The organism is Pontibacter sp. H249, assembly GCF_037892465.1.
Lineage (GTDB): Bacteria > Bacteroidota > Bacteroidia > Cytophagales > Hymenobacteraceae > Pontibacter.
The window spans coordinates 230,687-288,357 of record NZ_JBBKTR010000001.1; the positions used below are offsets into that span (position 1 = coordinate 230,687).

General features: G+C 43.9%; 41 protein-coding genes (2 of these 41 running past the window's edge). 17 read left to right on the forward strand and 24 right to left on the reverse strand.

From position 1 onward, the window contains the following. The 4 genes from WG943_RS00945 to WG943_RS00960 form a co-directional block, all read right to left on the reverse strand. A protein-coding gene (locus WG943_RS00945; protein WP_340406212.1) for a PQQ-dependent sugar dehydrogenase crosses the window boundary here: on the reverse strand, window positions 1-3,109 show its 5' portion. The gene continues 431 nt to the left of window position 1, outside the view; 3,109 of the gene's 3,540 nt are visible here — the first part of the coding sequence; it begins with the start codon at window positions 3,107-3,109; its stop codon lies beyond the left edge, outside the window. A gap of 217 nt (window positions 3,110-3,326) precedes the next feature. Then, window positions 3,327-5,660 (reverse strand): LamG-like jellyroll fold domain-containing protein, encoded by a 2,334-nt coding sequence (locus tag WG943_RS00950; protein WP_340406214.1) that lies wholly within the window; start codon window positions 5,658-5,660, stop codon window positions 3,327-3,329. Between the two features lie 310 nt (window positions 5,661-5,970). Then, window positions 5,971-6,963: a PorP/SprF family type IX secretion system membrane protein gene (locus WG943_RS00955; protein WP_340406216.1), complete on the reverse strand. Its 993-nt coding sequence runs from the start codon at window positions 6,961-6,963 to the stop codon at window positions 5,971-5,973. 6 nt (window positions 6,964-6,969) lie between these two features. After that, the gene (locus WG943_RS00960) at window positions 6,970-11,484 is read right to left on the reverse strand and encodes an Ig-like domain-containing protein (RefSeq protein ID WP_340406218.1); all 4,515 of its coding nucleotides are present in this window, start codon (window positions 11,482-11,484) and stop codon (window positions 6,970-6,972) included. A gap of 344 nt (window positions 11,485-11,828) precedes the next feature. On the opposite strand from WG943_RS00960, the gene WG943_RS00965 reads away from it, so the two are divergent. From WG943_RS00965 to WG943_RS00975, 3 genes are read left to right on the forward strand one after another with little or no spacing between them, the layout of a single operon-like run. Then, window positions 11,829-13,301, forward strand: coding sequence for an MBOAT family O-acyltransferase (locus WG943_RS00965; RefSeq protein WP_340406220.1), 1,473 nt, complete (start codon window positions 11,829-11,831; stop codon window positions 13,299-13,301). 12 nt (window positions 13,302-13,313) lie between these two features. Further along, on the forward strand, window positions 13,314-14,441 hold the full coding sequence (locus WG943_RS00970; RefSeq protein ID WP_340406221.1) for an alginate O-acetyltransferase AlgX-related protein: 1,128 nt from the start codon (window positions 13,314-13,316) through the stop codon (window positions 14,439-14,441). 55 nt (window positions 14,442-14,496) lie between these two features. Continuing rightward, entirely contained in the window at window positions 14,497-15,741 is a 1,245-nt protein-coding gene (locus WG943_RS00975) for a glycosyltransferase family 61 protein (protein ID WP_340406222.1), read from the forward strand. Between the two features lie 22 nt (window positions 15,742-15,763). Here the strand turns inward: WG943_RS00975 and WG943_RS00980 are convergent, their stop codons facing one another. The 8 genes from WG943_RS00980 to WG943_RS01015 all read right to left on the reverse strand — a co-directional run bounded on the left by WG943_RS00980 (window position 15,764) and on the right by WG943_RS01015 (window position 24,231). Beyond that, the gene (locus WG943_RS00980; protein WP_340406223.1) at window positions 15,764-16,975 is read right to left on the reverse strand and encodes a glycosyltransferase family 4 protein; all 1,212 of its coding nucleotides are present in this window, start codon (window positions 16,973-16,975) and stop codon (window positions 15,764-15,766) included. A gap of 8 nt (window positions 16,976-16,983) precedes the next feature. Then, a complete protein-coding gene (locus tag WG943_RS00985) occupies window positions 16,984-17,760 on the reverse strand; it encodes a sugar phosphate nucleotidyltransferase (RefSeq protein WP_340406225.1) in 777 nt (258 codons plus the stop codon). A 69-nt stretch (window positions 17,761-17,829) separates the two neighbouring features. Then, entirely contained in the window at window positions 17,830-19,179 is a 1,350-nt protein-coding gene (locus WG943_RS00990; protein WP_340406227.1) for an NAD(P)H-dependent oxidoreductase, read from the reverse strand. A gap of 72 nt (window positions 19,180-19,251) precedes the next feature. Beyond that, entirely contained in the window at window positions 19,252-19,797 is a 546-nt protein-coding gene (gene rfbC, locus WG943_RS00995) for a dTDP-4-dehydrorhamnose 3,5-epimerase (RefSeq protein WP_340406228.1), read from the reverse strand. Between the two features lie 9 nt (window positions 19,798-19,806). Continuing rightward, complete coding sequence (locus WG943_RS01000; RefSeq protein WP_340406229.1) at window positions 19,807-20,898, reverse strand: NAD-dependent epimerase/dehydratase family protein; 1,092 nt, start codon at window positions 20,896-20,898, stop codon at window positions 19,807-19,809. A gap of 45 nt (window positions 20,899-20,943) precedes the next feature. Then, window positions 20,944-21,747, reverse strand: a complete 804-nt coding sequence (gene rfbF / locus WG943_RS01005; protein ID WP_340406231.1) for a glucose-1-phosphate cytidylyltransferase — start codon at window positions 21,745-21,747, stop codon at window positions 20,944-20,946. Between the two features lie 290 nt (window positions 21,748-22,037). Beyond that, entirely contained in the window at window positions 22,038-22,847 is an 810-nt protein-coding gene (locus tag WG943_RS01010) for a WecB/TagA/CpsF family glycosyltransferase (RefSeq protein ID WP_340406232.1), read from the reverse strand. Further along, window positions 22,837-24,231, reverse strand: coding sequence for an undecaprenyl-phosphate glucose phosphotransferase (locus WG943_RS01015; RefSeq protein ID WP_340406233.1), 1,395 nt, complete (start codon window positions 24,229-24,231; stop codon window positions 22,837-22,839). Before WG943_RS01015 ends, WG943_RS01010 begins: the two co-directional genes overlap by 11 nt. Before the next feature lie 1,044 nt (window positions 24,232-25,275). Between WG943_RS01015 and WG943_RS01020 the strand changes: the two genes are divergently transcribed. The 3 genes from WG943_RS01020 (at window position 25,276) to WG943_RS01030 (ending at window position 33,968) form a co-directional block, all read left to right on the forward strand. Then, window positions 25,276-32,439, forward strand: coding sequence for an Ig-like domain-containing protein (locus WG943_RS01020; protein WP_340406234.1), 7,164 nt, complete (start codon window positions 25,276-25,278; stop codon window positions 32,437-32,439). 6 nt (window positions 32,440-32,445) lie between these two features. Continuing rightward, window positions 32,446-33,456: a PorP/SprF family type IX secretion system membrane protein gene (locus WG943_RS01025; RefSeq protein ID WP_340406236.1), complete on the forward strand. Its 1,011-nt coding sequence runs from the start codon at window positions 32,446-32,448 to the stop codon at window positions 33,454-33,456. A 122-nt stretch (window positions 33,457-33,578) separates the two neighbouring features. Beyond that, entirely contained in the window at window positions 33,579-33,968 is a 390-nt protein-coding gene (locus tag WG943_RS01030; protein WP_340406238.1) for a transmembrane 220 family protein, read from the forward strand. A gap of 44 nt (window positions 33,969-34,012) precedes the next feature. Here the strand turns inward: WG943_RS01030 and WG943_RS01035 are convergent, their stop codons facing one another. Both WG943_RS01035 and WG943_RS01040 read right to left on the reverse strand, forming a co-directional pair. Further along, entirely contained in the window at window positions 34,013-34,225 is a 213-nt protein-coding gene (locus WG943_RS01035) for a heavy-metal-associated domain-containing protein (protein ID WP_340406239.1), read from the reverse strand. A 55-nt stretch (window positions 34,226-34,280) separates the two neighbouring features. Further along, window positions 34,281-36,518 carry a heavy metal translocating P-type ATPase gene (locus WG943_RS01040; protein WP_340406240.1) on the reverse strand — a complete coding sequence of 746 codons (2,238 nt, stop codon included), beginning with the start codon at window positions 36,516-36,518 and terminating at the stop codon, window positions 34,281-34,283. A 271-nt stretch (window positions 36,519-36,789) separates the two neighbouring features. On the opposite strand from WG943_RS01040, the gene WG943_RS01045 reads away from it, so the two are divergent. The 3 genes from WG943_RS01045 to WG943_RS01055 all read left to right on the forward strand — a co-directional run bounded on the left by WG943_RS01045 (window position 36,790) and on the right by WG943_RS01055 (window position 41,304). Continuing rightward, on the forward strand, window positions 36,790-40,137 hold the full coding sequence (locus tag WG943_RS01045) for a PAS domain S-box protein (protein WP_340406241.1): 3,348 nt from the start codon (window positions 36,790-36,792) through the stop codon (window positions 40,135-40,137). A gap of 3 nt (window positions 40,138-40,140) precedes the next feature. Further along, window positions 40,141-40,551 (forward strand): response regulator, encoded by a 411-nt coding sequence (locus WG943_RS01050; RefSeq protein WP_340406242.1) that lies wholly within the window; start codon window positions 40,141-40,143, stop codon window positions 40,549-40,551. A 372-nt stretch (window positions 40,552-40,923) separates the two neighbouring features. Beyond that, the gene (locus WG943_RS01055; RefSeq protein ID WP_340406243.1) at window positions 40,924-41,304 is read left to right on the forward strand and encodes a hypothetical protein; all 381 of its coding nucleotides are present in this window, start codon (window positions 40,924-40,926) and stop codon (window positions 41,302-41,304) included. A gap of 91 nt (window positions 41,305-41,395) precedes the next feature. On the opposite strand, the gene WG943_RS01060 is transcribed toward WG943_RS01055, so the two are convergent. Both WG943_RS01060 and WG943_RS01065 read right to left on the reverse strand, forming a co-directional pair. Beyond that, a complete protein-coding gene (locus WG943_RS01060; protein ID WP_340406245.1) occupies window positions 41,396-41,761 on the reverse strand; it encodes a hypothetical protein in 366 nt (121 codons plus the stop codon). A gap of 94 nt (window positions 41,762-41,855) precedes the next feature. Next, the gene (locus WG943_RS01065; protein ID WP_340406247.1) at window positions 41,856-42,608 is read right to left on the reverse strand and encodes a DUF547 domain-containing protein; all 753 of its coding nucleotides are present in this window, start codon (window positions 42,606-42,608) and stop codon (window positions 41,856-41,858) included. A gap of 131 nt (window positions 42,609-42,739) precedes the next feature. Here WG943_RS01065 and WG943_RS01070 point away from each other — a divergent pair, with 131 nt between their 5' ends. Beyond that, window positions 42,740-42,964: a hypothetical protein gene (locus WG943_RS01070; protein ID WP_340406248.1), complete on the forward strand. Its 225-nt coding sequence runs from the start codon at window positions 42,740-42,742 to the stop codon at window positions 42,962-42,964. A gap of 10 nt (window positions 42,965-42,974) precedes the next feature. Here WG943_RS01070 and WG943_RS01075 read toward each other — a convergent pair whose 3' ends face one another. Then, the gene (locus tag WG943_RS01075; RefSeq protein WP_340406249.1) at window positions 42,975-43,970 is read right to left on the reverse strand and encodes an alpha/beta fold hydrolase; all 996 of its coding nucleotides are present in this window, start codon (window positions 43,968-43,970) and stop codon (window positions 42,975-42,977) included. Window positions 43,971-44,078: 108 nt separating this feature from the next. Next, window positions 44,079-45,233 carry a T9SS type A sorting domain-containing protein gene (locus WG943_RS01080; protein WP_340406250.1) on the reverse strand — a complete coding sequence of 385 codons (1,155 nt, stop codon included), beginning with the start codon at window positions 45,231-45,233 and terminating at the stop codon, window positions 44,079-44,081. Between the two features lie 252 nt (window positions 45,234-45,485). On the opposite strand from WG943_RS01080, the gene WG943_RS01085 reads away from it, so the two are divergent. From WG943_RS01085 to WG943_RS01095, 3 genes are all read left to right on the forward strand, one after another. Beyond that, window positions 45,486-47,684 (forward strand): sensor histidine kinase, encoded by a 2,199-nt coding sequence (locus WG943_RS01085; protein ID WP_340406251.1) that lies wholly within the window; start codon window positions 45,486-45,488, stop codon window positions 47,682-47,684. A gap of 160 nt (window positions 47,685-47,844) precedes the next feature. Next, window positions 47,845-48,543, forward strand: a complete 699-nt coding sequence (locus WG943_RS01090; protein ID WP_340406253.1) for a response regulator transcription factor — start codon at window positions 47,845-47,847, stop codon at window positions 48,541-48,543. A gap of 294 nt (window positions 48,544-48,837) precedes the next feature. Further along, window positions 48,838-49,473, forward strand: coding sequence for a hypothetical protein (locus WG943_RS01095; RefSeq protein WP_340406255.1), 636 nt, complete (start codon window positions 48,838-48,840; stop codon window positions 49,471-49,473). A 150-nt stretch (window positions 49,474-49,623) separates the two neighbouring features. Here the strand turns inward: WG943_RS01095 and WG943_RS01100 are convergent, their stop codons facing one another. Next, window positions 49,624-50,304, reverse strand: a complete 681-nt coding sequence (locus WG943_RS01100) for a porin family protein (protein WP_340406256.1) — start codon at window positions 50,302-50,304, stop codon at window positions 49,624-49,626. A 242-nt stretch (window positions 50,305-50,546) separates the two neighbouring features. Here WG943_RS01100 and WG943_RS01105 point away from each other — a divergent pair, with 242 nt between their 5' ends. After that, window positions 50,547-51,596: a nucleoid-associated protein gene (locus WG943_RS01105; RefSeq protein ID WP_340406257.1), complete on the forward strand. Its 1,050-nt coding sequence runs from the start codon at window positions 50,547-50,549 to the stop codon at window positions 51,594-51,596. Window positions 51,597-51,708: 112 nt separating this feature from the next. Then, on the forward strand, window positions 51,709-52,152 hold the full coding sequence (locus WG943_RS01110; protein ID WP_340406259.1) for a hypothetical protein: 444 nt from the start codon (window positions 51,709-51,711) through the stop codon (window positions 52,150-52,152). A 60-nt stretch (window positions 52,153-52,212) separates the two neighbouring features. Here the strand turns inward: WG943_RS01110 and WG943_RS01115 are convergent, their stop codons facing one another. Continuing rightward, on the reverse strand, window positions 52,213-53,169 hold the full coding sequence (locus WG943_RS01115) for a sterol desaturase family protein (protein ID WP_340406260.1): 957 nt from the start codon (window positions 53,167-53,169) through the stop codon (window positions 52,213-52,215). A 211-nt stretch (window positions 53,170-53,380) separates the two neighbouring features. Here WG943_RS01115 and WG943_RS01120 point away from each other — a divergent pair, with 211 nt between their 5' ends. Together WG943_RS01120 and WG943_RS01125 are read left to right on the forward strand one after the other, a co-directional pair. Continuing rightward, window positions 53,381-53,572, forward strand: coding sequence for a hypothetical protein (locus WG943_RS01120; RefSeq protein WP_340406262.1), 192 nt, complete (start codon window positions 53,381-53,383; stop codon window positions 53,570-53,572). 95 nt (window positions 53,573-53,667) lie between these two features. After that, the gene (locus tag WG943_RS01125) at window positions 53,668-54,342 is read left to right on the forward strand and encodes a carboxypeptidase-like regulatory domain-containing protein (protein WP_340406264.1); all 675 of its coding nucleotides are present in this window, start codon (window positions 53,668-53,670) and stop codon (window positions 54,340-54,342) included. A gap of 44 nt (window positions 54,343-54,386) precedes the next feature. On the opposite strand, the gene WG943_RS01130 is transcribed toward WG943_RS01125, so the two are convergent. The 4 genes from WG943_RS01130 to WG943_RS01145 form a co-directional block, all read right to left on the reverse strand. Next, entirely contained in the window at window positions 54,387-54,947 is a 561-nt protein-coding gene (locus WG943_RS01130; RefSeq protein ID WP_340406265.1) for an HD domain-containing protein, read from the reverse strand. A 58-nt stretch (window positions 54,948-55,005) separates the two neighbouring features. Then, window positions 55,006-55,848, reverse strand: a complete 843-nt coding sequence (locus WG943_RS01135) for a potassium channel family protein (protein ID WP_340406267.1) — start codon at window positions 55,846-55,848, stop codon at window positions 55,006-55,008. Window positions 55,849-55,948: 100 nt separating this feature from the next. After that, window positions 55,949-56,455, reverse strand: coding sequence for a hypothetical protein (locus WG943_RS01140; protein WP_340406269.1), 507 nt, complete (start codon window positions 56,453-56,455; stop codon window positions 55,949-55,951). A gap of 381 nt (window positions 56,456-56,836) precedes the next feature. Next, window positions 56,837-57,671: the end of a S41 family peptidase gene (locus WG943_RS01145; protein ID WP_340406270.1), read on the reverse strand. Its footprint extends 2,351 nt past the window's final position; the window shows 835 of its 3,186 coding nt (coding positions 2,352-3,186); its start codon lies off the right edge, out of view; its stop codon occupies window positions 56,837-56,839.

Here is a 57,671-nt window from a genome sequence, read left to right on the forward strand (position 1 = left end):
TATTTACAGGTGCCTGGCCTTCAAAGCCTTTGGTGTAGAAGTATTCTGCTTCTTCCAGTAGTACACCATCTACATACAGCCTGCTCTTCTTGTTGCTGCCATCTCTTACAGCCGTAACTTGGTGCCATTTACCATCCGTCAGGCTTGGGCCTCTGTTACCTAAAAATATACCCACATGGTCTACATCCTTCAGCATAAACATGGCCTGTCCCTCCGTGTTAAGGCCAACCCACCAGTGCATTCTACTGTTAATGGCGTTTCGGCCAATAATTACTGAGTTTGTACTGCTCTTGGTGCTGCTCTTCATCCAGAAACTGATTGTAAAATCCACATCCTTGTTCCAGTTGAAGTTAGCAACATTCGCTATATCTAAGCCTGTATCTGTATTTCTGAACCTTTGCGCCTCGTTAAACAGGCCCGGTACAGATTCAGTACAATTTTCGCAGTTTGCTGTTGCAGTTGATGCGAAGTCTTTATGCTGATCTGCTGCTTCAGTATCCAAGCCAAAATAATGTATTAAACCTGGTAAACAATCTCCCAGAACAATTTGGCTTGAGCTACCCACCATGATACTTATAGGGTCAGAAACAACTTCATGTCCATCAACATCAACCGCTTTTGCAGTGATACTATAACTACCAGCATGTGCGCCTGTCCAGTTGTAATCGTAAGGAGCTGAATTAGAAGTTCCGATCAGGCTGCTGCCCTGGTAATATTCTACTCTGTTCCATACCCTGCTTGCATCCATAAACTTAACTTTAAGCGGAATCTGCGCTCCTAAAGCGTAGGTGCTATTATTTTCCGGGGACACAACCGTTACAGACTTTAACACCATTCCATTACAATCCGGGTACAGGTCCACGTAATCTGTAGCTGATAATCCACCGGCATCAGTAACTTTCAGGTTGATCCTATAAAAGTATATTTCGCTATCGCAGCCAATTGGGGTTATTGTAGCAGATGTCTCTTTATTATTATCGATTGGCTCTGGGTGCACGTGCGTGTTGTGATGCAGTACGGTTTGCCACTCATAAGTTAATTGGTCAGCGTTGTGTTCGGTATCTGTTACATGGGCACGCAGTTGGTAAACTGTTTTATCTGATAGCGGATACTTTGTTCCCTCTGCAGGACTAGTAATATTTACAACTGGTGGCGTGTTATTTACCGATACCGTGATTCTGGCAGTAGAGCTAAGCCCTTCTGAGTCGGTAACTTTTAACGTAACAGTAAACTGCTGGCCAATTTGTGTAGAAGTATAAGTATGTGTAGGATTTGCTGCTGTTGATTTCGCAGATCCGTCTCCAAAGTCCCACTCATATGTAAGTGCCTGCCCTTCTGCATCCGTAGACTTAGCACTGCTAAACCTGATGGTTAACGGACTGCCTCCAAACAATTTATCAGCCTCGGCCACAGCTTTGGGCGGTGTATTACCATCAAAGTATGATACTTTTTTAATTTGAGTGGCATAATTGATATAATATAAGCCACCTGTTACCGGGTTAGTAGCAAGTGCTACCACGTTGGCATCTGAACTGATAAAGTTTCTGACTTCTGTTGGCTTATTTGTGCCATCAAAAGATGCGTTTCGGATCCATCCAGCACCATAATCTCCAAAGAAATATGTGTTTTGAAACTCTGCCGGGAAATCATTCCCAGTATACCAGACGCCACCCGTAGATGAGCTACCATAGAACTGCGGACCTGTAACCGGAGAACCAGGTGCGCCGATCTTCGCAACTGTAGGGTTTTCTCCATCAAAAGTACCTACACGTGCATTCGCAGCAGGTTCTACTCCGTTCTTTACAATATCATTTACCCAGTCTATGGCAGGGCGGGCATGTACGAATTTATGATGACTGTCTGGTATGGGCGTATCATACTTACAGGGGTTGCCAAAGTATGGCGCCTCAGTTCTCTTCGGCTGCACTAACAAGTTGTGGAATAAGAAGTACTCCTGCGTACAGTTACCCTGACCGAATAATGGATTGCGCTCAAAAGGATTAGCTACACCGGTATTCGCGTAATAAACCTGAGCCTCAAGACCTTCGTAGATAGGCCAGCCAAAATTCATACCTTTCTCGGTTACAACATTCACCTCTTCCCATCCTTGCCAGCCAGAGTCGCCTACGTAAATTGCACCGGGGTTATCTGGTCCGCCACTGCCAGGGCGAATGGTAAATCGGAAAGGGTTACGTAACCCCAGTGCCCATACTTTTGATTCGTGTGCATCCGGGTTGGAAGAATTATAAAATGGATTAGAAGGGACTCCTCGGCCTGTAGAAGGGTTGATGCGCAAAATTTTACCACTCAGCGACTGTATCTGCTGTGACCTGAAAGCACCTACATCTTCGTTTTTTGTTAAAATTCCATCCTGCAGCGCCTGTGGCACATATGTATCGTTAGGTTGTTTAGGATCATAACCTTTGTCGAGCCAGCCAGCTGTGGCGGCATCGCCGGTAGATATGATAAGATTGCCGTCCTCACCAAAAAGTATAGTGCCCACGCCATGCGACTCGTAGGTAATTGGTATACCCGTTGCTGGCGTTGCTCCTAATAAAATTTTTCTACTGGCAGGGTCAGCTGTTCTTTTGTTGCTAGCAGTGTAGCGGGTTACACGACCAATGGTAGCATCGTAATATTCGTTTACTGATGCACTGTAACTTCCTTTGCCGAAGTTCATTAAGTGGTGTCTATCTACTACATACAACACATAGAAGTAGCCGTTGCTCTCAAAATTCGGGTCTAGCGTAAAGCCAAGAAGGCCATGATCACCCCAGTCTCCTACTTCTTCTGAAATATCGAGTAGAGGTACAGGCAAACGCTGGCCATCTTCCACAATCCATACTTTACCACCTTTTTCCCAGACATACATACGCTGTCCGTCTTTAGAAAAGGTAAGGCCTACGGCAGCATTCCAAGATTCGCCAATCTCCTCTTCTACAAAGCCGGTAGGTTGTGCATGAGCAGCAGTTGCTAAACAAGCAAAAAAGCACAGGAGCAGGAATTTTACTAAAATACTTTGTACTCTATTATTAAAATGTTCAAAAAAGGCAAAAGGATACCTGAAGAGTAAAGCATCGCTGCTCCATTCTTTGTAAAATTTCATCATGTTTATACTTTAAATAAATGGATTAAAGGTACATAAGGCGTTACCTTTACATATTAGGTGGTGGATGAAATGCCGACTATGTCTATGTATTTCACATTGGTTTATACCTATTTTATTATATTAGTAGTACGCTATTGCATAGGGTATGTTATATGAACTTAATACCATTAAATATAACTATGCAAAGCAAGCATATACTTTATGTTATATTTCTGCTTTACCTGGCTACAACTAGTTTTCTACTAATTGTGCTTTTGCTAGTTGTAACAGATACGTTATATATTCCTGATCTAAAATTATCAGTAACAGGAATCACGAATAACAGGTTACCATTCTGCTCCACGGTTAGCACCTCTTGTACCAGCACTCTACCTTTTAAGTCTGAAATAAATACCTGCACCTGCTCGTCTTTAGGTAAGTTGCCAAGCTCTACAGAAACCTCTTCGTTAACAGTTGTCGGGTTAGGGTAAAGTATGAAAGTTGAGGCGATAGGACCAGTGTGCTCTATAATTACAATATTAGAGTAGGTAAAGGCACCATTAACTTTATTAATTTTCAAGCGGTAGTAAGACTTATCCGGAAGAGGCTCTGTGTCAGTATACTTGTAGTCTACACGCACATTGCTGTTACCTGCTGCCTCTACCTCACCGATTGGTTCAAAAAACTCTCCGTCTGCAGATCGCTCTATTTCAAAGTTCTTCATATCGGCTTCAGCAGCTGTTGCCCAATCCAGGTATACACTGCCATTGCGATACTCACCTGTAAAGCTGATAAGTTCTGTAATGGCATCATATACTTCGCGGTAGCGTCTTGCTATTTCGTCTGGCGATAATACCCGACCAAACAATTTCACCTCATCCAGGTCGCCTTCGTAATGATATCCTTGCCCTGACTGAAGGTAACCCATGGTTACAGGAGACACGCTTTCGAAACCGTATCGATGGTTGAATGTACCGCTTGCTCGCTGTTCACCATCAACATAAAGCAGCGTTGTACCGTTAGCGCCATTTCGTACAGCTACAATCTGGTGCCACTTGCCATCGTTGAGTACAGGACCGCTGTTGCCTACAAAGGTGCCTTCAAACATGATGTCCAGCAACTGAAAGGCGGCCTGCCCATTCCCGTCTACACCAACCCACCACTGCACATTAGACTCCAAGGCCTGCCTGCCTAATAAAACCCTGTTACCCGAAGTGCTGCCTGTTGTTCTCATCCAAAGCTCTATACTGAAACTGGCGTTAGGCGCCCAATCGAAATTCTGGCCCTCCTCCACTTCCAGTTTATCGTCTTTTCCGTCAAACCACTGTCCGCCGGACACTGCGCCGTTTACCGGTTTAGGTTTAGCGTCGCCGTCTGTTGTGGCATCAAATGGCGTATAAAAATCTTTGTAACGTTGGCCTGTTGTCTCATTTAGCATCCAGTGGTGCATAAGGCCCGCTGATTCTCCTATATCTTTTTTAACTTCTATTTTAAAGCTTTGAGAAGCCTCGCCGCTGCTATTAGCGGCTTTAACAGTTACATCAAACGTACCTGCAGCTGTAGGAGCCCATTGAATTTCGCCTGTAGTGGCATTTATAGTTAAGCCGCCAGGACCGGAAACTATACTATAGCTTGGATTAGGTTTACCTGATGCGTTCACATCGTACAGGTATGTTTGGCCAACCACACCGAAAGTAACCGGCTCAGAAACAATAGCAGGCTTTACAAGTTCAGGACCGCAATAATTGCCGGCACCTTTGTTATAACGGCTTCGCATTTCTGGCTCTTCCAGCACACGGTTGTATACCATTAACTCATCCAGCTTGCCATTGTAGCGGTATTTGGTATCGAGGTTCAGATAGCCAATATTAACCGGAGATATGCTCTCGAAATTGTTTTTATAGTCGAACTCGAAGTTGGCAACTGCAAAGCCGTCCACATAAAGCTTGTTTCTTCTTACGCGGCCATCTCTTACAACAGCAATGTGATGCCATTTACCATCGTTTACTTTCACTCCGTTAGCGTCACCGCCCATTACGAAGCCATTAAAGTCTCTGTCGCGTAGTTCGAAAACTGCATAGCCATTTGTATCTACGCCTATCCACCAGATCATTCTGGAGTCTGTTGCACTGCGCCCCATAATAACCCTGTTTGTAGAAGAGTTACCTGACACCTGAACCCACATCTCTATAGTAAAATCGCTGTTGGGGCCCCATTCAAAATTAGCCAGAGAGTTTATGTCCAACCCATCGTCTTTGCCATCAAATTGCTGCGCACCGGCAAACATACCCTCAGTTGGCGACGGACAGTTAGCGCAGCCAGCTGTGACAGGCGAAACGTAGTCTTTGTAAGTAGTAGCGGTGGTTTCATCGAATCCGAAGTAATGCACCAAACCCGGAGGACACTCTCCAGCTGTTTGCGCAGCGGCCCTGTAGCTGCCCATCAGCAGCAGAAAGAGAAGTGTAGCCTTTAAAAGGGCGGCTACGGATTGATGTACTAGCGTATAGTCACTACTTAAATTTGAATTGCTATACTTATTACCCTTTCTGAACGCATTGTAATTATATATCATGGGTAAAAAAAGTCTTGTTGAAGTATAAAGCCAGTTAAAGAAAGCTGCCAATTCTCTCTGCGGTAAATACCGGATAAAAAAGATTAGCTTAGAAACCTGCACCATCGCAGTACATGCCTAACTGGTAAGCAGAAATTAGATTATTAGAATTTAGTTATATTACGTCAAATAAAAACGGATGTTCCAAGCTTTGGCTAAAGCAATTTATACTTCCGCTGTATTCCTCTTGTTTGCTACCTAAAACACCTAAACATCAGATTTACAATGTGTTTAAACATTATATAACCTAGTAGATTTTAGAATGGGTGGCTTACCAGAAAAGAATTTGTTTGTTTGCACCCTCACTTTTCAGGTTAAAAAAACTATAAGTAAGTGCAATCTCGTTGGTGGGTTTACTGATATATCTGGAATCTTGTATAGGGGTTTCGTAAGCATAATGTATACGTAACTGGTTAACCCTCACGCCCCCGGTAAAACTATAAGCGGTATTATTGCGGTAGCCCACACCTGCCCATAGTAAGCTTTTATACACTGCTTTCAGTTGGCCCTCTAAAAAGTTATCCTGGCGAGTGTCATATTGATAGATACCATTAAATATTAAACCCAGTTGCTCGGTAACAGGAGTACGGTACCCTGCCTGTACAATATGCTTCTGCGTGTAGAAATCCTGGAGGTAATCATCCCCGGTTCTTATCAACTTGCCTTTTGTAATATCCTGCATTGCATATCCAGCATAAAATTTGGCAGAAGAAACTGAAATACCCAGGTTAAGATCTGCCTTGCTCATCCGGTTGGTGTTTCCGAGTATGTTTGCATACCTCGGGTCGTTTTGCTGATCCACTGTCAGGCTGTTGCCGTCCAGGCGTTGGCTATGGTAAGTTAAAGCCGTTCCCCAACGCAGGCTAAGCGTTTCTGAAAGCCGTATGCCAGAGCCATAGCTTAAAAATAGCTGTGTTTCTTTAGAAGGTCCGAACTGATCGTGCAGCACCGTTAAGCCCAAAGCCTGCTTTGCACTTATGCCATTTAAATAATTGTTGCCATTTTTTTTGTAGCGATAGCCTTTCTCAACCCCTACACTGTTTATATCAAGTTCTGCTGTAGCAAGTATGGTTTTAGGGGCATCCTCAAAGCCTGTCCATTGGTTACGGTACAGCGTTTTTAAGGCAGATCCCTCAAAGCCAGTTAACGAAGGGTTAAAATACTGCTGAAACTGCGAGAAGTTGACCATCTGCTTCTGGCTTTGTGCCTGAGCGCCAAGACACAGCGCTACTAAACAACTGGCAACAAGTATAATTCTATTCATAAAACTCTATTTTAGTACTGTCACTACCCCTTTCTGCACATGCCCCAGGTCTTTTACTTGTATGATATAGAAGTATGAGCCTTGGATTATATTTCCGTCTGTGCCTTTGCCGTCCCAGCCTTCTTCCGGGTTTTGGGTGTGAAACACTCTTTCGCCGGCACGGTTGAATACTTCGATTTCAATGTTATCATAGAATCTGAGCTCAGGGACAGTCCAGGTGTCATTTATGCCGTCTCCGTCCGGGGAGAAAGCATTTACCAGCTTGATATCAGGTTTATTAAATGGAGTTTTCGTAAGTATAAACTCCTTCGTAATCACATTCTGGAATGGATCCATGCTTTGAACCCGGATGCTAAATTTAGTTTTGCCTGAGAGTCCGCTGTTGGTTTTCAGGTGCAGCTGGTTGTTGTTCAGTAGCTCAAACAGATTATTATCTGTGTCACCCTGTCCGGCCACTAGGGCATAGGTAAACTCATTGTCGTCTGGGTCGGTGGTAGAGAATGTTCCTATAGTTTCGGTTGGATCTACATCAGGCCTAAACGAACTTGTACTGATGTTGAGTGCCGTTGGAACTTTGTTTGGCTCTACCTCCACCGTTAAGGTTGCCTTTCTGTTTTCGGTATTGTACGTTTTTGGTGCAAGATCTAATGTTCCCTCCAGCACATACACCCCCGGTGTAGTGGCCGAATAATTTCCTTGTTGCCAGTTTACTTTTATACTTTCCTGCTCATTTGTAGCATAGGTAACCTTAACCCGCTCTGGTAACGGCAATCTGTTAAAGGCCGTCCTAAAAGGTACTTTTATACTTGCAGGTTGCTCAACGGCTATAATGTTTTTAGTTATTTTCTCGACTTGGTCTGTTACTGTTGCTCCTTTGTTTCCGGCCTTATCTACGAGGTATAGCGAAGCAGTGAGTATACCATCCTGAAGTGCTGAGACATCTAAACCAGAAATGTTAAAGGCGGTTGTGTTTACAGTTGCCGTACCTTTTATCTCTTCGCCGCCATTACTGCTTGTGATAGTGTAAAAGTAAGTGGCTCCGAGCTCTGCCTCTTCTACTTTTAAAGCTACAGCTCCCTGATTCTCAACTGTTACAAGCTCTACAGCAAATTGCATTCTATAGTTTGCCGGGGCTGCGACATCATAAAGTATACTTAACTCATTTGAGACAATATTGCCGTTTGTGGCAGCATCCTGTACACTGTTCTCTGGTAGCTGCACCGTTACGGCTCCATTAGTTTGTGGAGTTATGAGTAATTTATACTCCAGGTCAGATACTTTTTGCAGGTTGCCAGCCGTAGCGTTTGTAAGTGCCAGTGCTGCGGCGTTAAAAGCTGTTACAGGTTCACTTAGTTTAACAGTTACTGCAAAAGGCTTATTCGTGGGAGAAGGGGCATCTGTACTTAGAACTACCTCCGGAAGGGTAGCGTCAAAAACTAACTTCAACTCATTTGAGGCAGCATTACCGTTAGTTGCAATGTCCTCAACTTTATCGGCTGCAAGCAAAATTTTCACCTCACCGCTTGCTGCTGGTGTAACAAGCAAAGTATAAGCTTTGTCATTTACTTTACTTAATTGCGATGCTGCACCGTTCACGAAAGTCAGATCTGCCAGCTCTAAACCAGTAACGTTTTCTGTAAATTCAACTTTTACGGTAAACGGCGCATTAGTCGGGTTAGGAGCCGTTGTACTTAGTACCACACCTGGCTGTTGTATATCGTAAATCCGCTTTAGCACGGCGGAGGCCATGTTGCCGTTGCCAGCTGCATCAAAAGCCTTATCAGCCTCCACTTTTATACTTACCTCTCCATCAGCTTCAGGAGTAAGCAGTAAAGTATAAATCTTTGCACTCTGGGCTCTGAAACCTGAAACTGAAGCATTAACAACAGCAACATCTCCTGCTTCAAATTCTGTTACATCCTCCGAAAAAGTAAAAGTTACGGTAAATGCCTCTTTGGTAATTGCAGGAGCATTGGTATTTATACTTAGCTGTGGCTTTGTACCATCATATAATATTTCCAGTATTTCAGATGCCTTATTCTGATTTCCGGCTAGGTCAGTTACTTTGCCTGCTCCTAAACTTAGCTTTATTTCACCATCAGCTACAGGCGAAATAATGGCCTTGTAGGTGCTGCTGTTTATACTTTCCAGTTGGCTGATGGTGCCGTTAGTTACGCTGAAGTCTGACAGTGCCAAGCCAAAAACCTGCTCTGTAAAGCTAATCTCTACCTCAAAAGCCTCTTTAACCGGCGATTTTTGAGCGGTGGTGATAGTTGCCTCCGGTGTAGATAAGTCTATGGTTACTTTGAGGACGACACTTTGCTGGCTGGTGTTTCCTGCAGCATCGGTGGTGGTGGCAGTAAAAGTATGGCTGCCGGCTGAAAGCTCTTCTGATGTATAATCAAACTCCCATGCTCCGGTGGCAGTAGCTTTTACTTGACCAATGGCGCTTCCGTTATTGTAGAGTTGTACCTGCGTATTTACCTCGGCCGTTCCTTTTACGATCAGCGTGTTATCAGACGTAATTTTATCATCTGCTTCTGGGCCGCGGTCTTCGCTGATACTTAGTAGTGCCGGCGCTTCTGGTGCCTGTGTATCTATTGTCCAGGTGTAGGTGGCTGGGCTATTATCTGTGTTGCCGGCCTTATCGGTGGCTTTTACAGCCAACGTATAAGCTCCATCCTGCAGGTTCTGCAACGTAAAAGGGTTGGCTTCTTCTTCGTAAGCGCCTCCATTCAAACTTACCTCGTAAGTTACACCCTCCTCATTGCTGCTGAACGTGAATGTTGCCGTAGATTGGTTTGTAATAGCATCTGGCTTGGTGGCAATGGTGGTTTCCGGTGCTTTAGCATCAATAGTGAAGCGGCGTACATTGCTTACGTTTCCTGTATTACCAGCTGCATCAGTGGCTTTTGCTGTAATTTGTTGCTCTCCATCTGCAAGTGCTGTGACTGGCGTAAAACTCCAACTGCCGCTGGTGCCTGCATTGGCAGTTCCTAGTTGCGTATCACCAGAAAATAGGGATACAGTTGCATTTGCTTCGGCAGTTCCTGAGATAGCTGGTCTGCTGTTACTTAGTACTGCATCCTCAGCTGGGGTAAGTACAACAGGAGCGGCTGGGGCTTTGGTATCAATGGTCCAGGTAAAAGAGGCTGGCGTTTCATCAATGTTCCCGGCGGCATCTCTGGCTTTTACGGCAAGCGTATGTGTGCCATCTGCTACATTATTTATCGTGTAGGGGTTCGATACCTCTGTAAAGGCAGCACCATTTATACTTACCAGGTAAATTACATCGCTTTCGTTGCTTGTAAAGCTAAAGGTAGCTGTGTTGGTATTTGTAAGTGTTGCCGGCTTGGTGGCAATGGTTGTTTCAGGTGCCTGCGTATCCGGAGGACTCACCGGCTGTACATTCAGCAGCTTATCCAGCTCCGCAAACCACACCGGAGCCATTTTGTCGTAGCCTCTCTGGGCTGGGTGCAAATGGTCCTGCATATCTCCCCCGTCATCGCCCCACCTGTAGTCGATTCCAGCGCCATCCTGCATATTTACCAGCAAAAGGTTGTCTCCGGCTGCCTGTCGTTTTTGCGCCAGTGTTTCCATTTTGCTGTTGTAGATAAGCGTGGATTCTGCCTCAAACGAGGTGGGGCAGCCTTTATCATAACATACACGCTTTATGATTTTTGCCAGAACTACGGTTACGTCTTTTCCGGAAGTACTTTCATACTTGTCAACCTCATTTAACAAGGCTTCCAGATTTTCCATCGCCGCATCGGTGCGGTCTACGGCGTTAGTGCCGATGTGCAACAGTATAATATCCGGCTGAAACTCCTGCAGGTAAGTCAGGCCCTGAGTGTTAGAAGTATTGCCATAGCTTCTGTCGCGTAGCAGGGCAGTTATATTCTGAATCGTGGCACCTCCAAAGCCTGCATGATCAATATCTGTTGCTAAAGCTCCACCAGTGCGCTTACTGCCCACAAAGTCGTACTTGCCTTTCGATACAGTTCCGTCTAACAGTTGAGCCAGTCTAGCTCGGTAGGATATTTTAATGTCTTCACTTTGAGCACCTGTACCTCCTTCTGTGTTAGAGTCGCCAAGAGGCATTATATTAAAAACTTTGCTTTGCGCATGGGTGGTGGTGTTTACGACTGCACTATACGCTATCTCGCCATTGCTGCCGGTAACCTGAAGCCTGTAGTATACTTTCTGGCTATAGTATAAGCCTGTGTGGCGGTAGTTGTTTTCAGTTGCTCCGAAGGTTTTGAGCGGTACAAATGTTCCAGAATTTCCTGTATTCGACATCTCCAGTACATATCCAGTAGCTCCATCCACAGCTGACCATGTTAGTCGGTTAGCTCCTACCAATGATGGTTTTGCCTGCAGCTGAGGGACTTCAATTCTGTAACTAGAAATATAATATTTGAATGATGCCCCCGAAATAGCTTTGGCATCAGCAGAAAGGCAAACTATAATCAAAAACAGAAGAAATGGGTGCAATTGCTTCTGTAAGTAGATATTTCGCATACTTAGAGTTTGTTTTTCACTCGTAAACTTACTCCTTAACGATTATCGAATTATAAGGTTATAAAGAAATGCAAACACGAAACATCTAAAAGTGCTATAACACCATATATAAGTATAATCTATTACCTATACATGTCCGTATATTCTTTATAAATGGGATTATATATTTCTTAAAAAAAATATTTATAAAAACATTAAACTTTTTTACCCAATTCCTATATAACTGAATATCAACAGAGGATACTACTCTGGTTTCAAAATGGCTACATGCATACCATAATTGTAAAAGACAGTTAATGTATTTGCAGTAAAATTCTTGTTTTATCAGCCCTTAATTAATCTATATGCTATTTAACTCTACTGAATTTTTTATATTCTTTCCGGTAGTAGTTACACTCTACTTTCTTACATCACCCAACCGCAGGTGGCTTATACTTTTATTGGCCAGCTATTACTTCTACGCCTCCTGGAAACCGGCTTATACTATCATTTTGATGGTATCTACACTGGTAGACTACTTCTGCAGCAAAGCCATGGGCAGGTATACCGATGAGGAAAAACAGAAAAGAAAGCCATTCCTGTACATCAGCCTGCTTTCTAACTTGGGCATCCTGCTCCTGTTTAAATACTATAATTTTTTTAACGACAGTGCCGCTGGCATAGCCAACGCATTAAACATGGGGTATGCCATGCCAGCTTTTGAGATGCTGCTGCCTATGGGTATTTCGTTCTATACTTTCCAGACCATGAGTTATAGTATAGATGTGTACCACGGCAGAATAAAGCCGGAAAGGCACCTAGGTATTTTTGCCTTGTTTGTTACGTTTTTCCCACAGCTGGTGGCAGGGCCTATCGAGCGTGCCGGCAACCTGTTGGGCCAACTGCACAAGCACCACGAGTTTAGCTACGAACGTGTGGTTGCTGGCCTTAGGCGCATGGCCTGGGGCTTTTTTAAGAAGCTGGTAATTGCTGATAACTTGGCTCTGATGGTAAACCAGGTATACAATAACCCTACAGATTTTGAGGGTATATCGCTTGCCATTGCCACGGTTTTCTTTGCTTTCCAGATCTACTGCGACTTTTCAGGATATTCTGATATTGCCATTGGCGCGGCCCAGGTAATGGGTTTTAAGTTGATGGAGAACTTCCGCAGCCCCTACTTCTCCAAGTCCATTTCAGAGTTCTGGAGTCGCTGGCACATCTCACTTTCTACCTGGTTCCGGGATTACCTCTACATTCCGCTGGGCGGAAACCGTGTAGTAAAATGGCGCTGGTACTATAATCTGTTCATTACCTTTATGGTAAGCGGGCTCTGGCATGGCGCCAACTGGACCTTTGTGATTTGGGGTGCACTGCATGGAGTATACTTGGTTTTTGCCATCGTTACAGCCAAGCAACGCGACGCACTGGCTAGTAGTACTGGTCTTAACAGACATCCGCAATTGCTTAAATGGACTCAGGTACTAACTGTATTCGCTCTGGTATGCTTTTCCTGGATCTTTTTCCGGGCTAATTCGCTGGCAGATGCGCTTTATATTATAGGCTATATGTTTAGCGGGCTGGGTAATTTAGGAGAGGCTTTTGCCAATGTAAATCATACCTTGTTCATGGACCAGGGGCTAAAAGTATTTACCGTTTCTGTGCTGGCGATAATACTAATGGAAACTGTGCACCTGATACAGCGCAACGGCAGCGTATCGCAGCTTATTATGCAGCGGCCGGCCTGGATACGCTGGAGCTTATACTACATGGCCATCATTGCTGTGCTGCTATTTGGGCAGTTTGGTAACCAAGAGTTTATTTACTTTCAGTTTTAGCGTATAAACAATATGAAGAACAGAGATGTAGAAAAGCTGATCCGTAAGATATTCCTGCTGGCATTACCATTCCTGCTATGGCCTTTAATTGAGGTATTGGTTCTTCCGATGAACTTCTTCACGTTCAGAATCTGGGAAACTATATCTGTAAACAAAATGCGTGTTATGTCTGGGCCTTTTTACCCGAACATGCACATGAAGATGGAAGAAGAGGGAGAGCTTGCCCCCCATACTCCTTTCGCCGAGAAGCGTGTAGTAGAGTGGTACACCGATGAGTATGGCTACCGTAACCGCGACTCCAAGTGCGATGTACTATTGATAGGAGACTCTAACATTACAGGTGCCAAGCTATCGCAGGAAGAGACGCTGGCAGAGGTGCTGGAACGACAGATTGGCAAAGATGTATACTCTTTTGCGCCGGCCACTATTAACCGCTTTCTGGCCACAGATCGTTTTCAGGAGGCCCCGCCTGAACTGGTAATTGTATCGAGCATAGAGCGTAGAATTCCGGAACTGCAACCGGTTGGTGCTAATGGCATTGGCTCTAAAGTCCGAAACTTAACCGGCAATATCATAAACTCCTCTCCTGCCCTTACCTGGATGGCTGTTACCGCTGATCGTATTTCTAAATTAGGGCTTTACCGTAAAACGCTGGCCAACATAGAGCGCAGCTTTGGCAAAAAAGAGTACATCAGCTACAGCAACGAGTTTTTTATTGAGGGAGAAGTAGCTAACCGCGCTTATAGCGAAGAAGAAATCAATTATTTGGCCGATGTACTGGAAGGCTACAAAAAGGCACTGGAAGAGCGTGGAATTGAGTTTATATTCATGCCTATCCCAAACAAAGAAAATATCTATTACCAGCTGCTGCCATCTAAAAAGAAACCTGATTTTTTACCGAGGCTGATGGCTGAACTGCATGAGCGCGAGGTAAAAGTAGTAGACCTGCAAAGCAATTTTGAGGAGCTTTATCAGAACAAGAATGTATCGCTTTACCCTGCCGACGATGCCCATTGGAACCATGTAGCAGTAGAAGTTGCAGCAGATCTTGTTAGCTCGCAGTTGCAGGGAGACGCACCTCCAAAAAAAGATGCAAACTTTTTTGTAAAGTATTCTGATCAAAAACGTATGCAGAAATAATATAAGCTATTAAGCATTGTATATATAAATTATTCGACAACACAGATTCGTTCTCATGAATATAACGACCTTTTACCACAAAGGAGTAAAACGCACAAAGAAGATCTTTGGCCGCTTTATTCCATACAACACCCAGTATAAACCTGGCGGTGTTTGCAACATAAACCTTGACCACCCTAACCGAAATAACTCCAGCGAAATTACTGTACACAATGTGTACCCGAAGTATGAGACCAAGCTTAAAATATCTGAGGACTTGTATCATGCGTGCTCTGAGTACTGGAAGCCTAAACGCCAAGTATGCACCGATTATATGGTGGTAGAAGTACCAAACGGACGAGTGTATACCGACAACGAAAGCAGCGTTGCCATTATATCACGCTACAACAGGGTAATTGAGAACGTATCCCTTAGCTTGGTTAATGGAAAAGTTACCGAACCAAACCTGAACAACATATTTGAGCAGCGCTATTTCACGCTACCTGAAAAGTATAATGGTACAGTATTCTCGTTACTTACCGGTGGAGCTGGCATTAACAACATCGGCCACTGGTTTATAGATGTGCTGCCACGCCTGCACCTGCTACGCAAGAGCGGCTTATACGATAAAGTAGATTGGTTTCTGGTGCCTAGCCTGCAATACGATTACCAGGTAGAAACCCTTGAACTGCTTGGCATACCTACATCTAAAATAATTGAAGGCGATAAACACCCGCACATAGCTGCAGATTGTATTGTTGCCTCTACAGCACCAAGAGGCAACCATACCCTGGTGCCTGATTGGCTATGCACGTATATCCAGGAGTCGTTTATGCCATACGCTGAAGAGGAAAACGACCTTATTACGCCAGAAACACCATACCTGTACGTTAGCCGCAGCGACTCAAGTATCCGAAACGTCATTAACGAAAAAGAACTGCTGGAGGCACTGGAGCCTTATGGTTTCAATACGGTTGTATCTAGTAAGCTAACTATACGCGAAAAGATAAAGCTGTTCTCTAAAGCTAAAGTGGTGATGGGTGCAACAGGAGCTGGACTGATCAGCATGTTCTTTTGTAAGCCAGGCACTAAGATGGTGGAGATCTTTAACGAGGGCTTTGTGATAGAGCCTTTTTACGACATTGCAACCAAACTTGGCTTGGATTACGAGTACATGATCTGCAAGAACAGGCGAAAAGTAAAGAACGCAACCCAAGGGCAGCGTGAGCATTTATTTGTAGAAACAGATAAGGTACTAGAGGTATTGGAGAGAATAGAGCAAGAAAATGAACGGCCTGCAAAGCAGGCCGAGGTAGCATAAATTATATAGCAATAGCAGCCAATTAAAGGCTTGCCTCTGCTGCCATGGCACTGGAGGCAAGCCTTTCTTTTTGTCCTATGGCAGCGTGGTACACATCAAGCAACAGGTTGTAATTAACCTCCGATGTATAATGTTTCTCAAAGGTTGTGCGGCCGTTTCTACCCAACTCATAAGCTAACACCGGATTTTGCTCCAGCACTTCTATCTGCTCGGCTAGCTCATGTGCTGATTGAGGCGTATAATGCAGGCCATTATATTTGTGATGCACCAGATGCGCTGCTCCACCAATTTTGGCAGCAATAACTGGGGTGCCGGTGGCAAAGGCCTCAACTATTGTCATACCAAAAGTTTCCAACCACTCTGATGGAAAAATAAGCGCCTTAGCTTTTTTAAGTACCTCTAAGGCCTCTTCACGCGGCATAAAACCCAAATACTCAACCTCAGGGTGCTGAGCTGCATGTTCCTCCACAAGACTTCGCACAGATCCCTCACCTATTATCTTAAGTTTAAAAGATTTACTTTTCTGAGCCTTCAGCAGGGTTTCTATGCCTTTTTCAGGTGATAAGCGTCCCATGTACAGAAAATAGTCTTCGCGGTTTTCATCGCCCATACCTGGATCTTCGGTGAAATTCGGTTTTATGGCTATTTGCTCTGGCTTTGGGCGCAGCGATGAATTAAGGAAGAGCTCTTGGGCACCCGGAGTAAGCACAATAAATTTAGAAACCTTGTTGCGCCAGGTACCTAGTAACTTATGCACCCCAGTAGCCAGCACTGCCGATGCCGTTTCTAATGCAGAATTACGGTACGCTTTATCTAGTATAGCCTTTAGCGGGAAAACCTGCTGCACATGCTCTAAATGTACTTCTCCGTTATAATGCAGGTAAGCACTTGGGCAAATGAGTCGGTAATTGTGCAGTGTCATTACCACGGGCACTTTATACTTTTGGCACACGTAGAACACTGCCGGCGACAACAGCGGAAAGAAATTATGCACATGTACTACATCAGGCTTAAATGCCTGTAGCTCAGTTTCCACAATTTTTGCACTTTTAGGGTTATAAACCACCCCAAGAGCAGCCTCCAGCTTTTGGCTTGTGCTGTTCACATCTTTGTTCGAAACAGTCAGCCGACGCACGTCATGCCCATGCTCTTCTAAAAGGTTTGATTCTGCAAAAAAAACAGTGTCTTCGCCGCCTGCCTCTTTATAGTGGTTATGAATGATAAGGATGCGCATGTATGGGGTTAAGTGTATTGTAAAATTGCTTTTCTGAGGTCTTCGGGTGTGCCTACGTCCAGGCAAGTGCCTTTCTCCAATAGTACGCTCTGCACCCTTAAACCGTTTGTGATGGCTGCCTGTATTACGTTGCCTATACTTAGTTCGTGACTGCTTGGGCTTATATTTTCCTGCATTTGCTGCAGGTATTGGTGCATAAAGGCTGTGAATGCCGGCGACCAGCAGGCAAAAGCCCAGGCGTAGATTAAATTCGCTTCATGTGGTTTGGGAAAAACGCTTTTTATACTTCCGTCAGGGAGTAGATCAACTACATCCCATTTATCAGGAAAATCCGCTTCAAATATGCCCAGCACAACATCAGCATTTGTTTCCTTTTGTTTTACTACAAGCCTTGAAAAAGCACCTGGTTTGGAAATAAGTATATCCGGGAAGCCAAACAGCACCAGTTTATCTTTCACAAAAGTATAAGCCTGGTCTGCAGAGTATGGAGCTCCATAGGGTAAGCCCATCATCAGGTAAGCTATACGTAGGTTATACTTGCTGCCATCGCCAAAGTAAGCTGGTATGTCCCATTTGCCTTTGCGAAGTATAAAGTATTGTTGCGCTGCACCACCGGCTGCCATTTGCTCTATCAAGTAAGCTGATACAACCTTTGGTGATTTTATACTTTCGGCAGAATATTCAAAGCCAATGGGGTACAGCTCTTTGCTGAAGGGAAGAGGCTGCAGCCTGGTAGCAAGACCGGCGGCAGGTATAATACCTACGATTGGCAAGGGTGTATCCATCTTAAAATAAGCGCGCACCGCAACCCTAAAGCTACGATGCGCGACTTTTATACTTTGTGCTTATACTCTTTATACAGATGGAGCCGCCGCCACTTCAGACTGGTTCGACTTTAGTGTGGCGTTCATACCAAAGTACTCAGCCTGCTCCTGACGCAATTTGTCTACCAGTCTTCCTTCTGGCAAAATCACGTCATCATACGTAATTACTTGGTCTTTTGGAATGTCACGCTTCAGTACACAGCCTTCGGCCACGCCAATTGGCAACAGGTTCTCAGCTGCTGTAGTGTCAGCGTTTTCGCACAGGCCGTAAGTCATGTAGTGGCCGATTCCATCAATTACCTGACCAGCCTTTAAGTCGGTTTTAGCGGTGGCTACTACCTCTACGTAAGGCTTCCCGATTGGCGTAAGGGCTGCATCATTAAACAATACGGCTCTGGCTACGGTACTTGGCACCTCAAAATGGCACAGGTGGTAAGGTGTGTAGAACAAGTATAACGGACCTTCGCCTAGCTTGTAAAGGTTAAGGTAGTGCTGCTGCGTTGGATGGTCGTGCGTACCCAGCACAAATACGCCTGGTCCTGGCTCTGCTCCTACTACGTAATCTACAATACCCGGGCCCTCCAGCACATCCTCCAGCGGATACAGATCATTTACGCATTCTTTTAGCGAAGTGCCGCCTAATACAGTTGGCCCGTGCATACCGCGTTTAGCTACTCTCATTCCGGTTCCGTTGGCTACAATTGCCTGCTCAAACGAGATCTTGCTGCCATCAGCAAACGAGGTTACCATGGCTGGGTTCTGGCCCCATTTTTTGGCAAAACCTTCCTGCGTTGTTGGGTTGCGATACGGGTCGTGCAAACCTTTGATGTTGCCGCATACTACTGGTTTTACGCCCAGGCCTTTTACAAAACGAACCAAGTTCATGATCACGCCTGGCTGGTCGCCGTCGGCATTCGTGAAAATTACACCGGCTTTGTCAGCATATACTTTCAGGATCGGGCCTACTGTACCGTCAACCTCAGCATTCATCATAATGATGTGCTTGCGGTTTTCGATGGCACGCATGGCTACATTTGTACCGAACTCAACGGCGCCTGTTACTTCAATAATGGCATCAATGCCTTCGGCTTCGCAAAGCAGCATGGCATCGTCAGTAATGCTATACTTGCCCTGGCGGATGTTCTCTTCCAGCTGGGCTACAGAGCTTACCTCCTGCACATCGGTTACATCGGCCTCGGTATAGGCTTGTTTTGCTTTATCAATTTTGCGGTTAGCGATGGCCACCAATTCCATGCCCTGCACATACTTGCAGATCTGTAGTGCAATGCCGCGACCCATAAAACCAGCGCCTACCATGGCTACTCGTACAGGGTTACCTTCGGCATGGCGTTTAGCAAGGGCGTTATCAACTAATATCATTTTATACTTTGTGTTAAAGGATTAAGGAAAGAAAGCTGCCGGCGGGTTGCCAGCAGCTTTCTTTTATACTTTTTATGCTTCTGTCAGCGCTTTCTCAAAATCAGGGTGTGCCTGGTCTTTTTCTGAGATAACAACAGGCTCTATCGGCCACTCAATATTAAAAGCAGGGTCATTCCAACGGATGCCGCGCTCAGAGCCAGGAGTATAGAACTGCGTTACCTGATAGGTTACGTCGGTGTTATCCTCTAGTGTGATAAAGCCGTGCGCAAAGCCTTCCGGCACAAACAGCATACGGTAGTTGTCGGCGGTTAGCTCTACTCCTATCCATTGCTTGTACGTTTCAGAATCTTCGCGCATGTCGATGATCACATCGTGAATGGCACCGCGTGTGCAACGCACCAGCTTTGTTTCTTCGTAGGGCGAGTTTTGCATGTGCATGCCACGCAGTGTGCCCTTCTTTTTATTGTAGGATACATTGGTTTGCTTAATGCCTGTAGTCATGCCAAGCTCAGCGAACTCGTTTTCGCAGTAAGAACGGCCAAAAAAGCCACGCTCATCCTCTAAACGCTTTACATCTATAATGTATGCGCCTTTCAATTTTGTCTCTGTAAATATCATGCTACCGATTTATGCAGTTTGCAATTCAGATTCCTTGTTTGTTGATCGGGCTGTTTGGTGTGCCCACTGCAGTTGCCCGTTAATTCGCTCAGACTCTTGCAGACTTGTAAGTACTTTCAGGCGCATCAACAGGGAATTACGGAAATCACCATCTTTAAACTCCATACCCATCAAGCCGTCGCGCAGTTCCTGTATAGCCTCTTTTAAAGTATACTGAGGTTGGTGGTTTGGTGCTAACTGCTTGTACAGATCAAAGTTTACACGGTAAGAACGCTTATCCGGAGCGGCATCTAAGTTTATACTTACCTCAGTGCCCGGAATAACATCAGCCACAGCGTTAGCCAATTCATGCACCTGGTAGTTCCACTCGTTAGAGCCTGTGTTTACAGCCAGGAACTCGCCGCCATTGCTGGCTTCTCTGGTTACAGCCCACTCAATAGCGCGTGCCATATCTCGAACGTGGATCAATGGTCTCCAAGGGGTTCCATCACTTAAGATATTGATTTTGCCGGTTGCCACAGCACCTGCCACGAAGTCGTTCAGCACCAGGTCAAGGCGCAATCTGTCGCTCATGCCACAGGCCGTCGCAAAACGCAAACAAGTAATGGTAAATCCATCACCTGCTAATGGCTCCAGTTCTTTTTCTGTAAAAACCTTAGAGCGCGCATAGGCTGTAAGCGGGTTCAGCTCAGAATCTTCTGTTTTAGCTTGCTCAGATGCCGCACCGTACATGCTGCAGCTTGATGCAAATACATAATTTCTTACGCCTGCCTCTTTTGCCAGCTCCGCAATTCTAATACTTGATTTATAGTTTACGTCTAGGGTAATTTCTTCAAAACGAGTACCCATCGGGTCGTTAGAGATAGCAGCCAGGTGCACAACAGCATCAATGCCTTTCAGCGTTTCGGCAGATATATCTCTTACATCGCCAAACAGTTGCATGTCTAGTTTACTTTCTGGCAGCACCGTAGCGTTAGTAAGGCAAGAGGCAAAGTAGGCCATGTCGTAGCCAATAAGTGTAGCGTTAGGATATGCCTTGCGCAGCTGGTCTACCACACCGGGCCCTACATATCCCATATTTCCAGTAATCAGAATCTTCATGGTTGATTTTATATGTTAAAGGGTTGGGTTTGTGTTCAGAAGTGATTAGTTGATGGCTTTTGAGAGCATTTTGCACCATACATTCCATGGGGCTTCGCCTTTCTGCCACAGTTCTTCCAGCACGTTCTTGTCTCGCAGCGTATCCATCGGCTGCCAGAAACCGGTATGGCGGTAGGCAGACAGTTCTCCTTCTTCTGCCAGTTTTTCCATCGGGTCTCTTTCCCAGATCGTGCTGTCATTCTCGATGTAATCAATCACCTGAGGCTCCAGCACGAAGAAACCACCGTTGATCCAAGGCATATCGCCACCGGTTGGCTTTTCTTTAAACTGGTTGATGCGGGTAACACCTGAGGCAAGGTTAAAAGCACCGAATCGGCCTGGTTGCTGCACAGCGGTTAGTGTGGCCAAAGTGCCCTGCTGCTTATGGAAGTTAACCAACTCAGTAACATCTACATCGCTAACGCCGTCACCATATGTCAGGCAGAATGTGTCGTCTCCGATGTATTCGCGTACGCGCTTCAAGCGTCCGCCTGTCATGGTTCCCTCTCCGGTATCAACTAGCGTAACTTTCCAAGATTCGGTATTGTTCTGGTGCACCTCCATGCTGTTTTTGCGCATATCGAAGGTTACATCAGAGTTATAAAGGCAATAGTTTGCGAAATATTCTTTGATGATGTGGCTCTTATAACCGCAGCAGATCACAAAGTCGTTAATGCCGTGGTGAGAATATATTTTCATGATGTGCCACAGGATTGGCTTACCGCCTATTTCTACCATTGGCTTTGGACGCACTCCGCTTTCTTCACTTATTCTTGTTCCGTAGCCACCTGCTAGTATAACTGCTTTCATCTTTTAAAGGGTTAAAGGGTTGATGTATAACTACTTGACTAGTGCATAATTGCACTCATTTTTTCAAGTGCTTTTTGATTGATACGGTAATTGCTATATTTTGATGTTTATTAAGGAAATTTTTTAACTAAATTTTCCGGAAATGCCTGCTCCCGCTCGATCTGCGATTTTATGAACACGCCTAAGCCTTTGTTACTGATCTATTTTTGTGTAATACCTCAGTTTGTAAGTCAGGGAAGGGAGGGTAGTAAGCGCCTAAAAGTATTAGGCGCTTTTTACTAACAACTGTTCTATAGAGATTTTTGGGTTTCTCTTTGGAAAAGCAACTTAAGAGCCAATACAACAAACATACTATTAGTTACAAGATAACGCTTCCACAAGCGTCTCGGCTCCTGCCACAACCTGTATGTCCATTCTAAAGACCAGTCTCTGGCCCATTTTGGAAGGCGTTTTTCTAGGTTGGCATAAGTCATATAGGCCTGCCCTACCCCTAGCATACAGGCATTTACTTTGCCTTTGTGCTCTGCCATCCAACGTTCCTGCTTTGGGCAGCCAAGGGCTACAAACATCAGGTCCGGTTTAGTTTGGTTAATCATTTCGGTGATACTGGCATCTTCCTCAGCCGATAACTTTCGGAAAGGCGGTGAGTAGTAACCGGCGATCTTAAGGTTAGGGTGCTCCTGCTTCGCCTTATTTACCACAGCCTCCAGCACCTGGTCTGTAGAGCCGTAAAAATATACCGATTTCCCACGTATGGCAGCCTCTCGCAGTAACCGGGGCAGTACATCCATACCTGCCACACGGTCTTGCTTCTGGCCATACAATAGTTTCATAAGCTTGGAAAGGGGCCCTCCGTCGGGAGTAGCTACGTCGGCGTTATTTAAAATCTTATTAAACTCCTTGTCCTGATACGCTTCTACCAGCATGTGCGCATTGGCAAAACATACATAAGAAGAAGCCTTGGTATCTGTTAACCAAAAAATATGGTTAATAAAGTCGTTAAAAGATCCAGCTGAAATAAGAGAGGTAATTAGTCTGCGTTTCTCTTTTAAGGGTGGTTCAGCTGTATAGGTTTTTAGTTCTGTATTCTTAATAAGCATTTTTCTCGCCTTTAATCATGTTCCAGACTGTCAGAAAAATTATTTTCATATCCATCATAAAACTCCAGTTCTCCATATACTGTACATCGTATTCAACACGCTTTTCCATCAATCGAAGCTCTTTTGTCTCACCTCTGTAACCGCTTACTTGTGCGTAACCGGTAATGCCCGGGGTAACAAAGTGACGCATTTTATATTTTGAGATAACTTTTGAGTAGTGGTCTAACTGCGATACCAAGTTAGGGCGCGGACCAACTACCGACATATCGCCGAGCAGCACATTAAAGAACTGCGGCAGCTCATCGAGGTTAGTCTTACGTAAGAAACGGCCAACTCGGGTAATTCTCGGGTCATTTTTTGTTGCTTGCAGCTCAGTTTGGTTGTTCACGCGCATAGTTCTAAACTTGTAGCACACAAATAACCTGTTCTTTTTACCTGGTCTCAGTTGCTTAAAGAAAATTGGTCCTCTAGACTCAATTTTAATTGCAAGTGCGATCAGGGGAAGTAACCACGGGAAGATGAGCAGTGACACAGCCAGAGAGAACGCCACATCAAAAGCACGCTTGATAACTCTGTTTGATGCAAGCTCAAGTGGCTCCTTACGAATGCTCAGCATAGGCACGTTGTGATAAAAGTACATGTTCACATCACGCTGCACAATGGCGCTAAAGTCTGGCACTATACGGAAGTACACAAAATTGTCGTCTGCAAAACTTGACAAGTCATCTAACTGCTCACGGTCGTTTAGGGGCAAGGTGTAGTACACCTCGTCTATGCTGTGCTGCAGGCAGTAATCTTTTAAATCAGCAACACTGCCTCTAACCTGGCTGGAGTATGGGCTAAGCTCGTCTGGGTTGTCATCAAAGAATCCCATAAACTTGGTGCCCAAATGATCGTTGCTGTTTAAGGTCTGGTGCAGCGATATACCTGTTTGCCCTGTACCAACAATCACATAACGGGTATGCGCCATGTCAGATTTAGTAAAGTAACCAAACACCTGTTGCATCAGCAGCCTACTAACGGTAATTAGCAACGCCGTAGATAGATAAGTATAAAGTAGCAGCAAACGAGAAAGTTGCTCAAGATTAAATATTACAATACAGGTGGCTAGTATAAATGCGTGCAGTATAAAAGCGTTTATAAGGTTAGCTACTTTCTTACTGATCGGAAACAAGCCATCTATTCGGAAAATAAAATTTGAGAACCCTGATACTATCCACCAAACCAATGCGAATAGCACAAAAAACACACTGTACTGGTGGGCAAATTCTACTGTACCATACCTAAATAAGTTGGACAGCTTAAATGCAAATGCGATAAGGGTAATATCAAGAATTAAAAGAAGTACTCTATTAAAGCTATAGTAGTGACGATATTTATTCATAGTTGAAGGCGTAATTTTGTAATCATACTTGTAGAACTTATTTTTTACCTGTCTTTGCCAACACTCCTTTTCTCCATCCTGGCCAGATTAAAAGATCACCTTTTAATTAACAAGTCTTTAGTATTAGAATAAGTATATATTTATTCTGATTCACCAGAACTCCAGGTCAATGTCAGTCCAGATAATCGACATCTTAAATTACGACTGATAACTAGCTAAAGTTTATGATTTTGCTTATAATCATTAAAAAAACTTAATTTTAAAATATTAAAGAATAACCATACTTATATATTAATATTAGTTGCAAATAAGGCTACAAACCAATATACAGCACAAAAAACCAATTACTTACCACTACTTACACCCCACTATACATTCTTGTACTTTTTCAAAAACATGGCTAACCAGTGAAATTTTAAAATTGCACTACTCAAAAGCTAAGCCCAATTAAAACTTTATTATCACAAGCAAAAGCTCATCACAGATAAAACATATTTAAAACACTATACTTGGAATAGGCATTGACGATTCGGCAAGGTGGTAGTTTATAAAGAGGCACACAATTACCTAAAGACAAGTTTATTATTGACAAAGTGCAATTTTATATCTTAAATCAAGCACCTGATAATTTTTTTTTAAAATTTATAAACAGTCAGTGAACTTATTTAAAAAGATTACAATTCTATGAAAACGCTAGTAATTAACAGCTTATAGTTGGATTATACTTTAAAAGCCTTCAGTATACTTATACTATCAGGTTTATATACTTAAGTTAGAGCACATACCAAACACTATTAATATTACAATTTAGATGACACACTTATACTTTAACACTTCATTGCATATTAACGCTAAAAGCCGTGGTGGCTGATTGCAAATATTGTCAAAGAAAATATTCTGCCTTTTCCGCTGACAAACGATTTCTCTAAAAACCTGAGCCGCCAACTTACTATTGCTGCTATAAAACAGCCAACCAGCTACTGAGTGAGCCAAACACTCAAAATACACGGGTAACCGCAACAGCAAACTTTTCAGCTTTTAGCCATGAAGCCAATCTTAGCCAGCTTTTTGCTGCCTTTTATCTTTGCCCTAAATGGGTTTTGGGTTAACACTGTTTCCAAAACAGAAGATAAAGCATTTATAACTTTAACAGGAGGAAAAGTACACACAAAAGGTGTGGCAAATACGGCCACATCGGCCACACATATTCCTTTTACTGGTATATCCCCTAACAGTGCGCAACCACCTGTAGCTTGTGATGTGGATGCCAGCATTGCCAACACAAATTATAACAAGAGTTTTACTTACTGTAACTACAGCAACAGTGGCAACAGCATCTCTGTTAGGTTCGACTTTGAAAATACGTCTAAAACAAAGGCTACTAACACAGGCTACAGTATTGATTGGGGTGATGGCACTAGTAGCACCTTTGGGCCTGAATTCGATAAGACCAGCCACACCTATGTCACAAATAAAGCCGCATCGTATGCTTTACGCTTAACAGTTACCGGTGCAGATGGCTGTGAGAAAACGGAACAGAAAACGGTTTACATTGGCAGTAACCCTAACGTACTAGTAGACCTTGGCGGTAACTCCTTTTCATGTGCGCCTGCCCAATACGACATCATTGTAAGCCGCTTCGAAAATAACCCAGATAACACTATTTATACTTTTACCATCAACGATGGCACCCCTTCGTTTACACGTACACACCAACAGCTTCTGGAGAACCCAATTATACAGCACACATTCACCGAGGCATCTCCAGTAGGCGGTTATTCAGTTACCTGTAGGGCATCAAACGATTGTAGCTTTTCTGAAAATACCTGGAGGGGGATCAGGGTAAGCAAAGGGCCACAGGCAGAGATTGGTGTGAAGAAAATAAGCAGCTGCGTTGGCCAGGAAATCATACTTCAGGATAAAACAACAAGCGGTTACGATGGCTATGGCGCTAATATGCCGCACATTGCTGAGTGGGAAGTAATCCCTGCAACAGGTTGGGAGATGGTGAAGTCGAATGGTGATGTACGTATTGTGTTCAATCAGCCTGGAAATTATACAGTTAAACTTACCGCATCTCCTGAAGACCCGGGCACCACCTGCCAGGCCAGCACAAAAGAAATGGAGTTTAACATTATAGCTCCTCCGGTTGCTGATTTCAGTTTAACGCCAGATCCTGCCAGTTTATGTGTAAATAATACAGTTAAAGTAAGCAATACCTCGCAAGGAGAAAATGTAGGCTATAATTGGGTAATAACAGATGCTGCAGGTAAGGCCGTTAGCGACTGGGGCACGATTTCCGGTGGCGCAACAGCAAAAGAGCCTGTATTTAACTTTACTAAGCCAGGCGACTATACCATCAGTCTGACTGCTGACAATGGCTGCTCGCCAAGTATTAAAACAGAAAACATCACCGTAAAAGATAAACCAATTGCTACACTCCCTGCCGAACAAGTATACTGCGATGCGCAGGTAATAAGCTTTAGTGAGAACAACGCCAAGCACAAGCCAGCTTTTGATTCGAACTTCGGCACTATTACCGGTTATAGTTGGGAGGTTAAAGTAATCACTGGCCAAGGAATTTATAACTTCGATAACGGCACAAGCAGCAGTTCACCGTATCCTACCATCAGCTTTAAAACACCTGCTGTTTACGAAGTTTGGGCTTATGCCATAAATGAATGCGGACAGTCAACTGCCCCTGCGATACAGAAAATCACAATCAACCCATTACCGGAACTCAAGGCAAGTTCTCCGAAACAGGAAATCTGTGATGGAGAGAGCACTACAATTAGTGTAACGGGTGCTGACACATATACTTGGGCTCCGGCAACAGGTTTGAACACTACAACAGGCAACACAGTAATAGCCAAACCAACTCAAACTACAACCTATACTATAACAGGAACTAACGAAGCTACTGGCTGTACCAGTATCACAACTTTTACTATAGTGGTAAATCCACTGCCTGTTGTTACAGTTGCTTCTGATAAGGAAGCCATTTGCAATGGCAAGGATGTTGCTACACTCACAGCTAGTGGTGCCGATACCTATACTTGGGCACCTGCCACGGGCTTGAGCGGTACTTCTGGAGCATCTGTAACGGCCTCTCCTGCCACTACCACAACATATACTGTAACAGGCTATAATACCCAAACAGGTTGTACCACTACTAAAACGGTTACGGTAACAGTAAACCAACTGCCACAGGTAAATGCCGGCAACGATATTATAGTTTGCAACAACCCAGTACCAACAAAACTCACAGGTAGCCCCGCTGGCGGTGTTTGGTCTGGCACAAACGTAACTGCCGATGGCACCTTTACACCTACCTCAGAAACAGGCGAGTATGAACTAACTTATACTTATACCAACGCCTTAGGCTGTAGCAACTCCGACAAAGTGGTAATTACCGTAGACGACGCACCAGTTGCGAATGCAGGTGAGGATAAAGTGGTGTGCCTTAACTCCGGCAGCTTTAGTCTGGCAGCCTCACCAGTTGGTGGTAACTGGACTGGCCAGTATGTTACAGCCTCTGGCACCTTTACGCCTGCAGCAGTAGGCACTTTTAACATAACCTATACTTTTGGCTCCGGAAGCTGCCGCACTACAGATCAAATACGGGTAACAGTAAATGCCTTACCTACTGCACCAGTGGCTGCAGGTGCAACTATCTGCCCAGGCTTTGGCACCACTTTGCAGGTGCAAAACTCTACAGGCACTATACGTTGGTTTGATGCCGCAACAGGCGGAAACAAAGTAAGCGAAGGCGCCAGCTTTGCCACTCCTGAACTCGATAAAACCACAACTTATTATGTAGAGACAACTATTGAAGGCGGTTGTACCAGCCCACGCCGTGCGGTTCAGGTAACGGTGCGCCCTGCTACGCCTGCACCGGTTGTGCAACAAGCTATACTTTGCGGAACAGGCAACAAAGCTATACTTGTGGCAGAAGGCAATGCTACAAGCTACCAGTGGTTCGAAACGGCTACCAGCACTGAGATCATTTCTACAGACAGAACTTTAGATGCAGGCGTTATTAACAGTAGCAGATCATACTTTGTACAGGCTGTAATTGATGGCTGTATCAGCCCTAGAACAGAAGCCAAAGTAGAAGTATACCCTGTGTTAAGCAGCAACACCTTAACAAATGTTCCAACCATCTGTGCAGGCCAGGTACCTAGTCCTCTTATTGGTTCAGATCCAGAAGGAGGCAATAACACTTACACATACGAGTGGGAAAGCAGCATTATAAGCGCAACTGAAGGTTTTACGAAGATCAATGGAGCGACCCAAAAAGATTATTCGCCGGGTGTACTTGCTAGACCTACTTGGTTTAAGAGAACAGTTAAATCTGCCAGTTGCTCCAATACATCAGAAGTAGTAGAGGTAAAAGTAACGCCGGTAATCTCTAACAACACTGTAAAAACCAGCGCAAACGCTACCATCTGCGAAAACAGTATAGCTGATGAGATTACAGGTTCTCAGCCGGAGGGTGGCAGTAATGATTATACTTACCTATGGGAGATTAGTACAGCAGGCGCTGAAGGACCTTATGAGGAGGCTGCAGGCACAAACAATAAACAAAACTACAGCCCCGGTGCATTAGCCACAACCACGTGGTTCAGGCGTGTAGTTATATCCGGTACCTGCCAAAATCACTTTAGCCAACCAGTTAAGATAACGGTGTACAAACCGATCGCAAATAACAGCATTACAGGTGAATCCACCATTTGCGAGGCAGAGACACCGGCTGTACTGCAAGGCTCTCAGCCAGCAGAGGGCAATGGCAACTATAGCTATCGCTGGGAAATGCGCCACGATGGCAGCAACTTTGAGGCCGCAAGCGGCGATAACAATGGTATTAACTATAATGCAGGTCCGCTTACCAAAACCACACACTTCAGACGAGTGGTTAGCGGGGGACCGTGTGACACCAACATCAGTAATACGGTTACGGTCACGGTTAACCCACGCATCCAACATAACACTATTGCGGCAGTTGCCCCTATTTGCAATGGCCAACCGGCACCCGTACTTACCCAAACAGCTGAGGTAACTGATGGCAACAATACCTATACTTACAAATGGCTGATGAGCACAACTGGTGCAAATGGTAATTACGACGCAGCACCAGGCAACAACACATCAGCAAGCTACAACCCAGGAGTTCTAACCCAGACAGCATGGTATAAGCGGGAGATAACATCAGGAGCCTGTACCAGCACATCGGCAGCTGTAGAGGTTACAGTTATACAATTACCGGTTGCCCCAACTGTTGATCCGGTAACGATATGCGAGAATAACACGGCCACCTTAACTGTAGAAGAAACAGGCGGCAATTACAGGTGGTATACATCGGTAACAGCTACCGAAGTAGTATTTACAGGTAGAAGATTAACTACGTCAGTCTTGGATGCTACCACAATATTTTATGTGGAATCGTTTAACACCAACGGTTGCGGAAGCCCACAGAGAACTGCTGTAATGGTTACGGTTAACAAAAACATCAGCAACAACACCATTACAGCCCCGGAACAGCAGCCGATATGCGCAGGACAGATACCAGGCTTAATTAATGGTTCTCAACCAGAGAACGGAAATGGTACTTATACTTACCGCTGGGAGCGTAGCACATCCGGCCCTGAAAGTGGATTTACAGCTATACCCGGAGCTACAAGTATGTCTTATCAGCCACAGGCACTAGGTGAATCTACGTGGTTTAAAAGAGTGGTTGTATCAGGTCCGTGTGCAGAAAGTATAAGTCCAGCCATTAAAATTGAAGTTGTACCTGTTATCAGCAATAATATAATCAATGCTGCACAAACCATCTGCGAGGACGAAACTCCTGCTGCCTTTATAGGCACAGTTCCGGCTGGTGGTAACGGTACTTATATATACCTGTGGCAGAGCAGCACCAACGGCAGCACCTTTACAGCAGCCGAAGGAACAAACAACGCTCAAAACTATACTGCACCAGAAGCGCTTACACAAACTACGTGGTATAGAAGAATTGTTATTTCAGCACCATGCCAGCAGGATGAAAGTGCAGCGGTTAAAGTTACGGTGCAGCCGGCAATTACAAGCAATACCCTTACTTCCGGTGATCAGACGATTTGTGCTGGCGCTACTCCTGCAAGCATAACGGGCACTGTTCCAAAAGGCGGGAACAACGTCTATACATATGCATGGGAGATCAGCACAGACGGCACTACCTTTACTGAAGCTCTGGGCACACGCACCAATGCAAGTTATCAGCCGCAGGCTTTAAGTGAAACCAGCTGGTTCCGCAGAAAAGTTAGCTCGGGCAGCTGCGAAAGCTATTCTACTGCTATTATTGTGACGGTTAATGGTGTGATCGCTTCTAATGAAATTACTGAAAGCCAGACTATCTGTACAAACTCGGCTCCACTATCATTGCAAGGCTCGCAGCCAACAGGCGGTAACGGTAGTTATACTTTCCGGTGGGAATATGCTACAACAGGGGCTAACGCTACAGATTTTATGGCAGCACCTAACGGCACAGGCAAAAATTATGCGCCGGGTATACTTTCTACTACCACCTGGTACAGGCGTGTTGTTACTTCCGGTGCCTGCTCTATGGTATCGAACGTGGTAAAGGTGGAAGTAAACCCTGTTATCAGTAAAAACATTGTTACACTTTCGCAAAGCATCTACTCTGGTCAGGTTCCGGCACCACTTACAGGCTCTGCTCCTGCCGGTGGCAATAACACTTATACTTACCTGTGGCAGTACAGCGAAAATGGTAAAGACTTTATACCAGCCGCCACCCCTAATACAGGTAAAAACTATGCACCGGGTGCTTTAACAAAAGATACTTGGTTTAGACGGGTGGTATATTCAGGTGGATGTGAGCATGTATCTGATCCGGTAAAAATTACAGTTACACCTGCTGTCGGGAACAACGTTATCCAAGCAGATCAGGTCATTTGCTTCGGTAATAAACCGGCTGCTTTAACTGGTACAGCACCAGCTGGTGGCGAGGGTGGCTATACTTTTATATGGCAACAAAGCACTATTGGCCCTAATGCCGGCTGGACTACGGCTACAGGTGTAAGCAATACCCAAAACTATAACCCACCAACTCTGAGTCAGCACACCTGGTACCGCCGCATTGTTATCTCTGGCCCTAACACAAGCACCAGTGAGCCTGTGATGATTACAGTGAAGCAAGCCATGAGCAATAACAAAATCAGCACCAGCCAGACAGTTTGTTTCAATACAGCACCATCTACGATTACCGGTACTTTACCAACTGGTGGCAGCGGAACCTATACATATCTGTGGGAAATAAGTACTGAAGGACCAGATAAAGGCTTTACAACAGCACCAGGCGCAAATAACAGGCAAGATTATAAAACTAACCCGCTCACACAAACTACATGGTTACGCAGAGTGGTTTCATCTGAATCGTGTGATAGACTGGTGAGTGAAGCAGTTAAAATTACAGTTACACCGCTGCCTCAGGCTCCTGAAGTGAAAGGTACTATACTATGTGCCGGCGCTAAGGCTACATTAACGGCCACAGGCAAAGGCGGCAAACTGGAGTGGTATGCCAGCGCAGCAGGCGGCAATCCGATTGCTACCGGCAACAGCTTTACAACGCCCGCACTGCAACACAACACAACCTATTATGTGCAGGAGGTATCGCAGTCGTGTGCCAGCGAGCGCAGAGAGGTAAAGATAACAGTACAGGAGCCAAATGTAAACGCTGGCACAGATGTGACGGTGGTGAAAGGCCGAAGCGCAGAACTGCGTGCCACTGGTGGCATAAAGTATACTTGGTCGCCGGCAGTAACGCTGAGCAACCCTAATGTGGCCAATCCGACGGCTAATCCGGATGCAACTACCACTTACACTGTAACCGTGGAGACAGAAGGCGGCTGTACATTCACAGACCAGGTAACCGTAACGGTACTCCCGTTTGTATCCGTGCCAAACACCTTTACACCTAACCGCGACGGCATCAACGACACCTGGGAGATCGAGAATATTGAAAAGTATCCTAACTGTAAAGTGCAGGTGTTTAACCAATGGGGCAACCAGGTGTTCATCTCAGAAGGCTATAAACAGCCGTGGAACGGACTGCATCAGGGTGAAGAATTACCAATAGCCACTTATTACTATATCATTCAATTAGACAATACAGAAAAGCCATTATCCGGTAGCGTTACCATTGTTAAGTAGAAATCTATGAACAAACTTTTAGCCCTTGGTTTTGTGTGTCTTATGTTTGCTGGCCAGGCTATGGCACAGCAAAAACCACAGTACACACAATACACATTAAACAATTACCTGCTTAACCCTGCTATTGCCGGCATAGAGGCTTATGCAGACCTAAAACTGGGCACAAGGCACCAGTGGTCCGGTTTAGAGGGAGCACCGGAGTCATACTATGCTACGCTGCACATGCCTCTTGGCATGGATGCAGGTTCTGTTTATCGCAGTGGCCAGCGCCCCAAAGAGGCTACAACAAAAAGAAGCAGCAGCTACCGCAGATCAAGACCGCACCATGGTATTGGCGCTATGGCTATGGCTACAAGAACAGGTCCGTTGAAGCGCGGCAGTTTGAGTTTTAGCTATGCTTACCACCTACCTCTTACCCGCGACCTGAAAGTATCGGCTGGTGTGGCACCGGGTGTTATACAATATAGTCTTGATCCGGGTTATGTAAGAACTGCCAACGCAAACGACCCTGCCATAATGGACGGGCGCATTAATGAAGTGAAATTTGACCTGAGCATGGGCCTTTGGCTGTATTCGCAGAACTTTTATGTGGGTGTGGCAGGGGCGCAGTTAGTACCTAGTAAACGTAAACTCTTAAATACAGGCACACCAGAAAGCAACAACGGAGAACTGCAGCAGCACTACTTTACTACGGCAGGCTACCGCCTGGATGTGTCATCTTACTTGTCTATTATACCATCTGTACTGGTTAAAATGGCACAACCAAGTCCTGTTTCTGTAGATGCATCTGTAAAAGTGATGTACAGTAATCGTTTGTGGGCAGGTGCTACGTATCGTCACAAGGAGTCTATGGCTGCTATGGCAGGTATAAATATCAGTCCGTTACTTGACTTGGCTTACTCCTACGATGCGAGCACATCGCCTTTGGCAGGCACAAACGCTGGTAGCCATGAAGTTGTATTAGGCTTTAAACTACGAAACACACGCAAAATACTGTGCCCGGAATGGGCTTGGTAAGACTTTTATCCAACCATCGTTTTACATGTAAATGTGAAGGAGGCGGCCCAAAAGGCTGCCTCTCTTTTTGCCATAACTTTTTAACAAAATAGAAGTATAGCTATGTATCAACCTTTACTATCATGATGCTGAAGAAAATCCTTGCCATACTTTTTGGTTTAGCCTTTCTGTCATTTGTAGCCATGCAATATAATGACCCTGATCCGGCTGTTTGGATGGTCATTTACGGCATATCTGCCTTAGTTTGTTTTTTGGCTGCTTTCAACAAAGCCTCACATTTTATACTTTGGGGAGCAGTTATACTTTGCATAGGTGGTGGCATATACATGTGGCCAGAGAAATACGAGGGACTTAGCGTTGGGGGCGGCAACATTAAAAACATTGAAGAAGCCCGTGAATCATTGGGTTTACTTATGATAGCAGTTGTTTACACTAGCTTTATACTTTTGGATAAGTATAGCCAACGTTCCAGAAAAACTGCAGAGCAGTTACAAAAAGCAAAATGGGCTTAGCCGCTACGGCCAAACCCATTTTATACTTTCATCATCTTAGCTTCTTACTGCACCGGCTCCGCTTTAAAGCCGGCTTTCTCTACTGCAGTTTTAATTTCCTGCGCATCCAGCTTTTCTGATTTAACTTCCAGAATCTTATCTGGGTTGTTGGTATCTACCTTCCACTCCTCTACTCCCTCCAGTTTGTTCAGGTGAGGTGTAACGGCCTTAACACAGCTTCCGCAGTTTATCGTTGTTTTAAATTTATACGTGCTCATCTTATCTATTTATTTACTTATTTAACATAATTTTCAAACTAATTATTTCTAATAATTAATCCAGTCGCTTTGCTTTCAAACGTAAGCTGTTACTTACTACAGATACGGAACTTAGCGCCATGGCCGCACCTGCCAGCATCGGGTTAAGCAGAAAACCAGTGAATGGATAAAGTACCCCTGCTGCTATTGGTATACAGATCACGTTGTAGAAAAAGGCCCAGAACAGATTCTGACGGATAGTGGCTACCGTTGATTTTGACAACTTGATTGCATTCGCTATCTGTTTCAGGTCTGAGCGCATCAGCGTTATTCCGGCGACATCCATTGCCACATCAGTACCATGCCCCATGGCTATACTTACGTCGGCTAAGGCGAGTGCCTGCGCATCGTTTATACCATCACCTACCATGGCCACTGTTTTGCCTTCCTGCTGCAGCTTTTTGATAAACGCACCTTTATCGGTTGGCAACAGCTCCGCTTTGTAATTAGTTATACCTACTTGTTTGGAGACAGCCGCAGCGGTTTGCCTGTTGTCGCCGGTTAGCATGTAGAGCTCTATACCTGCGTCCTGCATGGCTTTTATACCTTCTGCTGCTGTAGGCTTTATTGGGTCGCTTACGGCAAATACGGCCAAGGCCTGCTTCGCATCTGCAAAGTATATGACTGTTTTGGCCTCCTCCTGCAGCTGCGCGGCGGCCGTTTTCAAGTGCTCCGGAAGTATAACTTTATGCTCCTGCAGCAACTTCTCGTTACCGGCATAGTAGCGGGTGCCATTAAAATCAGCTTCGATGCCCTGCCCTGTAAGGCTGCTGAAGTAGTTTAACGCCAGTGTTTTTTGGCCTTGCTCCTTGTAGTAAGTATAAATGGCCTGGGCAATTGGGTGCTCCGATTGCGCCTCCATAGAATAAAAAATCTGCTCTGCCTGCGCCTTTTCTAGCTGCTTATCCCCCCAGATTACATCGGTTACTGTTGGTTTGCCTAAGGTGATAGTACCAGTCTTATCAAGTATAACCGCATTTACATGCTGCGCACGCTCCAGGCTTTCAGCGTCTTTTATCAGGATGCCCTGCTCTGCACCACGCCCTACACCTACCATAATGGCAGTTGGCGTAGCCAGACCTAAGGCACAAGGGCAGGCGATTACCAGCACCGAAATAGTAGAAAGCAGCGCCTCCGTTAAGTATGCCTCTCCGCCAAGTACAAGCCAGGCTGCAAAAGTAAGTATGGCTATTGCTAATACAATCGGCACAAAAATACCTGCAATCTTATCCACCAGCTTCTGTACCGGTGCTTTGCTCCCCTGCGCCTCCTGCACCAGTTTGATTATGTGTGCCAGCATAGTTTGTCCGCCGGTTTTCTGGGCTATTAGCTGCAAGCTACCTTTTTGGTTTATTGTTCCGGCGTACACTAAGTCACCTTTATGTTTTTGTACGGGCAACGGCTCACCGCTCAGCATACTTTCATCTATGTAAGTAGCTCCTGCCAACACTTCGCCGTCTACTGGTACTCTGTCGCCGGGTAGTAACAGCACCGTATCGCCAATGCGAACTTCTTCGGTCTTGATCTCCAGTTCAGTGCCATCGCGCAATATTCTCACCGTCTTAGGCTGCATGCCCATCAGTTTTTTAATGGCGGCCGAGCTACGATTCTTAGCGTTCTCCTCTAAGTACTTGCCTAAAAGTATAAAGGCGATAATCACAGCTACAGCCTCAAAGTATACATGCGGCATCAGACCTCTGCTCAGGAAAAACTCAGGATAAATGGTATTGAAGGCACTAAAAACAAAGGCGATGCCTGTACTTAATGCCACCAGCGTATCCATGTTCGCCCGGAAATGCTTGGCCTGGGCCCATGCCCCTACAAAAAAGCGCTGCCCTGCCCAGAACAGGACTGGTATGGTAAGTATAAACATGGCCCAGTTGCCCCAGGTAAAGGTGTCGTGGAAGAACATGCCAAGTATAAAAACTGGGGTAGCCAGTATGCCCGCACCAACAGTTTTACGTTTCAGGTCTGCAAGCGCCTTTGCCTGCCGCTCTTCCAGTTCGTCCTGTGTGGTATCCTCTACAAGCAGCTCAAAACCTATTTCATGCACTGTATCTTTTAGCTTTACAGGCGAGGTGATATCAGACGCATAAGTTACCTGAACAGTTTTGGCCGCAAAGTTTACGTTAGCCTCCTCTACACCCTCTGTTGCCTTCAGCATACTTTCGATGCTGCTGGCGCAGGAGGCACAGGTCATCCCCTCCACCGGAAAGCTGGCTTTAGTGGTTTTTTTTTCTTTTATTTCTGCCATTTCTTTAGCTCTTTGTAACACAACAAAAGTACGGATGCGATCAAGCTTATATGTTATACAATTATGCTAAAGCCTTACATCTTCTTTAGGCTTGCTTATACTTTGTGTACGTATTTAATATGGCATTTTTAGCAGAATCTAATAGCATTGATCGTAGAGCACCAGGAACTAAAATTAAATAAATATGATTATGTTGCATCAGCTATACTTTAAGCCAAATAGGTAACTTGTTGCTTAAAGTGCAGCTAATGCACAACTTTAGCCAAATGTAATGCAAACTTCTCCGGAGAATAAGTATTTTATTTTCTCAAATACGCGTGATCAAGTAGTAAAACTAGTAGGCGTTATGTTTACTGTGCTGGCTACTTTGCTTGTTGGCGTTGGCTATGTTTCCTTTGTAGGAGCACGAGAGATAGAGCAGAACTATAGCTTGCACCTTTCTAAAACCATACATAAGCTGGAGCTTCTTAACCAGCTGCACCATAATAACGATGATCTTAACAAGTTGCTTGCAAACATTGTAAGTCCGCAACCCTTCGATAAATCATACTTAGTTGATGAATTTAAAGTAGCACAGGCAGAAAACACTCACCTTTTACAGGAACTGAAAGGTCTTGTTTCTCAAAAGGAAAACAAACTTATAATCGATCAACTGATAAACTACCGTAGATCATACTTGCAGCATACAGACAGTATTTCTGCTCTGGCTCTTGAAGGTAGAATCAATGGGGCGGCACTTTACAAGGAAACCCACCTTACACCGGTAGACCATGTTCAGGAAAACTATCTTAACAAGCTAAGCAACAATTTACATAAACTTGTAAATCAACGTGATACACAGGCTGCCCAACTACTAAGCAAATTTGTAAAATACCAGGAGTTACTGCTGGTGCTTGTTCTACTGGCATCGGGCTGCGCTGTATTTTTGATGCAGTACCTGTTTAAAAAGTTAAAGAAAGAAAACTTTGACCTCAGCACAGAGATAAAGAAACGCGAGGAACTTCAGAGTGAGCTTTACAAAAGTCAGCAGATTTACAAAACGCTTTTCGATAGCAACCCGATCCCGATGTGGATCTATGACACTGACTCCCTCTCCATAATAAAGGCGAATACCTCCGCAACAGAAGAGTACGGCTACACCCAAGAGGAATTTCTGGATAAAAAGATTCATGACATTAAGTTGCCTGATGACCTTGATGATTATTTAAACACTGTTATTCCCAAGCTTAACTCTCATAACAGTTATTATAATGTAAAGCACAAGCGTAAAGACGGCAGCGAATTTCGTGTTGAAATACACTCACATGCTTTACCAGAGGCAGATGACACACGCCCCAGGTTGGTTGTTGCTGTAAACGTGGACGACCAGTATAATGCAATAGAAAGAATAGAACGTAGCGAAGAGCAGCTGCGTGAAATCAGTTCCAGTATACCAGGTGCTGTTTATCAATTTTATGTAGATAAGGAAGGTAACTTCAGTTTCCCGTTTATGAGCGATGGCGTAACTACGCTTTACGGCCTTACCCCCGACGAACTTTATAGCGACCCTAACAGGATATTTGAGCAAATCCATCCGGAAGATAAAGAATCAGCATTTTGCTCAATCAATGAATCGGTAGCTTCAGTTAAGTCTTGGTATGTTGAATCGAGGCTGTGGAACCCTATGGAGAATCGGTGGAAGTGGGTGCGTGCCCATAGCCTGCCCACACAAAAAGAAGACGGTTCTATCTTATTTAACGGCACTCTCATTGATATTACGCTACAAAAGGAGGCAGAAGAAGAATTATCCAGAAAAGAAGCAAACCTAAAAGCCTTACTCGATAGCTCTAACAAGGCTATACTTTTGATAGATAGTGAATTCAAAGTATTGTCTTTTAACACACTTGCTTCTGATTTCATGTTGCAGTTGCGGCAAAAAGTGCTTAAAGCCGGCCAGAACATCTGTGACTATATTGATAAAACGCTGTTGCCTGATCTGAAAGAAGATCTTACAATAGCCATGCAGGGCCATGAGGTTACCTTTGAAACTGGTTCAGCCGACAGTTGGTATGAAATAGGATATAAACCAGCAATCAGTAAAGACAACCAAGTACTGGCCGTTGCCTTAAATATCCATAATATTACAGAGCAGCGTACTATTATCGAAGCTATTAGAAAAAGTGAGGCCCAGTTAACCAAAGCACAAGCCCTTACAAAGCTTGGGAGCTGGGAATACGATATTGAAAAGAGCTTACTTACTACTTCTGATTCTCTTTGCGAAATTTACGGCTTACCGGGTGGCGCTACAATATACAGTAGCTTTGAGGCATTGTTTCACCCTGAAGATGCAGGAATTGCATCAGCTCATTTTCAGGAGGCTATTAAGAACCAGACAGGCATGACTTTCGACCACAGGCTACTGCTTGAGAATGGGAAGGTGAAATACCTGCACACAGTAGGTGAGATAGTTTTTGATAAAGAAGGCAATGCTAAAACAATGGCCGGGGCAACACAGGATATATCAGAACTAAAGCTGAAGGAACAAGAGTTAAGGGATGCAAAAGAAAAGCTGCAGGCTACACTGGAGAACATACCAGAGGTTATTTTTACGACTGACTCGGATTTTAACATAATATACGTTAGCCCACAGGTACGCAGGCTAACTGGTTACTTAGAAGAAGAACTACTGGGAGAGGCAAAAAGTTGGAGACAATTGGTACACCCTGACGATATTGATCAGTTTGTAGCTACTGTAATGCCATCAGTACCAAAAGGAAACAAATTGCAGTACGAATTGCGCATTGTTACCAAGCACCATGAAATAAAATGGATTGTGCTGCGTTACTCCCCTGTTATTGATAAAAAAGGCAATATAATTAGAGTGGATGGCTCTGCAGCCGACATAACAGACAAAAAGCAGGAAGAAGCTCGTGGCGCTGTTTTAAATGAACAACTGCAAAAGCAGAATAACCACCTGCAGCAGTTTGCTTACATTGTGTCACATAACTTAAGGGCTCAGATCGCTAATATACTTGGTCTTACCTCTATTTATGATCGCAGAAGGCCTGAGTCTACACTTAACTTACGTGTAATTGATAACCTGTCGCAATCGGCTAAGCTTTTAGATGGTACAATCCGTGACTTGAATGATATACTTACTATAAGAAGCCAGCTATCAGAAGGAAACGAAATAGTTAATTTCCATGAAATGCTGGCACATATTTTGACAAGCATTGCAGATACTCTGGCTACCGAAGAGGCTGACGTTATATGTGACTTTAATGAGGCACCTGAGGTTGTGACTGTAAGAGGTTATATATATAGCATCATGTTAAACTTAGTAACAAATGCATTAAAATATCGCTCGAGTAGCAGAAAATTAGAACTTAAGCTAAAGACATTCAAGGTACTTGATTATATTTGCCTTCAGGTGCAGGACAACGGCCAGGGAATTGATCTTGAAAAGGAAAGAGATAAGATTTTCGGTTTGTATAAACGATTCCACCACAACAAAGATGGCAAGGGCGTTGGCCTTTACCTGGTTAAAACGCAGGCCGAATTACTGGGTGGTAAGGTAGAAGTAGACAGCCAACCAGATTTAGGCAGTATTTTCAAAGTATATTTAAAGCACCAATTGTAGAGAATGAGTACGTTGAGAAGGGTTGTATTGATTGATGATGATCAGGTTAGCAACTTTGTGTGTGAAAGCATTATAAAAAGTGAGTGTTTTGCAGATGAGGTTTATAGCTTTGAGTGGGCACAGGATGCACTGGAGTACCTCTACAAAACAAATGAAAACGATCCGGACAATTTTCCTGATCTAATTTTCCTGGACATTAACATGCCAGGCATGGATGGCTGGGCATTTATACAAGAGTATCGTAAGCTACCTGAAGAGGTTACACGCAAGTGTTGCCTGTTTATGCTATCATCTGCAGTAGATAGAAAAGACATTATCTGCGCAAAAAGTCACCATGAGGTTAAAGATTTCTTTTCGAAACCGCTTTCACCAGAAATACTTGCAATCATTAAAGAAGAATTTATTGTTAGATAGTACTATACATTAGTTTCGTTTAGTCGTTATTGCTAACTATTTTTTGTAAAATACCTATACAGGCTTTAGTAGCCTGTATAGGTATTTTTTTTATATACACCTCCCCTCCTGCAGCACACAGAAGCAATCAGACATACACAACTTTTTGATAATCAATTTTATACAATATCGTTTCGTCCTATAAAATATCTTTATATATAAATATTTATAGGAATAAATATCGACCATTATCTTATCATCGCTCAACTAAAATTTAATTAAACATATAACATAATACTTTCAAAGGCGTAAAGCAAGATATCAGCTATATAAAAATACTTATATAGTTGATTGTACTAATAACCCAAAAACCCTATATAAAGCTTTACCCTAATGAAAAAATTAATACTTTCTCTATCGATACTTTTTATCACCTCAGTTTCTGCATTTGCACAAAACGGGGTTTATACTTTAACACCAGATCAGGAAGCAAAATGCACTGAGCTAACACGCACTATGGTTAATGAGCTGAGATTAAATGAAATCGGATATATAAAATTAAAGGCATTAAACAGAGAGCGATTGGCCTTAACAACAGCAGTTAAAGAAAAGGCATTTGCTGATCAAAGCGTGCTCGACCAAAAGTTACAGGAAATAGAAACCGATTTCGACAATAAGCTTGTAGCTATACTAAATGCAAATCAACTACAGGCATACGCCAATTATAAAAGAAAAGCAGAGGTAAGCTACATCGCAGCCTCTGAAGAAAAATAACATACTGCAGATAGTAAAGACCTTCTTAAAAGTAGGTCTTTACTGGAAGGCAACAAAAAGGGGAGCTAAAGCAGCTCCCCTTTTTGTTTTATTAGCGACGGCTGTAATCAGCATCATCTGGTTTTTCTTTATCTTCATTAAAAGGCTGGTCTCCTCTGCGAATACCGGCCACATCGTCGTCCATGCCGGTGTCGCTGCCTTCGTACTCAAAACCGGGCCCCTGTGCAAACTCTTCTACACTGTTAGGATTATTGCCTCCATAACCTGTGGCCTCGTTACCCTCTATTTTTAGATTCTCAAGCTTATCTTTTTGGCCTGGTCTTTCCGTTATTCCTCCTGGCCCAATATTACGCTTTGCAGAAGGGTCAGGATGATTGCCTAAGGTTACTCTTTTGTTGTAGTCGCTATTTATGTTGTCAAGATCTTCACGATCCTTTTTCTCTTTATCAGTAGCCATAATATTTTAATTTAGTTATTGTTGTTTATACGCTACCCATACTTTGGTGTTCGGACACATAGCTTTATTTAACATAACTAAACAACTAATAACTTTATCTGCCAGCGTCATTCAATTGCCAATCATAGGTATAGTAACTGAGTTTATAACTTTCCGGTATAGGGCTAGCTCTGTATTTGTTAATGTACGCTATGATGGTAGGCGCCTCTGCTAAGTAGTCGTCTTTGTACCATTTAAATAGCTCAGATACCTGTACCTGTTTCTGCTGAGGTTGTACCCGAGTGAACGTTTTGTCTTGTAGTGCCTTACGTGTTTGTGCCTCTAGTTGCTTTTCTACCTGCTGTGGTGTATAAGCGGTGCTCAAGAGCGGCGGACAAGATTTAGCAGCGCAAACAAGAGCAAAATGGAGCCGTGCATCTTTGTAAGGCTCACGTAGCTTTTTATGCTCAAGTTCATTTAGCGTAAGGCTCTCCCCTGCCACTTTATACTTTTGTTTATCAAAAAAGCCTGGTATATCCATTACTGAGTTTATAGGATAGTGGTCTATTACCTGCTTTAGCACTAACACATTATAAGCATTTATATAGAAAGCTTTTTTCTCGGAAGCAGTGGTTCTGCTAAGATCGAAGGCGGCTATCTGTTTTACCAGCTCTTTGAGTAAGGGTCTATCTCTCTGTAGTTGTTTAAACTTTATCTGCCCGTTGGCTACATGGCGTTGCAGCAATGTTGTTACAGAAGTATAAATCATGTTCTGTTCCTGCTGCTGGCCATAGGCATTGTTTACATAGCCTGGCACAGTAACGTGAGCAGTACAAAGTATAATCAAGAGGAAAAACAACTTGTGCATTGTATAAAATTATTAGGTACGCAATATGTAACAACAACTGCACCGTTCTGTTATATTTGCTTAATTTTTTGATTTATGGCACCACTCGCGAGTATAAATCGTTAAATGCCAGATACCAATCCAGCATGCATATGAAATTATCTAAAATTTACGACCCACGCGAAATGAACTCTTACCAGTTTGTGGCAGCTACAGGGTTGGTTATGACACTAGTAGCCCATATGATCCTGCTGCTGATCGGTAAGAGCATTGAAAACTTTCAGGCCCTCTACGCCTGCTGGGCCGTGTTTTTTACACTCGGCGCCATTGTTAACTACAACAGCAAGCCCGGCAGCGACCATCATCACCATCATTAACAGAAGCTAATTATTTTAGAAAGGTAACTAGATGCTTGTGAAACAGGTCTGTTGCCTCCAAGTGCGGTATGTGCCCTACGTTAGGTAGCTCTACCAGTTTTGCTCCAGGTATAGCTTTAGCAGTAGCCTTCCCTAGTTGCGTATACTGCCCGTGCTCATTTTGCTTCTGCTTATCCTGTATATACCCTTTCCCTACAATTGTATGGTCCTCTTGCCCTATAATGAGTAAAGTTGGCATTTTAAGTTTGTCGAATTCATACACGACAGGCTGTTGATAGATCATGGCATAAGTTAAGGCTGATACTTTAGCAACTTTAGCATAATCTGGGTGCTTTGTTTGGGCAGCGGGCACTTCTACCCATTCATTATAGGCTGGTTTCCAGGAGGTATAATACGTTTGGTGGTATTTTCTGATAGACTCTTCCGTTGTTTTCTGTTCGTTCTGCACCAGCTCCTCCATCGTTTTAAAAGGAACAAATAACCTGTAGTCTTCCAGTCCGATCGGATTTTCCAGAACCAGTTTTGTAGTCATCTCTGGGTACATCAGAGCAAACCTTGTGGCTAACATTCCGCCCATAGAGTGGCCCACTACCGCCACCTGCTGCACCCCCAGCTGCTTTAACAACTGTTGCGTGTTCAGTGCCAACTGATGAAAATTATAGTACACTTCCGGCTTATCCGACTTTCCGAACCCAACCTGATCAGGAACAATTACTCTGAATCCGTTCTTGCTCAGATGTTCTATCGTTTGCCTCCAATAGGCCCCGAAAAAATTCTTACCATGTAATAGCATAACCACTGGGGCATTTCTGTTGCCGCTAGCCGCAGCCACATCCATATAAGCCATTTTCACCTGCTGCCCTTCTTGAGTCAGGTTTATGTATTTTACTTCGTATGGGTATTTATAGCCCTGCAGCGTAGCATTTAGCGTAGCCGGTACCTGCGCCTGCACAGCCAGCGTTATTAAAAACAGTATTAATATAAGAAGGTGTTTCTGAGATGGCATAGCTATACTTTTTGATTATACTTTCTAGCATACGCAACCAGCGGAGAAGTATAAAAAAATGCCTACAGAATTTCTGCAGGCATTTCCTAATCTATTCACCTTAAGATTTTATTGCACAAGAATTTTTTTAGTATGATAGCGTTTGCCCTGCGCGATCTGCAGAAAGTATAGCCCTTTACCAAACGGTGTCAGGTCTATCTGTCGGCTGTACTCTCCCTCGAGTTTTTCCACTGTATCTACAAAAACCTCCTGTCCCTTACTGTCTAGCACCCGAATTATGGTGGTACCAGTGTTTTCTGGCTTAAATCGGAGGGTAAACTTGCCGTCGTTCGGGTTAGGGTAGTATTCAATCTCTTCCAGCGCGAGTTCCTCTTTTGGCTTGGTTTCTACGGGTGTTCGGGCTTTCTTTAGTGTGGCTACATCTTCTGTGTTCAAGTTCTGAACCGTTACTTTTCGTACCGCTACAATCATAACTCTAGCTGGCTGCAGTGCCTTCTGTCCAAGTTCTTTCACATTAGCACTATCGCTTAGGCTGTAAATGTACCTATGTCCGGTGCTTTCTTTCGTAATAATTCTATAGGTTGAATTCCTATCTAACTTGAAAACAAGAGAATCGGACTGATTGCGCTTTCGGAAGTATATGTTGTCAGCTCTGGAAGGCCTGACTATGGTAAGGCTATCTGCTGTAAAAATACGTACTGCTTTAAGAGTGTCGCTAGTTGAGCGATAAAGGGCATCAGCCCCGGCACCTCTTAAAGTATAAACCCTGAACTCTCCGGCTTTTCCTGCTCTTTTAAAAGCACGTGCATGTAGGCTATCCCCTTTTAGCTCTTTTAGTTTCCCGCTTTTCAGTAGGTTCTGTATGAGACTATCCCGCTGCTTTAAGTTCAAGTGATCAATCAGGGCATTACGCTCAGCGTCTGTTAAATTACCATCTAACCTGTAAGCTTTCATGTTTTTATTAGCCAGCATTTTAAAGCGTGTTGTATCTCTAAGAGTGGCTGTCAGGCTGTTTAATCTCCTGAGAGCTGCTGTATCAACTTTGAGCTTAGAAAAGCTTTGTAGGTTGGTTGCCATCTCAGTTATGGTAACGGTAGTATCCTTTAAGGTTTCGACTCCATTTATACGTTCTATATACTTTATGCGGAGTTTTTTTTCTGTCTTTGGAGCCTCCTGAGCAGCAATATAGTGCAGCGGCAGCAGGGCTAGCAGCAGGCTAAGTATAAATTTAACGATGTGCTGAAGTGTAGTGATGGTTGCCATAGTACCCAATTAAGTTTCTGTTTAATCAAAGGTACGCCAGAGAAAGAGCGGGTATAGTTAAGGCAACGTTAAAGTATGTTAAAGAAAGGTTAAAGTTAATACCTGCTGTAGCCACAAAAGAACCGGCGCAGTATGTATGATTGTAAATAATTACAGAGCAAACACTTATACTTTACTATAGGATTGGTTAAATTGAGTTAAAGAAAAGTTAAAGTTGAGCACATCATGTTACAATAGTATACATTTGTTAGTGTGAGTAAGCATGTAATAATCGGAGTGCTGGTGCTGATGAGCATCTCCCTACTAGGTGTGGTAGGGCTGCAACTCTATTGGATAAACAACGCCATACAGGTTAAGCAGGCAGAGTTTGACCGTAGCGTAAACGAAGCGCTTGCACGGGTTGTAGAGAAACTCGAAACCCAGGAAGCGGCTAGTGTAGTAGCAAACCAGATGGCAACCTTAAAGCGCGACAGCAGTGCCACAGAAACGACATCTAAAGTGAAGGCCACCGTTACAACCAAGCAGGCACCCAAGGCTGAAAAGCCTGCAGAACAAATGCGAACAACCTCGGGCACTGGCAGTAAAGGAGCAATTACAATAACCCGTGTTGAGCCTCGTACTACTGCTACCCAAAACCATACACTTCAGAGAGCTTCTGTAAATCACTCTAAAGGAATTCAGTTATACTTTAGCAGAGCCGACTCTACTCAGTTAAAGCAGGCCATTAATAAGCTAAGCGGCGGCAGAACAACCATCGTACCTTCTACCATTAATGGAAGTGCAACGCAGTTCCAGCGCATAGCACCCTCTAAGGCAGAGTCACTGAGTGTGGCTCACCTAAAAAAAGGCAGTATTTATAGATTAGAGCAGATGCCTGATACAGCACGCTTTGTCAGGTTTCGGAATGGCTCCGTAGATTTCTCAGTTGATACGTTGCGCATTATGGCTTTAAAGTTAGACAGCCTGATGAGGAAAAGCCGACAATACAGAGAATTTAGGCCAATGGAGGTTGCCTCTGTTGATATCAACAACGATAGTATCATCATTATTCAGAGTAACAATGGCGCAAAGCTTTATACTTTAAGCCATGGTAAACCTCACAGGCAAGGTAGCAACCCTAACAACAGAACCCGAGTTTACACACGTGGACTTAAACCGGCAGAGATAACAACAGAGGCACACATTTTCAGCTATACAATTCCTGAAGCCACCTCTCCTGCCGCTAAGCAAAAGCAAAAGCAAAAGCAACAAATAAAAGATACGCTACAGGCAGTGGTTAAGCCCCTCCATCTGGCAAAAGCTCCTAACCCCAAATCAAAGACCTCAGCCATCAGCAAAATTGAGGTAAAGAAAGACCTGCTGAACGATGTGGTGCAAAAAATGGTGGTAGAGTATGTTGTAAAAAACGAGCCGCTTAAAAACCGACTTAACCTGCAAACCTTACCTGATCTGCTGCAAACAGAGTTGCAGAACAAAGGCATTAACATGGAGTTTGGTTACTGCGTGGTTTCGGGGCAAAATGATACCGTGGCCGCACACCATATTAAACCACTAAAACTTAATAACCTGCCAACGTACAAAGCAAGTCTCTTCCCGAACGATATTTTTGAAAAGCAGGATTACCTGGGTTTATACTTTGCTGACAGCCGAAGTTACGCCATTAAATCATTGTGGGGAATGCTATCCTTATCAGCACTTTTTACATTGGTCATGATCGCCACCTTTGGCACCACCATCCATATCATTTATAAGCAGAAGAAGCTATCGGAGATGAAGAACGACTTCATCAATAACATGACCCATGAGTTTAAGACACCGATAGCCACAATCTCGCTGGCCACTGATGCCATTGCCAACCCTAAGATTTATGAGCATCCGGAAAAGGTAAAGCACTACACCAGCATTATCAAGCAGGAAAACAAGCGTATGAACACCCAGGTAGAGAACGTGCTGCAGATTGCCCAGCTGGAGAAGAACGATTTTAAACTAAACTTTAAGCCTGTTGATGTGCACATACTTATTGCCAAAGCCATTGAAAGTATCCGTCTGCAGGTGGAAGAGCGCATGGGGCAGATTAACGTACAGCTAAATGCATTGAAGCACGAACTACGCTCTGACGAGGTACACCTGTTTAATGTCATCTGCAACCTGCTTGATAACGCCAACAAGTATTCTCCTACCTCTCCGGAAATTAACCTGCTAACGCAAAACGTGGAGGGTGGACTGCTAATTGCGGTAGAAGACAAAGGCATGGGCATGACTAAAGATACCCAGCAACGTGTATTCGATAAGTTTTACCGTGTTCCGACGGGCAACCTGCACAATGTAAAAGGATTTGGCCTTGGGTTAAGTTATGTTAAAGCTATTGTACAGGCCCATAAAGGTAACGTACGCCTTAAAAGCGAACCCGGCAAAGGCAGCAGGTTTGAGATATATCTACCCTTAAGTTAGAAAGTTACAGAGCTTGGGAGTTAGAGAGGTAAAATGCAGAGACGCAATATTTTGCGTCTTGTTAACTACAAAGCAACAAAGTATAAGCTACTCAACCACTAGCTACTCAACCACTAGCTATTTAACCATCTAACAATTAACAACCAGCAAACAAAAAGCTATGAATATACTACTGGCCGAGGATGACCCGAATTTTGGAATTGTGCTGCGCGACTACCTGGAGCTGCACGACTATACTGTTACTTTATGCAAAGATGGTTGCCTGGGCATCACCGCTTTCCGGAAGGGTAAGTTTGATCTGTGTATATTAGATGTGATGATGCCAGAGAAAGATGGTTTTACACTGGCAAAAGAAATTAAAAAGCTAAACCCGGATGTGCCGCTTATCTTCCTGACGGCGAAGGCTATGAAAGAAGATATGCTGGAAGGTTTCCGAATTGGGGCAGACGACTACATCACCAAACCATTTGACTCCGAAGTGCTGCTCTACAAGATAAAGGCTGTACTCAACCGCAAATCCCCGTCAGCACCGGAACAGAAAGAGCAGACAGACTTTGCTATAGGCCAATACAAATTTCAGTCGAGCCTGCGCATACTTTCCAGAAGTGGTTCCGAAGAAAAATTATCGCCTAAAGAGGCTGAGTTGCTTAAAATGCTGTGCCAGCACCTGAACGATGTACTACCCCGCGAACAGGCGCTGGAGCAGATCTGGCACGAAGACACCTACTTTACTGCCCGTAGTATGGATGTATACATCGCCAAACTCCGCAAATACCTGAAGCACGACCCGAGTGTAGAAATCATCAACATACATGGCAGAGGCTACAGGCTTTGTGTGCATAATGGCGTGATGTTATAACACTATTCTAAAATTTACAGCATCACCCATATCTGCTACCTTTCTAGACATCATAGCTAACTGATTATCAGGAAGTATACTATTGTAGACACAGCAATGTAATGTCAAAATAAAATATTTATTTCTGTCTAATTAGTTTAACCATATATTCAAAAAACTATTATATTTACCGGGTTTTTATTAGTATTTTTCTTTGTTAGCTATACTTTTTCATTGCTTTCATAACAAAGAAAAAAATTGTACTCTAAATGTGGAGCTATCCGGATAATTTATAGAAGACCAACTTTTTAGCACATGAAAAAAATTTTACTATTCGCCCTAATTTGCATTACGCTTGCAAGCTGTGGCCCCGAAATCTATCAGGCTACTTCTTTTAAAGAAGTAAAAGAGAAGCATAAGGTTGTAGCTGTTATGCCATTCGAGGTAACAATCGAATCGAGAAAGCTGCCAAAAGGCGTTACACCTGAAATGATACAGGACCAGCAGCGCGACTATGGTTATGGTATACAGAGCGATGTTTATGGTTATTTCCTGAAAGAGATGAGCAAGAATAAGTATACTGTTAACTTTCAGGATGTAAGCAAAACTAACTCTATTCTGAATAGCTATGGTATAACGTACGACGACCTGCGCCTGAAATCTAAGGATGAGATATGCCAACTGTTAGGCGTGGATGCAGTGGTTTCTGGTAAAGCTACTATGTCTAAGCCTATGTCTGATGGTGCTGCCATTGCGGTAGGTTTACTGGTGGGTGCCTGGGGACCGACAAACACTGTGAATACAACCATTACCATACATGAGGGTAACGCAGGTGATTTAATGTGGAAGTATGACTACCAAGCTTCCGGTAGCATCGGCAGCAGCAGACAGTCGCTTACTAACGCTCTGATGCGTAACTCATCTAAGAAATTCCCTTACAAGAGATCTTAATACCAAAGCAGGATAGCTTTAAGATCTATAAGACCAAAGTATAAAGGGCAGCCGATGTAAAAATCGGCTACCCTTTATACTTTAAATACAACAGGCTGCACTATATAGGTAACAGCCTGCCGTAATCACCAAAACAAAATCTTTATACTTTTAAAAAGTAAAACCTACAGAGGCTTTAATTACGCGGTTATACGTCTCGAAGCTGCCGTTCGAGTCGATGGTGTTAACACCATAGTCATAACCTGCGCTTACGTTAAAACCGCTTGCAAACCTGTAGCCCAGGCCACCAGTTAAGGCTAAATCAATTTCACGGAAACCGTCTTTCATATCCCACTCTCTGTTCAGAGCTTTAAATCCTAATGCACCAGCCTCGGCCTGTACTTTGTTAGATAACAGGTAAGACACCTGCGGTCCGCCGAAGATATGGAAACCCTCCCCTAAGTACAGTTTAGCCAGAATTGGCATGTCCAGGTACTCTGCTTTGTTTGTAAGGGTAAGGTTAGTATTCAAAAAATCAATCTCCTCGATCGGAATTTTACCTGTTAAGCGGGTACCTTTCTGAGAGTATTGCAAACCTGGCTCAATCTCAAATCCAGGGCCTATAGGTATACTTATATAACCGCCTACATGGAAACCCTCGCGCATTTTCCGGTTAACTGCACCCTCTGAAAGGTTTATAAGATCTTGTGCACTGTTCACTGTTTCGCCTTGCCACTCTGCAAGGTTAACGCCGGCTTTTATACCAAAACGTACTGGGTTTTGCTGCTGTGCATTTACTTTAGTGGCTACAAAGCCTAGCACAACCGCAATAAGTAAAAATATCTTTTTCATGGTAGTAATCTTTAATGTTCCGTCCTGTTTATGTAAGCCGCGCTGCTTGCAAATGCACAATGGAAAAACCATGCCAAAAAGATTTGAACTATTTAAAAAAGTTCATTTTAAAAACATTATATTATTGATAATCAGAATCATGTTACTAAATAAAAGTATGAACAACTATAGAAAATCAGGAAGCTATACTTAGCTAAGCCTCAATTCTATACCTTTGCACTGCAAACATTAGCCAAAGAAAAATGAAGGATAGAACGCAGGTACGCCTAAACCAGCTGGCCGTGCACAGGGTAGGAAATAAAGCAAAAGACGAAGGGGTACTTATTTCAAAGGAACTGGTTGACCTGCGCGATGAGCAGTTATCGGATCTGTTGCTAAACTATTTCTTGTCGCCGTTTAAGCAGGAGGAGTTTTTTAGGTTTACCCATACTTCCGATCTAGCACTAAACGAGATGTTTGCCTATGCAGCACTTATTTTTGCAGAGCCACAGAACTTTCATGAATACTCTATACACATCTTAAACCACCTTTATGAGCAGTCTGATCACCCGAAGGTAAAAAGCGGTGAACTATACGTGGTGCACTTCTCAGGCTGCTTGATGGAAGACGACATTGTAGATGCTGTAGGTATATTTAAATCGGAGAATAAAGACACCTTTTTAACCATACAGGATGAGGCCGACGAACTGAACGTGAACTACCACTTTGGTGTGAACCTGAAAGGCGTTGATAAAGGCTGCATGATCTATAACACACAGGCCGAAGACGGTTTCCGGGTAAAGCTGGTAGATGCCAACGGCTACGATGCTGCCTTCTGGAAAGAAGACTTCCTGAACGTGACGGAGCTGAAAGACACAAACTTTAACACCAAAGCCGTGTTAAACCTTTGTAAGGATTTCTCGGAGGAGGTATTTGCCCAGAAAGAAAGTAAAAAGGCACAGGTTGAATTTATTAGCCGGTCTGTTGATTATTTCTCTAAGAGCGAGACATTTGACCTGGAGGAATTTACCAGCAGTGTGATAGATGAGCCGGAGACGAAGGAACGATTTATGAACTACAGCCAGTCGTATGCCGAAGAGCGTGACATAGAAGGATTTACAGACTTTACCATCAATAAAAACACGGTAAAGAACATGAAGCGCAAGTTCCGTAACTTTATTAAACTGGATACGCAGATCGAGATCAAGTTTAGTGGTTATAACCCGGAACAGAGCGAGCAGTACGTAGAGCGCGGCTTTGACCAGGAACGGGGTATGCACTTTTACAAAGTATACTTTTACAGCGAAAGCTAGCGTTTACCAGAAACTATAGCCTGCCCACAGGTGTTACTATAATCTTCTAATTAAAAGTATAAACAGGAACGATACTTGCTATTGCAGAAGTATACCTGATACACAAATCAATATGAAAAGAATTTTTGTAGCCATATTTTTTGCCCTTGCCGGAAGTGTTGCCTATGCACAGAGCACCGCATCTACACAAAAAGCCTCTACACAGGCACAAACAGAAAAAACAACAGAGCAACGCGCCGAGGATATGACAGCTGGCATGGCAAAACACTTACGCCTTACCCCTGCCCAGGCTTCTAAAGTAAAAGCCATTAACCTGGATGGACTACAGCAGATTGAAGAGGCTAAGAAAAAGTATAAAGACGACCCACGCATGGTAGTAAAGCAGATAGACATTATCAGCCAGACCAGACTTTCGCAGATAAAAGATGTGCTTACGCCAGCTCAGTTCCAACAGTACCAGGACCGCCGTGAAGAGAAAATGGGGGTACCGAAAGAGGCAAAAAGCAACCCCGCTCAAAGGCAACAGAGCCCGATGAGTCACCAGTACGAGAACTAATAAAAGTATAAAAGCACGGTAAAGGCCGTGCTTTTATACTTTTATCGGTTACCTCATGCACTAAGCAGCGCCAGCCGCCTTCACTTGTTCTACTTCAATTTTTTCAGCCTTCTCTGCTACTAACACCTGCTCAGGCTGCCCCAGCTTACTGCGCTGGTGCTCGGTTACCACAGCGCCGGGTGGCTTAAACAGAATTGCCCATACTTCTTTAGGAGATTTAGCGTGCTTTAAATCATGCCAGATATCCACCCACTCATGAAATACCAGGTAAACCGGGTTGTAAGATTTTACAGGAGTAGTTAAGCCATATGTTGGATGCTCCTCCTCCTTCTGAAATGTACCAAACATCCTGTCCCAGATTATAAAGGTAGAGCCATAGTTCTTATCCAGGTATTTGACATCAGAGCCATGGTGCACCCGGTGATGCGACGGTGTAACAAAAAAATACTCAAAAGGCGCAGGCATCTTCTTGATGATTTCGGTATGCACCCAGAACTGATACAGCACCGCCAATTGATGGCAGATGAAAAATGTTAATGGGTCGAAGCCAAGAAAGGGAACCGGCAGGAAAAACAGAAACTTAATGGGGGTAGTCCAGCTGGTTCGGAAAGAGATAGCAAAATTCATTTTTTCGGAAGAGTGGTGCGTTACATGGGTTGCCCACCAAAGCCGCTGCTCATGAGAAATACGGTGTGCCCAGTACCTGCAAAAGTCAACAGCTATAAAACATACTATAAATCCCCACCATACTCTTGGTATTGCCCACGGCACCTCGTTGTAGATTACCATAGATATTGTGAATACTACAATCTTCAGGGCGCCACCAATTATTGCGTTACCGGCTCCTATGCCCAGTGCTGCCAAAAAATCTTTTTTCTCATAATAATTTCGTTTCCTGTACATACCCAAACCCCACTCAACTACTAAACATATAATAATCAGCGGAATAGCATAGGGCATAATATTGTGTTCATCCAACTTCTCTAAATGATCAAATGTAAAAATTTCTTTCTCCATAGATTACAGGTAAGCTTATTGTATTTACTTATAGCTTTATCAACGGGCAGACAGGTAAAGGGTTAATCAGTTTATTACTTATCAGCGGCTAAAACTCATGTTATCACAAGTTAAAAAGGCTTAAGTTTCAACAAACTTGTACACCTAAAAAGCTAATGGACTGTACAAAACCCGTAAGTTTGATACATTTGCATCTTAAATTTGTCAGCACATGAATATCAGAAAAAAAATAAAGACTACTATACCTACTCAAGGCTCCCGTTATACTGCATTGGATGTATTTGTAAAAGCCGCAGAAAAGGAAAATTGGACCGATCAGGAGATACAGTATGTAATAGACGAAGTTGTGGAAGCTGAAAGCGATAAAGCTGGAATGGAAGTTTTACGCTTCTACACTACTTAATTTGCAGCGCCTGTGCAACCAATTTATTTATGTAGGCATCTATAGCAAAAATTAAACGCCCAAAGTAAGCTGCAATAGTTAAGCCCACACTGGAAATGAAAAAAATAATACCCCTACTTGCTGTAGCCATGCTTTTATTTGGATGCGAAGACTCTGTATTAGACCCTACTACAGAAGCCACCGGCACCGTGATTGATCATATCACGAAACAGCCTATAGCAGGCGCCACTGTTACTCTTTCGGAAAACGATGATGTGCTTTTGGGAGGAGCACGTGTTATAGCCGAACAAAAAACGGATGCAAAAGGAAAGTTTGCCTTTAAGTTTGAATGGAAGGAAAGCCCCTATAAGCTAAGGGTAACGAAACCGGACTATACTTTTGTTCATGTAGAACATAACGAACGCTTCGAGAACCTGCCTTCTGTAGTAACAGATTACCGCGTACTCAAAAGCCTAACAAAAAAACAGGATTTTGTATTAGATATGGAGCCTGTTGGTAGTTTAGTTGTGAATATTCGTAATACGCAACCTCAGCCTAATACCAATAAAATCACAGTCAGATTTGAGAATGTGAGCAAAAGGGTTGTATCTATCTGGACCGAAACGTTTACTGGCAACGGCATTGAGGGATATAATGTAGGCGGCTACGCTACTGCCAACAAGTATGTACGCTATACTCGCGTTACTGAAATAAATGGTATGTACGAAACAAAGATAGACTCCATCTTTATCAAACACGTTACTCCTACTGTGCTGGATATAAACTACTAAAAAGAGAAGAGCAGCTAATAGGTTGCCCTTCTCTTTTTAAGTAATTACTCTATACTAACCTGCGGTGCAAGTTGCAGCTCCTGTTGGTGCTTTTGCAACACCTGAATAATAAAGCCAATGTGCTCTTGCAGGTCTACTCCAAACAGCTCGGCACCTTTGTATACTTCATCGCGATCTACGGAGGCAGCAAAACTCTTTTGGCCTAACTTCTTAACGACAGACTTTACCTCAAGCCCCTCCAGGCGGTGTGGCCTTACCTGTGCACATGCCACAATAAAACCGGTAATCTCATCGCAGGCTATCAGGGCCTTGTCCAGTAGCGTATCGTAGCTCACGCCCCACTTTGTATAATGCGCCGATATGGCATGTGCTATCTCTGCTTCTCCTTTTTCCTGTAGCAGACTTACAATTACTTTCGGGTGCTGGTCCGGGTGAGCCTGGTAATCTGCATCGTGTAACAAACCAGCAATAGCCCATTGGTTTGTGTCTTCTCCTAATTTAATTGCATAGGCCTCCATTACTAATTCTACTGTGCGCGCATGGCGTAGCAGGCTTTCGCTTGTGGTCATGCCTGTAAGTATTTCTTGTGCTTCCTGGCGTGTCATAGTTAAGTATGTTTATACTTTCCAAGTTACCCAATTTACCAAACAAGCCCAACAGAAGCTAAGCATCAGGTGCACTTGGATCGGAAGGTGGTTGATGGGGAGCCGGTGCAGCAGCATGCTTTAGTTCTTCGCGCAGCTGCTTTATTTCTCGATGCAGTGCTTGTAGCTGCTTTGCCCCTGCTAGTTCTGCATCGCTTCGGTCAGCATCTTGCCCTATAAAAAATGTAGCCAGTGTGGCTGTAACGTAACCAAATACAGCAAATCCATAAAGGGCCAGCAACAGGCATAGTATACGCCCTTCTGGTGTTACCGGAAAGTAGTCGCTGCCAATGGAGGTAAGTAGCATGGTGGTCCACCAGAGCGCTTCGCCATAGGTTGTTAGCCCATGCTCCTGCTCAAAGGCATACATACCGGCAGCTCCAGCTGTTATAACAACCAGCGTTAGCGCTACCACATAGCCAAAGGCGCGGCGCCTCATGGTTTTGCCCAGGCTGCGCATGCCTCTGTTTATAGAGCCCACAACTTTTACCAGCCGCAGCCCCCTTACTGCACGCACCGAGCCAATTACTCTAAATAATCTTGTAAGCCGGAAAACCCGCAATGCCGGCACCACCAGGGAGATAGTAGTAAGCACATTGCTCCGGATGAAAGTAAGCTTATGGGGTGCAAGTATAAACTTAACTACAAAGTCAAGTATAAAAATGGCCCAGATAACAAAGCTTAGCAACTGCAGGTAGTAACTCAGGCTCCAGATAAACTCTACCACTAATAGTACCAGCCACACAAAACCTAGTACTATCAGAGGTACCTCCAGGGCTTCCTGCAATCTGTTCAGTAATTCGTAACGCTCCCGGGTCAGGAGGCGTTTCTCAGCTTTATTTCTCAGGTTACTTTTTCCCATTGGTGCTATATCCACCTAAAGTATAGCCTGCTGCGGCTATACTACACTGCATAGGGTACGGAAGATGCGCCTGTTCGTTTGGTTATAAGAAAAAGCTTTGCTAATCCAGTCTTGCAATCTGTACGTTATGCCAAAAGCCCATGACCTTGTCTTTTCTTCCAACCAAGATATCGATCTGCTTGTGCATCCGTTTGTTCATGATATCTCTTACAATATAAATCCCATCTAACTCACTCGATATCCCGGTTATCCACAGGGAGTCTCCAAAGCTATACTCTCCTCCCCATCTGCGGTGCAGGTCTCGGGATACAGCTATCCAGCGGTGTTTTTTAGGATTTCTTTTGTTGATTCGGGAGCCGTCTGCTGTGATATAAGGGGTTGAGTCGGTTTGGCTTGGCTCCGGGTGGTAGATAGAGGCTTTTACGTTTATGGTAGCAGGGGCAGCGGGTAATTCTAAGTCTGTCGGGCTGTCTTCTTCAGGTGGCCAGCCTAGTGCCACGTTTTCTTCGACTTTCTCTGTGTGGGATTCAGCGCTAAAAAAGGAAAATTCTTCGGCCATTGCTACTAACATAGAGAGCATTGCAGCCAGTAATTTTATCCTAAACATAAGCAGTCCATTTTGTGAAACATCGATTTAGGTAATAATAACAGGCTTAAACGACGCTTTACAGGAATGGTTTTCGAAAGGCTTTAATTATATCGAAAAAGGTAATATTTAACTATTTTTATTACATATATAATTTTATAAACATTTATAATTAATTGAGCTTGAATCATCTCCTAATTGTCTTACTACACACATGGCCACAACTACCTGATTATATGACTTAAACAGAAAGACTAGCAGTAAAAACAGGAGCAGTTGGTACAGAAGACGAGCTTTAGCAAGGTCACTAAAATCTTGTGCATACTTTTACGTTTTTCTATAATCTACTAAAGCACAAAAGCCGGCTGTTTTTAGCCGGCTTTTGTTTGATCTAATTAGCTTTTAATTTTTAGTTTGCGGGGAGTTCAGCAACTCCTGTATGGCCCGCTCAAGCTGCGGATCTTTGTTCTCTAATCTATCTTTAAAGCTGGTTTTTAGGTAGATATCTGGTTGTACACCCTCGCGTTCAATATTTTTACCATCTAAGGTATAGCAGCCCCACGCAGGTAATCTGTAAAATGATCCATCCACCAACTGCTTACCAGATGTAAAAATAATCCAGCGATAGGTATCAGTGCCAATAATTTTACCCAAACCAAGCTCCTTAAATCCGGTGGCTGTCATTTCGCCGTCGCTTAAAGTTTGCTCGTTCATGAGCAGCACCATCTGGCCGGCTGCCGGTGTAAAATTTGGCTGGTTGGTTAAAGCACCGCCACGGTACTTCCACTGCAGGTATGGCTTTTGAGCCAGGAAGCGCAGCACATCGTTGTGTACATTGCCTCCGGTATTGTAGCGTAAGTCAAGTATAAGTCCTTGGCGCTGGTAGCCTTCGGTGGTCATTTCTATCAGAAACTGCTCTAAAGCCTGCGTACTCATGTTTTTCATGTGCACATATGCTACCTTATTTCCACTGGCTTCATCTACATACTTCTGGTTAGCAGCCACCCACTCGTCGTACAGGTTTTCGCGCTGACTGCCATAGGTTTGCGGATGCACTTTAACTGAAAACTCTTTACCACTTCTGGCAAAAGTCAGCTCAGTTTCATCTAGTAGGGATGGTTTTACAAAGTAGTATTCGCGGTTAAGTTTCTGATCTACTGGCTGTCCATTTACCTTTACCAGCACATCACCTGGCTGCACATCTTTGCCTTTTACATCTAAAGCGCTTTTCTGCACT

Bases quoted from the DNA above. Each gene is read 5' to 3' on its own strand.
- WG943_RS00980 (WP_340406223.1), bottom strand. From the start codon at position 16,975: ATGCGCATCCTTATCATTCATAACCACTATAAAGAGGCAGGCGGCGAA.
- WG943_RS01050 (WP_340406242.1), top strand. From the start codon at position 40,141: ATGAGTACGTTGAGAAGGGTTGTATTGATTGATGATGATCAGGTTAGC.
- WG943_RS01140 (WP_340406269.1), bottom strand. From the start codon at position 56,455: ATGTTTAGGATAAAATTACTGGCTGCAATGCTCTCTATGTTAGTAGCA.
- WG943_RS01125 (WP_340406264.1), top strand. From the start codon at position 53,668: ATGAAAAAAATAATACCCCTACTTGCTGTAGCCATGCTTTTATTTGGA.
- WG943_RS01030 (WP_340406238.1), top strand. From the start codon at position 33,579: ATGATGCTGAAGAAAATCCTTGCCATACTTTTTGGTTTAGCCTTTCTG.
- WG943_RS01020 (WP_340406234.1), top strand. From the start codon at position 25,276: ATGAAGCCAATCTTAGCCAGCTTTTTGCTGCCTTTTATCTTTGCCCTA.
- WG943_RS01090 (WP_340406253.1), top strand. From the start codon at position 47,845: ATGAATATACTACTGGCCGAGGATGACCCGAATTTTGGAATTGTGCTG.
- WG943_RS01070 (WP_340406248.1), top strand. From the start codon at position 42,740: ATGAAATTATCTAAAATTTACGACCCACGCGAAATGAACTCTTACCAG.
- WG943_RS00970 (WP_340406221.1), top strand. From the start codon at position 13,314: ATGAAGAACAGAGATGTAGAAAAGCTGATCCGTAAGATATTCCTGCTG.
- WG943_RS00990 (WP_340406227.1), bottom strand. From the start codon at position 19,179: ATGATATTAGTTGATAACGCCCTTGCTAAACGCCATGCCGAAGGTAAC.
- WG943_RS01035 (WP_340406239.1), bottom strand. From the start codon at position 34,225: ATGAGCACGTATAAATTTAAAACAACGATAAACTGCGGAAGCTGTGTT.
- rfbF (WP_340406231.1), bottom strand. From the start codon at position 21,747: ATGAAAGCAGTTATACTAGCAGGTGGCTACGGAACAAGAATAAGTGAA.
- WG943_RS01000 (WP_340406229.1), bottom strand. From the start codon at position 20,898: ATGAAGATTCTGATTACTGGAAATATGGGATATGTAGGGCCCGGTGTG.
- WG943_RS01015 (WP_340406233.1), bottom strand. From the start codon at position 24,231: ATGAATAAATATCGTCACTACTATAGCTTTAATAGAGTACTTCTTTTA.
- WG943_RS01130 (WP_340406265.1), bottom strand. From the start codon at position 54,947: ATGACACGCCAGGAAGCACAAGAAATACTTACAGGCATGACCACAAGC.
- WG943_RS01010 (WP_340406232.1), bottom strand. From the start codon at position 22,847: ATGCTTATTAAGAATACAGAACTAAAAACCTATACAGCTGAACCACCC.
- WG943_RS01060 (WP_340406245.1), bottom strand. From the start codon at position 41,761: ATGGCTACTGATAAAGAGAAAAAGGATCGTGAAGATCTTGACAACATA.
- WG943_RS00975 (WP_340406222.1), top strand. From the start codon at position 14,497: ATGAATATAACGACCTTTTACCACAAAGGAGTAAAACGCACAAAGAAG.
- WG943_RS01110 (WP_340406259.1), top strand. From the start codon at position 51,709: ATGAAAAGAATTTTTGTAGCCATATTTTTTGCCCTTGCCGGAAGTGTT.
- WG943_RS01135 (WP_340406267.1), bottom strand. From the start codon at position 55,848: ATGGGAAAAAGTAACCTGAGAAATAAAGCTGAGAAACGCCTCCTGACC.
- WG943_RS00960 (WP_340406218.1), bottom strand. From the start codon at position 11,484: ATGCGAAATATCTACTTACAGAAGCAATTGCACCCATTTCTTCTGTTT.
- rfbC (WP_340406228.1), bottom strand. From the start codon at position 19,797: ATGATATTTACAGAGACAAAATTGAAAGGCGCATACATTATAGATGTA.
- WG943_RS01105 (WP_340406257.1), top strand. From the start codon at position 50,547: ATGAAGGATAGAACGCAGGTACGCCTAAACCAGCTGGCCGTGCACAGG.
- WG943_RS00965 (WP_340406220.1), top strand. From the start codon at position 11,829: ATGCTATTTAACTCTACTGAATTTTTTATATTCTTTCCGGTAGTAGTT.
- WG943_RS01075 (WP_340406249.1), bottom strand. From the start codon at position 43,970: ATGCCATCTCAGAAACACCTTCTTATATTAATACTGTTTTTAATAACG.
- WG943_RS01025 (WP_340406236.1), top strand. From the start codon at position 32,446: ATGAACAAACTTTTAGCCCTTGGTTTTGTGTGTCTTATGTTTGCTGGC.
- WG943_RS01095 (WP_340406255.1), top strand. From the start codon at position 48,838: ATGAAAAAAATTTTACTATTCGCCCTAATTTGCATTACGCTTGCAAGC.
- WG943_RS01065 (WP_340406247.1), bottom strand. From the start codon at position 42,608: ATGCACAAGTTGTTTTTCCTCTTGATTATACTTTGTACTGCTCACGTT.
- WG943_RS00955 (WP_340406216.1), bottom strand. From the start codon at position 6,963: ATGAATAGAATTATACTTGTTGCCAGTTGTTTAGTAGCGCTGTGTCTT.
- WG943_RS01040 (WP_340406240.1), bottom strand. From the start codon at position 36,518: ATGGCAGAAATAAAAGAAAAAAAAACCACTAAAGCCAGCTTTCCGGTG.
- WG943_RS01045 (WP_340406241.1), top strand. From the start codon at position 36,790: ATGCAAACTTCTCCGGAGAATAAGTATTTTATTTTCTCAAATACGCGT.
- WG943_RS01100 (WP_340406256.1), bottom strand. From the start codon at position 50,304: ATGAAAAAGATATTTTTACTTATTGCGGTTGTGCTAGGCTTTGTAGCC.
- WG943_RS00985 (WP_340406225.1), bottom strand. From the start codon at position 17,760: ATGGATACACCCTTGCCAATCGTAGGTATTATACCTGCCGCCGGTCTT.
- WG943_RS00950 (WP_340406214.1), bottom strand. From the start codon at position 5,660: ATGATATATAATTACAATGCGTTCAGAAAGGGTAATAAGTATAGCAAT.
- WG943_RS01120 (WP_340406262.1), top strand. From the start codon at position 53,381: ATGAATATCAGAAAAAAAATAAAGACTACTATACCTACTCAAGGCTCC.
- WG943_RS01080 (WP_340406250.1), bottom strand. From the start codon at position 45,233: ATGGCAACCATCACTACACTTCAGCACATCGTTAAATTTATACTTAGC.
- WG943_RS01055 (WP_340406243.1), top strand. From the start codon at position 40,924: ATGAAAAAATTAATACTTTCTCTATCGATACTTTTTATCACCTCAGTT.
- WG943_RS01115 (WP_340406260.1), bottom strand. From the start codon at position 53,169: ATGGAGAAAGAAATTTTTACATTTGATCATTTAGAGAAGTTGGATGAA.